The sequence below is a fragment of the Caulobacter sp. genome, assembly GCF_017744445.1.
GTDB lineage: Bacteria > Pseudomonadota > Alphaproteobacteria > Caulobacterales > Caulobacteraceae > Caulobacter.
Genome location: NZ_JAGIBH010000001.1, coordinates 317,849 through 375,519, shown reverse-complemented (window position 1 = coordinate 375,519; position 57,671 = coordinate 317,849). Strand labels below are relative to the sequence as shown.

The 57,671-nt window shown below is 67.9% G+C and carries 50 protein-coding genes and 2 pseudogenes (2 of these 52 running past the window's edge); 23 read left to right on the top strand and 29 right to left on the bottom strand.

From position 1 onward, the window contains the following. Positions 1-560: the 5' portion of a TetR/AcrR family transcriptional regulator gene (locus tag J7528_RS01855; protein WP_291870755.1), read on the bottom strand. The gene continues 64 nt to the left of window position 1, outside the view; only the first 560 of its 624 coding nucleotides appear in the window; it begins with the start codon at positions 558-560; the stop codon falls past the left edge of the window. 76 nt (positions 561-636) lie between these two features. On the opposite strand from J7528_RS01855, the gene J7528_RS01850 reads away from it, so the two are divergent. Both J7528_RS01850 and J7528_RS01845 read left to right on the top strand, forming a co-directional pair. Next, complete coding sequence (locus J7528_RS01850; protein ID WP_291870753.1) at positions 637-1,713, top strand: efflux RND transporter periplasmic adaptor subunit; 1,077 nt, start codon at positions 637-639, stop codon at positions 1,711-1,713. Between the two features lie 3 nt (positions 1,714-1,716). Continuing rightward, positions 1,717-4,785, top strand: coding sequence for an efflux RND transporter permease subunit (locus tag J7528_RS01845; protein WP_291870751.1), 3,069 nt, complete (start codon positions 1,717-1,719; stop codon positions 4,783-4,785). Positions 4,786-4,908: 123 nt separating this feature from the next. On the opposite strand, the pseudogene J7528_RS01840 reads toward J7528_RS01845, so the two are convergent. Next, positions 4,909-4,983, bottom strand: a pseudogene (locus tag J7528_RS01840) (hypothetical protein); the annotation flags it as partial. A gap of 354 nt (positions 4,984-5,337) precedes the next feature. Here J7528_RS01840 and J7528_RS01835 point away from each other — a divergent pair. Both J7528_RS01835 and J7528_RS01830 read left to right on the top strand, forming a co-directional pair. Further along, entirely contained in the window at positions 5,338-6,969 is a 1,632-nt protein-coding gene (locus tag J7528_RS01835; protein ID WP_291870749.1) for an NAD(P)/FAD-dependent oxidoreductase, read from the top strand. 130 nt (positions 6,970-7,099) lie between these two features. After that, the gene (locus J7528_RS01830) at positions 7,100-8,239 is read left to right on the top strand and encodes an aromatic ring-hydroxylating dioxygenase subunit alpha (RefSeq protein WP_291870747.1); all 1,140 of its coding nucleotides are present in this window, start codon (positions 7,100-7,102) and stop codon (positions 8,237-8,239) included. Between the two features lie 51 nt (positions 8,240-8,290). Here the strand turns inward: J7528_RS01830 and J7528_RS01825 are convergent. After that, a pseudogene (locus J7528_RS01825) lies at positions 8,291-8,362 on the bottom strand (hypothetical protein); the annotation flags it as partial. A 31-nt stretch (positions 8,363-8,393) separates the two neighbouring features. Here J7528_RS01825 and J7528_RS01820 point away from each other — a divergent pair. Continuing rightward, on the top strand, positions 8,394-8,984 hold the full coding sequence (locus J7528_RS01820) for a TetR family transcriptional regulator C-terminal domain-containing protein (RefSeq protein WP_291870745.1): 591 nt from the start codon (positions 8,394-8,396) through the stop codon (positions 8,982-8,984). A 170-nt stretch (positions 8,985-9,154) separates the two neighbouring features. On the opposite strand, the gene J7528_RS01815 is transcribed toward J7528_RS01820, so the two are convergent. The 6 genes from J7528_RS01815 to J7528_RS01790 all read right to left on the bottom strand — a co-directional run bounded on the left by J7528_RS01815 (position 9,155) and on the right by J7528_RS01790 (position 17,782). Then, positions 9,155-9,394, bottom strand: coding sequence for a hypothetical protein (locus J7528_RS01815; RefSeq protein WP_291870743.1), 240 nt, complete (start codon positions 9,392-9,394; stop codon positions 9,155-9,157). 289 nt (positions 9,395-9,683) lie between these two features. After that, positions 9,684-10,931, bottom strand: coding sequence for an amidohydrolase family protein (locus J7528_RS01810; protein WP_291870741.1), 1,248 nt, complete (start codon positions 10,929-10,931; stop codon positions 9,684-9,686). Continuing rightward, complete coding sequence (locus J7528_RS01805) at positions 10,928-12,250, bottom strand: amino acid permease (RefSeq protein WP_291870739.1); 1,323 nt, start codon at positions 12,248-12,250, stop codon at positions 10,928-10,930. The genes J7528_RS01810 and J7528_RS01805 overlap by 4 nt, the downstream gene beginning before the upstream one ends. 241 nt (positions 12,251-12,491) lie before the next feature. Then, a complete protein-coding gene (locus tag J7528_RS01800; RefSeq protein WP_291870737.1) occupies positions 12,492-14,876 on the bottom strand; it encodes a TonB-dependent receptor in 2,385 nt (794 codons plus the stop codon). Between the two features lie 129 nt (positions 14,877-15,005). Beyond that, positions 15,006-17,024 carry a tetratricopeptide repeat-containing sulfotransferase family protein gene (locus J7528_RS01795; RefSeq protein WP_291870735.1) on the bottom strand — a complete coding sequence of 673 codons (2,019 nt, stop codon included), beginning with the start codon at positions 17,022-17,024 and terminating at the stop codon, positions 15,006-15,008. 185 nt (positions 17,025-17,209) lie between these two features. Continuing rightward, a complete protein-coding gene (locus J7528_RS01790) occupies positions 17,210-17,782 on the bottom strand; it encodes an SRPBCC domain-containing protein (RefSeq protein ID WP_291870733.1) in 573 nt (190 codons plus the stop codon). 86 nt (positions 17,783-17,868) lie between these two features. Between J7528_RS01790 and J7528_RS01785 the strand changes: the two genes are divergently transcribed. Then, a complete protein-coding gene (locus J7528_RS01785; RefSeq protein ID WP_291870732.1) occupies positions 17,869-18,468 on the top strand; it encodes a TetR/AcrR family transcriptional regulator in 600 nt (199 codons plus the stop codon). On the opposite strand, the gene J7528_RS01780 is transcribed toward J7528_RS01785, so the two are convergent. The 12 genes from J7528_RS01780 to J7528_RS01725 form a co-directional block, all read right to left on the bottom strand. Further along, positions 18,465-19,721, bottom strand: coding sequence for an FAD-binding oxidoreductase (locus J7528_RS01780; protein ID WP_291870730.1), 1,257 nt, complete (start codon positions 19,719-19,721; stop codon positions 18,465-18,467). The two genes, J7528_RS01785 and J7528_RS01780, sit on opposite strands and share 4 nt — an antisense overlap. Next, positions 19,714-21,111 (bottom strand): glutamine synthetase family protein, encoded by a 1,398-nt coding sequence (locus tag J7528_RS01775; RefSeq protein WP_291870728.1) that lies wholly within the window; start codon positions 21,109-21,111, stop codon positions 19,714-19,716. Before J7528_RS01775 ends, J7528_RS01780 begins: the two co-directional genes overlap by 8 nt. Continuing rightward, on the bottom strand, positions 21,108-22,511 hold the full coding sequence (locus tag J7528_RS01770; protein ID WP_291870726.1) for an aspartate aminotransferase family protein: 1,404 nt from the start codon (positions 22,509-22,511) through the stop codon (positions 21,108-21,110). The genes J7528_RS01775 and J7528_RS01770 overlap by 4 nt, the downstream gene beginning before the upstream one ends. Before the next feature lie 177 nt (positions 22,512-22,688). Then, entirely contained in the window at positions 22,689-23,831 is a 1,143-nt protein-coding gene (locus tag J7528_RS01765; RefSeq protein WP_291870724.1) for an ABC transporter ATP-binding protein, read from the bottom strand. A gap of 127 nt (positions 23,832-23,958) precedes the next feature. Next, positions 23,959-24,765, bottom strand: a complete 807-nt coding sequence (locus J7528_RS01760) for an ABC transporter permease (RefSeq protein ID WP_291871299.1) — start codon at positions 24,763-24,765, stop codon at positions 23,959-23,961. Positions 24,766-24,972: 207 nt separating this feature from the next. Then, entirely contained in the window at positions 24,973-25,881 is a 909-nt protein-coding gene (locus tag J7528_RS01755) for an ABC transporter permease (protein WP_291870722.1), read from the bottom strand. 129 nt (positions 25,882-26,010) lie between these two features. After that, complete coding sequence (locus tag J7528_RS01750) at positions 26,011-27,120, bottom strand: spermidine/putrescine ABC transporter substrate-binding protein (protein WP_291870720.1); 1,110 nt, start codon at positions 27,118-27,120, stop codon at positions 26,011-26,013. A gap of 29 nt (positions 27,121-27,149) precedes the next feature. Beyond that, complete coding sequence (locus J7528_RS01745; protein ID WP_291871298.1) at positions 27,150-28,523, bottom strand: glutamine synthetase family protein; 1,374 nt, start codon at positions 28,521-28,523, stop codon at positions 27,150-27,152. Between the two features lie 136 nt (positions 28,524-28,659). Then, on the bottom strand, positions 28,660-30,015 hold the full coding sequence (locus J7528_RS01740; protein ID WP_291870717.1) for an aspartate aminotransferase family protein: 1,356 nt from the start codon (positions 30,013-30,015) through the stop codon (positions 28,660-28,662). Beyond that, positions 30,012-31,454 carry an NAD-dependent succinate-semialdehyde dehydrogenase gene (locus J7528_RS01735; protein WP_291870715.1) on the bottom strand — a complete coding sequence of 481 codons (1,443 nt, stop codon included), beginning with the start codon at positions 31,452-31,454 and terminating at the stop codon, positions 30,012-30,014. Before J7528_RS01735 ends, J7528_RS01740 begins: the two co-directional genes overlap by 4 nt. 5 nt (positions 31,455-31,459) lie before the next feature. Beyond that, positions 31,460-32,950 carry an aldehyde dehydrogenase gene (locus J7528_RS01730; protein WP_291870713.1) on the bottom strand — a complete coding sequence of 497 codons (1,491 nt, stop codon included), beginning with the start codon at positions 32,948-32,950 and terminating at the stop codon, positions 31,460-31,462. 63 nt (positions 32,951-33,013) lie between these two features. After that, the gene (locus tag J7528_RS01725; RefSeq protein ID WP_291870711.1) at positions 33,014-33,688 is read right to left on the bottom strand and encodes a GntR family transcriptional regulator; all 675 of its coding nucleotides are present in this window, start codon (positions 33,686-33,688) and stop codon (positions 33,014-33,016) included. 175 nt (positions 33,689-33,863) lie between these two features. Here J7528_RS01725 and J7528_RS01720 point away from each other — a divergent pair, with 175 nt between their 5' ends. From J7528_RS01720 to J7528_RS01710, 3 genes are read left to right on the top strand one after another with little or no spacing between them, the layout of a single operon-like run. Continuing rightward, positions 33,864-35,183, top strand: a complete 1,320-nt coding sequence (locus tag J7528_RS01720) for an aspartate aminotransferase family protein (RefSeq protein ID WP_291870709.1) — start codon at positions 33,864-33,866, stop codon at positions 35,181-35,183. A gap of 51 nt (positions 35,184-35,234) precedes the next feature. Continuing rightward, complete coding sequence (locus tag J7528_RS01715) at positions 35,235-35,936, top strand: glutathione S-transferase family protein (RefSeq protein ID WP_291870707.1); 702 nt, start codon at positions 35,235-35,237, stop codon at positions 35,934-35,936. A gap of 7 nt (positions 35,937-35,943) precedes the next feature. After that, complete coding sequence (locus tag J7528_RS01710) at positions 35,944-36,060, top strand: hypothetical protein (protein WP_291870705.1); 117 nt, start codon at positions 35,944-35,946, stop codon at positions 36,058-36,060. 28 nt (positions 36,061-36,088) lie between these two features. Here the strand turns inward: J7528_RS01710 and J7528_RS01705 are convergent, their stop codons facing one another. Next, positions 36,089-37,039, bottom strand: coding sequence for a bifunctional helix-turn-helix transcriptional regulator/GNAT family N-acetyltransferase (locus tag J7528_RS01705; RefSeq protein ID WP_291870703.1), 951 nt, complete (start codon positions 37,037-37,039; stop codon positions 36,089-36,091). Between the two features lie 66 nt (positions 37,040-37,105). Continuing rightward, positions 37,106-37,588: a hypothetical protein gene (locus tag J7528_RS01700; RefSeq protein ID WP_291870701.1), complete on the bottom strand. Its 483-nt coding sequence runs from the start codon at positions 37,586-37,588 to the stop codon at positions 37,106-37,108. 138 nt (positions 37,589-37,726) lie between these two features. Between J7528_RS01700 and J7528_RS01695 the strand changes: the two genes are divergently transcribed. From J7528_RS01695 to J7528_RS01660, 8 genes are all read left to right on the top strand, one after another. Then, positions 37,727-38,098, top strand: coding sequence for a BlaI/MecI/CopY family transcriptional regulator (locus tag J7528_RS01695; RefSeq protein ID WP_291870699.1), 372 nt, complete (start codon positions 37,727-37,729; stop codon positions 38,096-38,098). Next, positions 38,098-39,687: a M56 family metallopeptidase gene (locus tag J7528_RS01690; protein ID WP_291870697.1), complete on the top strand. Its 1,590-nt coding sequence runs from the start codon at positions 38,098-38,100 to the stop codon at positions 39,685-39,687. The genes J7528_RS01695 and J7528_RS01690 overlap by 1 nt, the downstream gene beginning before the upstream one ends. Positions 39,688-39,711: 24 nt before the next feature. Next, positions 39,712-41,049 (top strand): M56 family metallopeptidase, encoded by a 1,338-nt coding sequence (locus J7528_RS01685; RefSeq protein ID WP_291870695.1) that lies wholly within the window; start codon positions 39,712-39,714, stop codon positions 41,047-41,049. Positions 41,050-41,146: 97 nt separating this feature from the next. Continuing rightward, entirely contained in the window at positions 41,147-42,496 is a 1,350-nt protein-coding gene (locus J7528_RS01680) for a pectate lyase (protein WP_291870693.1), read from the top strand. A gap of 126 nt (positions 42,497-42,622) precedes the next feature. Beyond that, positions 42,623-42,853: a DUF6289 family protein gene (locus J7528_RS01675; RefSeq protein WP_291870691.1), complete on the top strand. Its 231-nt coding sequence runs from the start codon at positions 42,623-42,625 to the stop codon at positions 42,851-42,853. Between the two features lie 124 nt (positions 42,854-42,977). Next, complete coding sequence (gene aroC, locus J7528_RS01670; RefSeq protein WP_291870689.1) at positions 42,978-44,096, top strand: chorismate synthase; 1,119 nt, start codon at positions 42,978-42,980, stop codon at positions 44,094-44,096. 178 nt (positions 44,097-44,274) lie between these two features. Further along, on the top strand, positions 44,275-44,814 hold the full coding sequence (locus tag J7528_RS01665; RefSeq protein ID WP_291870687.1) for a response regulator: 540 nt from the start codon (positions 44,275-44,277) through the stop codon (positions 44,812-44,814). A gap of 48 nt (positions 44,815-44,862) precedes the next feature. Then, positions 44,863-45,087, top strand: coding sequence for a hypothetical protein (locus tag J7528_RS01660; protein ID WP_291870685.1), 225 nt, complete (start codon positions 44,863-44,865; stop codon positions 45,085-45,087). A 131-nt stretch (positions 45,088-45,218) separates the two neighbouring features. On the opposite strand, the gene J7528_RS01655 is transcribed toward J7528_RS01660, so the two are convergent. The 3 genes from J7528_RS01655 to queC all read right to left on the bottom strand — a co-directional run bounded on the left by J7528_RS01655 (position 45,219) and on the right by queC (position 47,002). Beyond that, complete coding sequence (locus J7528_RS01655; protein ID WP_291870683.1) at positions 45,219-45,584, bottom strand: 6-carboxytetrahydropterin synthase; 366 nt, start codon at positions 45,582-45,584, stop codon at positions 45,219-45,221. Between the two features lie 72 nt (positions 45,585-45,656). Next, entirely contained in the window at positions 45,657-46,289 is a 633-nt protein-coding gene (gene queE / locus J7528_RS01650; RefSeq protein WP_291870681.1) for a 7-carboxy-7-deazaguanine synthase, read from the bottom strand. Next, positions 46,286-47,002 carry a 7-cyano-7-deazaguanine synthase QueC gene (queC, locus tag J7528_RS01645; protein ID WP_291870679.1) on the bottom strand — a complete coding sequence of 239 codons (717 nt, stop codon included), beginning with the start codon at positions 47,000-47,002 and terminating at the stop codon, positions 46,286-46,288. Before queC ends, queE begins: the two co-directional genes overlap by 4 nt. 472 nt (positions 47,003-47,474) lie before the next feature. On the opposite strand from queC, the gene J7528_RS01640 reads away from it, so the two are divergent. From J7528_RS01640 to J7528_RS01630, 3 genes are all read left to right on the top strand, one after another. Further along, positions 47,475-50,291, top strand: coding sequence for a TonB-dependent receptor (locus J7528_RS01640; RefSeq protein WP_291870677.1), 2,817 nt, complete (start codon positions 47,475-47,477; stop codon positions 50,289-50,291). Between the two features lie 201 nt (positions 50,292-50,492). Next, positions 50,493-52,025, top strand: a complete 1,533-nt coding sequence (locus tag J7528_RS01635; RefSeq protein WP_291870676.1) for a response regulator — start codon at positions 50,493-50,495, stop codon at positions 52,023-52,025. 100 nt (positions 52,026-52,125) lie between these two features. After that, positions 52,126-52,854, top strand: a complete 729-nt coding sequence (locus J7528_RS01630) for a LuxR family transcriptional regulator (protein WP_291870674.1) — start codon at positions 52,126-52,128, stop codon at positions 52,852-52,854. Positions 52,855-52,994: 140 nt separating this feature from the next. Here J7528_RS01630 and J7528_RS01625 read toward each other — a convergent pair whose 3' ends face one another. Then, positions 52,995-53,309: an Mpo1-like protein gene (locus J7528_RS01625; protein ID WP_291870672.1), complete on the bottom strand. Its 315-nt coding sequence runs from the start codon at positions 53,307-53,309 to the stop codon at positions 52,995-52,997. A 144-nt stretch (positions 53,310-53,453) separates the two neighbouring features. Here J7528_RS01625 and J7528_RS01620 point away from each other — a divergent pair, with 144 nt between their 5' ends. Both J7528_RS01620 and J7528_RS01615 read left to right on the top strand, forming a co-directional pair. Then, a complete protein-coding gene (locus J7528_RS01620; protein ID WP_291870670.1) occupies positions 53,454-54,263 on the top strand; it encodes an acyl-homoserine-lactone synthase in 810 nt (269 codons plus the stop codon). A 265-nt stretch (positions 54,264-54,528) separates the two neighbouring features. Further along, positions 54,529-54,960, top strand: coding sequence for a helix-turn-helix domain-containing protein (locus tag J7528_RS01615; RefSeq protein WP_291870668.1), 432 nt, complete (start codon positions 54,529-54,531; stop codon positions 54,958-54,960). Positions 54,961-55,062: 102 nt separating this feature from the next. On the opposite strand, the gene J7528_RS01610 is transcribed toward J7528_RS01615, so the two are convergent. Then, positions 55,063-55,413, bottom strand: coding sequence for a PilZ domain-containing protein (locus tag J7528_RS01610; RefSeq protein ID WP_291870666.1), 351 nt, complete (start codon positions 55,411-55,413; stop codon positions 55,063-55,065). Between the two features lie 224 nt (positions 55,414-55,637). Between J7528_RS01610 and J7528_RS01605 the strand changes: the two genes are divergently transcribed. Continuing rightward, positions 55,638-56,612 carry a glucokinase gene (locus J7528_RS01605; protein ID WP_291870664.1) on the top strand — a complete coding sequence of 325 codons (975 nt, stop codon included), beginning with the start codon at positions 55,638-55,640 and terminating at the stop codon, positions 56,610-56,612. Between the two features lie 171 nt (positions 56,613-56,783). On the opposite strand, the gene J7528_RS01600 is transcribed toward J7528_RS01605, so the two are convergent. After that, a protein-coding gene (locus tag J7528_RS01600; protein ID WP_291870662.1) for a methionine gamma-lyase crosses the window boundary here: on the bottom strand, positions 56,784-57,671 show its 3' portion. The gene runs 315 nt beyond the window's last position; only the last 888 of its 1,203 coding nucleotides appear in the window; its start codon lies off the right edge, out of view; the stop codon is at positions 56,784-56,786.

Genomic DNA, 57,671 nt, shown 5'->3' with positions numbered 1-57,671 from the left:
CACGGGAACTCCGGCCGGGCGATCAGCAGCGAGACCAGGCCATGCAGGCCGGCCCACAGCGACTGGGTCGCGGCCATGACGTCGCCGCCAGCCATCAGGCCCTTGGTGTGCAGCTCGCTCACCATCTCGACGAAGACGTGGAAGACTTCCTTGCCCGCGATCATCGGGCGGCCGCCGGTCTTTTCCAGGAACGAGCCGTCGACGCTCTTTTCGAGCATGAAGGCCACGCGATAGGCGTCGGGATGCTCCAAGCCGAAGTCGATATAGACCCGCAGGCAGCGCTCGAAGTTCTCTGGCGTCGGGGTGTAGTCGATCCGTGCGGCGGCCATCTTCTGCCCCAGGATCGCGAAGGCCCGCACGCACAGCTCGGCGGCGATGTCGTCCTTAGTGGCGAAGTAGGCGTAGAGCGCCGGCTGCGAGATGCCGGCGATCTCGGCGATCTGGCGGGTCGAGACGGCGTGGACGCCCTTCTGGGCGAACAGGCTCTGGGCGGCGTCGAGGATCTCCTCGCGGCGCTCGGCGCCCTGGCCCTTGGGTTTACGCGGGGAACGGGTCTTCATCCGACGTCCTTGACCACCGGTCTGCAAGCTTGACAAGCAAGCATTATCGATCACTGATAACTTATCATCGATCGATGTGGAACAGCTTATGTGGCGGAACGGGTTTCTGGCTAGCACGGCCTTGCTCGCGGCGGGGCTGCTCGTCGGCTGCGGCGGTAAGCCCAAGACCGATGAGCCCGTGGCCCCCACGCCCGTCGAGGCTGCCCGCGTCGCGGCGCCAGGCGGTTCCGGCGCGGTCACCGGCGCCGGCACGCTGGAGCGCCGACGCGAGATGGCCCTGTCGTTCCGCATCCCCGGCGTCCTCACCGCCCTGCGGGTCGAGGCCGGCGACCGCGTCCAGGCGGGCCAGGCCATCGCCGCCATCGACCCGGCCGGCGTCGATGCTCGCCAGCAACAGACCGCCGCCGACCTGGAGCGAGCGCGTCGCGACGTCGAGCGCGACAAGGCCCTGTTCGACAAGGGCTATGTCAGCCGCCAGCGCATCGACGACCGGACCAGCGCGCTGAAGGCCGCCCAGGCCGCTTATGACGCCGCCCGCTTCGACCGCCGCTGGGCCAGCCTGGTCTCGCCGGTCTCGGGAGTCGTTTTGGAGCGCCGCGCCCAGGCGGGCGAGGTCGTGGCCGCCGGCCAGGTGGTGGCGCGGGTCGCCGACCTTTCCTCGCCGCTGGTCCTGCGCCTGCCCCTGGCCGCCCGCGACGCCGCTCGCATCCGGGTGGGCGATACGGCGCAGGTCACTGTCGAGGACCTCGGCGGCCAGGCCCTCAACGGCCGCGTCACCCGCGTCGGCGAGGCCGCCGACACCCGCACCGGCGCCATCCTGGTCGAGATCGAGCTGTCGGCCCCGCCTCCCAACCTGCGCTCCGGCCAGGTGGCCCACGCGGCCCTGCAAGTCCGCGCCGCGCCGGGCGCCACCACGGGCTATGCCCGCATCCCCGCCGAGGCGGTGCTGGAGGCCGCCGGCCAGCGGGCCTTCGTCTATCGCTTCGACGGCGGCAAGGCGCGGCGCACGGCGGTCAGCTTCGGCGGCTTCGATGGCGATGACGCCCTGGTCGCGGGCCTGCCGGGCGGGACCCAGGTGATCACCGCCGGAGCCGGCTTCGTCGCCGACGGCGAGGCCGTGCGGGTCATCGATCCCACCCGTCTGGGGCGCTAGTCCGTGAAGTTCGATCTCGCGACCTTCGCCGTCCGCCGCTGGCAGTTCACGCTGGTCGCCTTCGGCCTGCTGATCATGTTGGGCGTCAACGCCCTGACCAGCGTGCCGCGCTCGGAAGACCCGCACTTCCCCACCCCGATCGTCATCGTCCGCGCGGTGCTGCCCGGCGCCGAGCCGTCCGAGATCGAGCAGCTGATCGTCGACCCGATCGAGGACGCCGTCGACGGCCTGGACGATATCGACAAGGTCGAGTCCACCGCCGTGGACGGCGCGGCGGTGATCCGCGTCCACTTCACCTGGAACGTCGACACCGAGCGCAAGTTCGACCAGGTGGTGCGCGAGGTGAACGCCATCCGCGGCAACCTGCCGGCCGGTCTGCAACGGCTGGAGATCGAGCGGGTGCGCACCACCGAGGTGTCGATCGTCCAGGTCGCCCTCACCTCCGACATCATGCCGATGCGCCGCCTGGAAAAGACCGCCGACCGCCTGCGCGAACGGCTGGACCGCGTGCCCGGCGTGCGCGAGGCCAAGTACTGGGGCGCGCCGCCCTCGCAGGTGCAGGTCACCCTGGATCTCGCCCGCCTGTCGGCCCTGCGCCTGCCCGCCACGGCCGTCGCCGACGCCCTGCGCCAGGCCGGAGCCGAGGCGCCGATCGGCGCCGTGCAAGCGGGAGAGCGACGCTTCAACGTCAAGTCCGGCGGCGCCTTCCACGACTTGGCGACCATCGCTGACACGCCCGTGCGCTCGATCGGCGGCCAGGTCACCCGCGTCCGCGACGTCGCCAGCGTGGCCTGGGCCCAGGCCGAGCCCACCCACCTGACCCGCTTCAACGGCAAGCGCGCCATCTTCCTGACCGTGAACCAGAAGGACGGCCAGGACGTCGCCAAGATCACTAAAGGCGTCCAACAGGTGCTGGACGACTACGAAAAGACCCTGCCCGCCGGGGTGAAGATGGAGCGCGGCTTCGTCCAGGCCGAGAACGTCCGCCACCGGCTGAACAACCTGTTCCGCGACTTCGGCATCGCCCTGGCCTTGGTGCTGATCACCCTGCTGCCGCTGGGGCCGCGCGCGGGCGTGGTGGTGATGGTCTCGATCCCGCTGAGCCTGCTGATCGGCCTGACCATGCTGCAGGCGTTCGGCTTCACCCTGAACCAGCTGTCGATCGCCGGCTTCGTGCTGGCCCTGGGCCTGCTGGTCGACGACAGCATCGTCATCACCGAGAACATCGCCCGCCGGGTGCGCGAGGGCGAGGACCGGGTCGAGGCGGCCATCAACGGCACGCGCCAGATCAGCCTGGCGGTGCTGGGCTGCACGGCCACCCTGATGCTGGCCTTCCTGCCGCTGATGGCCCTGCCAGCCGGCGCGGGGGCCTATATCAAGTCGCTGCCGGTGACGGTGCTGTGCACCATCGCCGCCTCGCTGCTGGTCTCGATGACCATCATCCCGTTCCTGGCCAGCCGCCTGCTGGACAAGCACTCAGACCCCGAGGGCAACGCCCTGCTGCGGGCGGTCAATGACGGCATCCACCGCTTCTACCGGCCGGTGCTGCACCGGTCCCTGGCGCGGCCGTGGCTGACCCTGGCCATCCTGCTGGCCATCTGCCTGACCACCCTGCCGCTGACCAAGCTGATCGGCTCGTCGCTGTTCCCGGCCGCCGAGACCCCGCAGTTCCTGATCCGCATCGAGACGCCCGACGGCGCGTCCCTGGCCCGTACCGACCAGGCCCTGCGCTTCGTCGAGGCCCGCGTGCGCAAGGAACCCGACGTCGCCTGGGAGGCCGCCAATCTGGGCCGCGGCAATCCGCAGATCTTCTACAATCGGTCGCAACGGGAAAGCGCCACGACCTTCGCCGAGGTATTTGTCAGCCTGAAGGCCTGGGAGCCCGGCAAGAGCGACAAGGTGCTGGACGGCCTGCGCAAGGACTTCGCCAACTATCCCGGCGCGCGGATCAGCGTCGTCACCTTCGAGAACGGCCCGCCGATCGACGCGCCGGTGGTCATCCGCCTGACCGGCCAGAACCTGGAGGTGCTGAAGGCCCTGGCCGCCCGCACCGAGGCGATCCTGAAGGCCACGCCCGGCACGCGCGACGTCACCAACCCGATCCGCCTGGACCGCACCGACCTCGACCTCGGCGTCGACGAGGCCAAGGCCGCCGCCCTGGGCGTGCCGGCCGGCGCGGCCCGCCGCGTCGCGCGCCTGGCGCTGTCGGGTGAGGAAACCGCCCGCTTCCGCGACCCGGACGGCGACGACTACGCCGTGACCGTGCGCCTGCCGATGGCCCAGGTCGACGGCGCGGCGCGCAATCCGCTGTCGGCGCTGAAGGGCGTCTATGTCCCGACCGCCGACGGCATGGCCGCGCCGCTGGACGCCATCGCCACGCCGAAACTCAAGAGCAGCCCCTCGCGCATCGACCGCTTCGACCGCGAGCGGACCGTGACCATCAGCTCGTACGTCCGCACGGGTTTCCTGGCCTCGGCCGTGACCCAGGAAGCCCAGGCGCGACTGGCCAAGCAATTGCCCCTGCCCCCTGGCTATCGCTTGTCACTGGGCGGCGAAGCCGAGGCCGCCTCGGAAAGCTTCGCGGGCCTGGGCGCGGCGGTGCTGGTGGCCGTGTTCGGCATCCTGGCGGTGCTGGTCCTGGAGTTCCAGAAGTTCAAGACCGCCCTGGTCGTGGCCGGCATCATCCCGTTCGGGGTGTTCGGCGCGGTGCTGGCCCTGGCCCTGACCGGCTACTCGCTGTCGTTCACCGCCACGATCGGCGTGATCGCCCTCATCGGCATCGAGATCAAGAACTCGATCCTGCTGGTCGACTTCACCGAGCAGCTGCGCCGCGAGGGCATGAGCCTGCACGACGCCATCGAGAAGGCCGGCGAGGTGCGGTTCCTGCCGGTGCTGCTGACGTCCGTCACGGCGATCGGCGGCCTGCTACCGCTGGCCGTGGAGCGCTCGGGCCTCTACTCACCCCTGGCCATCGCCATCATCGGCGGGCTGATCACGAGTACGCTGCTGAGCCGCGTGGCGACGCCGGTGATGTACTGGCTGACGGCAAGGGGGAAGGCCGAGCACGCTTAAGACATCCTCCTCACTCGTGAAACGGGGGAGGTGGCGCGATGCGGATACGCGTCGCGACGGAGGGGGCGGCTTTCGACCCTTGGCGGGTGTTGAGGGCTTCTGCTCGGGGAGTGCTGCAAAATCCTTCCTCCCCCTTTGGGGGAGGGGGACCGGCGAACGCCGGTGGAGGGGCCAGCGCCGGCGTTGTCGAGTCGGCACAAGCCCCCTCCGTCTCGCCGCGCTTCGCGGCGATCCACCTCCCCCAAACGGGGAGGAAAGCGCTGGGGCTCTGCGCAGAAGGTCCGCTAACCACCCAAAGCTGATGCACCTTTGAAACCCTCTCTCATAGAGAGAGGGAGGGACCCGCCGCGTAGCGGTGGGAGGGTGAGAGGTTACACACTCTCCGAATGAAGCTCGAACGAAGGCGCAATGATTGCTTCATGGCCGAAGGGATGCACCGTCGCTGACGTTTCTAAGCGCCCCCCGCAATCGGGGCAGGAGGAAGATTTCGCGCCCCTTGCCTATTATACGATCGTATAGCAACCTCTCCTCCTGCTCTTGGGGAGAGACACGATGGCCGACATCACCACCCGCGACGCCGTCATCATCGGCGGGGGCCACAACGGCCTCGTCTGCGCCTTTTACCTGGCCAAGGCCGGGCTGAAGGTCACGGTCTGCGAGGCGCGGGGCGTGGTCGGCGGGGCGGCGGTGACCGAGGAGTTCCATCCCGGTTTCCGCAACTCGGCAGCCAGCTACACGGTCAGCCTGCTGAACCCGCGCGTGATCGCCGACATGGGCCTGCGCGACTATGGCCTGACCTTCCTGGAGCGGCCGATCTCGAACTTCCTGCCGCTCAGTGACGACCAGTACATCAAGCTGGGCGGCGGGCTGGAGCGTACTCAGGAGCAGTTCCGCAAGTTCAGCCGCCGCGACGCCGAGGTGCTGCCGGCCTACTACGCCATGCTGGACGAGATCGGCGACGTGCTGCGCGACTTCGCTCAGGAGACGCCGCCGAACCTGGGCGACGGCCTGCCCGGCATGCTGCGGGCCTTGCGCCAGGGCGGGCGCCTCGCCATGCTGTCGCGCGAACGCAAGCGCGACCTGCTGGACCTCTTCACCAAGAGCGCCCGCGACGTGCTGGACGGCTGGTTCGAGAGCGATCCGGTCAAGGCCGCCTTCGGCTTCGACGCCGTGGTCGGCAACTTCGCCAGCCCTGATACGCCGGGATCGGCCTATGTGCTGCTGCACCACACCTTCGGCGAGGTGAACGGCAAGAAGGGCGCCTGGGGCCACGCGGTCGGCGGCATGGGCTCGATCACCCAGGCCATGGCCAAGGCCTGCGAGGCGGCGGGCGTGGAGATCCTGCTGAACGCGCCGGTCGAAGGCGTCCACGTCGATGGCACGAAAGCCGTCGGCGTCCAGCTGGTCGACGGCCGCCAGGTCATGGCTCCGATCGTCAGCGCCAACGTCAATCCCGCCCTGCTGTACAAGAAGCTGGTCCCGCCCTCGGCCCTGACCGCCGACTTCCGCAAGACGGTGGACGGCTACAAGAACGGCTCGGGCACCTTCCGCATGAACGTGGCGCTGTCGGAGCTGCCCAGCTTCACCTGCCTGCCCGGCAAGGAGGCCGCCGAGCACCACCAGTCGGGCATCGTCATCGCGCCCAGCCTGGACTACATGGACGCCGCCTATCGCGACGCGAAGGCCGAGGGAATCAGCAAGGCCCCGATCGTCGAGATCCTGATCCCCTCGACCATCGACACGTCTCTCGCGCCTCCCGGCCAGCACGTGGCCAGCCTGTTCTGCCAGCAGTTCGCGCCGGAGCTGCCAAACGGCCGCAGCTGGGACGAGGTGCGCGAGGCGGCCGGCGACCTGATCATCGCCACGGTCGACCAGTGGGCGCCGGGCTTCAAGGCCTCGGTGCTGGGCGCCACCCTGCTGTCGCCGCTGGACCTGGAGCGCAAGTTCGGCCTGATCGGCGGCGACATCATGCACGGCCACATGTCGCTGGATCAGCTGTGGGCCACGCGACCCTTCCTGGGCCATGCCAGCCACCGCGCGCCGATCAAGGGCCTCTACATGTGCGGGGCCGGCACGCATCCCGGCGGCGGCGTCTCGGGCAATCCGGGCCGCAACGCCGCCCGCGAGATCCTGCGCGACAAGGACTTCGTCACGGCGCTGAAGCTGTCGGTCGCCGCGCGATGACCCAAAAGCCGATCTTCCCGGCGAACGCCGGGACCCAGATACATCCCGAGCCCAGGCCGTATCTGGCGCCTCACAGCCCTATGATCTGGGCCCCGGCGTTCGCCGGGGAAATCGGGGAAGGGAAAGCCCGATGACCGCGATCTCCAACGAGGATCCGCAGGCCGACTGGGGCCTGCCCGGCTGGATCTATGGCAACGAGCGCTTCTTCAGGGAAGAGCAGGACAAGATCTTCCGCCCGTCGTGGCAGATCGTCTGCCATCTGAACGACATCCCCAAGGCCGGCGACTTCCACACCTTCGACTTCGTGGGCGAGAGCCTGGTCGTGCTGCGCGGCAAGGACGGCGGGGCGCGGGCGTTCGCGAACGTCTGCCGCCACCGGGGCGCGCGGCTGCTGGACGGTCCCGTGGGCCACTGCGGCCGGATCGTCTGCCCCTACCACGCCTGGACCTACGACCTGGAAGGCCGGCTGATCGGCGTGCCGATGCGCGACGACTATCCCGCTTTGCAGATGCACGAGCAGGGCCTGGCCAAGGTCGAGACCGAGATCTGGCGCGGCTTCGTCTTCGTGCGGATCGAGGGCGAAGGTCCGTCGGTCGCCACGATGATGGCTCCGTACGAAGACGAGGTCGCCCACTACCGCTTCGAGGAGCTGCAACCTTTCGGCCGCGTCACCCTGCGGCCGCGCGAGGTGAACTGGAAGAACATCAGCGACAACTATTCGGACGGCCTGCACATTCCGATAGCTCACCCCGGCCTGACGCGGCTGTTCGGCAAGGGCTACGGCGTCGAGGCCAAGACCTTCGTCGACAAGATGTGGGGCCAGCTGATCGACGAGCCGTCGCGCAATCCGTCCGAGCGGCTGTACCAGGACCTGCTGCCCGACGTTCCGCACCTGCCGGACAACCGCAAGCGGCTGTGGACCTATTTCAAGCTGTGGCCGAACTTCGCCTTCGACATCTATCCGGATCAGGTGGACTTCATGCAGTTCATCCCGATCTCGGCCGAGAAGACGATGATCCGCGAGATCGCCTACGCCCTGCCGGATGAACGGCGGGAGATGAAGGCGGCGCGGTATCTGAACTGGCGCATCAACCGCCAGGTCAATGCCGAGGACACCGAGCTGGTGGCCCGCGTGCAGCAGGGCATGGCGTCGCGAACGTTCACCGCGGGACCGCTGGCCACGAGTGAGGTGAGCTTGCGAAGCTTTGGCCGGAAGATGCGGGCGCTGGTTCCCGAGAGCCGGCTGGAGCGGCCGCCGGAGGGGTGGTGAAGATCCTTCCCGCCCTAGCAAATCTCGTCATCCCGGAAGCGCGTAGCGCTATCCGGGACCCAGGGGCCGGTGCAGCGCGGTGGCCCCTGGGTCCCGGCTCTCCGCTTCGCTGCGGCCGGGATGACGATGAAGGGGAATGCGGAGAGGCAGTCCGGTGACCCGCGCCGCCTTCACCCGCGAGGCCCCCGACGTCCGCCGGCAAGCGCTGGTGACGGCCGCCGAGACCGTGCTCGCCCGCGAAGGCGTCGGCGGAACCAGCGTGCGGACCATCTGCGCCGAGGCGGGTGTCTCTCCCGGCCTGCTGCGGCACTATTTCGAAGGCGTCGACGAGCTGATCGCGGCGGCTTACGAGGCGGTGAGCCAGCGGATCGATGCGGCGCTGGACGCGGCTCTCGAGACCGCCGGCCCGTCGCCGCGCGAGCGCCTGCTGGCCTATCTCACCGCCAGCTTCGTCCCGCCGGTGCTGGACCCGCAGCTGCTGGCCGCCTGGATCGGCTTCTGGAGCCTGGTGAAGACCAAGCCCCGCATCGCAGCCATCCACGCGGCGTCCTATGCCGGCTTCCGGGCGCGGCTGGAAACGCTGCTCAGCGAGACCGGCGCACGCGACACGCGGCTGGCGGCCATCGCCCTGACGGCGACCGTGGACGGACTATGGCTGGAGCTGTGCCTGGACCCGGCGACCTTTGGTCCGGACGAGGCGGCGCGGATCATCGGACGCGCGCTGGAAAGCTGGCTGGAGCCGTAGAGAACTCCGGTCTTCCCGGCGGCGCCAGTTCAGGGAACCGTCGGGGCGCGCTGTCATTGCAGCGCCATTCCCACCACCCCAAACGCCTCGGCGACCAGCTGTCACCGGGAAGACCGGATGCCCCCTATGGGGTGGAGCGCGATAAGCCCCCGCGCTCCGAAACTCTGAACTTAAGCCGCGACGACCTGATGAGCGGCGCGGTTACGGCCCCAAGCGGGGGTGCGCACTTCCGGTTCGTCGACATGGACCTGAGCCTTGCGGCCCTGGGCGATCATGTGACGCGCCAGCAGCTGAGCCAAGCCCTCGGCCTCGTGTTGCGACGAGTACGAACCAATCAGCTCGGCCGAGTCGTTCCAGGTCACATGCCACACACCGGCGACCGGGCGGACGTAGTAGTGATTCTCGGTCATGTAGACCTCCTTGGACGTACTCAACGTGACGCTAACCACGCAGACATGACAGTTGTTTCGCTATCGCACAACAAAATTGCGCTGCAATGCACAATGCATGATCCGAGCCAACTGAGGCTGTGCAGTTATTCACCTCACAAACTCCGTTTCCCCGGCGAAGGCCGGGGCCCAGATTCATGCGGAGCATTTGGGGTGATAGCGCCTACAAGTCCCGCCACACCCCGCGCGCGCTCGTGGCTCGATCTGGACCCCGGCTTTCGCCGGGGAAACGGAAGGAGGAGCGAAAGCGCTATTGATCCTTCACCACCGCCCCGCCCTTCATGACCTTGGGCACGCGGGTCAGCACCGAGACGTCCGCCAGCGGATCGCCGGGCACGGCGATCAGGTCGGCGTAGCAGCCGGCCGCGTCGCAGCCGACCTGGCCGGTCTTGCTCATCAGCTCGGCCGCCACGGTGGTCGCAGACTGGATCGCCTGCATCGGCGTCATGCCGTACTTGACCATGTAGGGCAGCTGGCGACCGTTGAGGCCGTGCGGATAGACGCCGGCGTCGGTGCCATAGGCGATCTTGACCCCGACCTTCACCGCCTTGCGGAAGCCTTCGCGCTGGGCCTCGGTGGTCTCGTAGTTCTTGCGCAGGGTTTCGGCGGGCCAGCCGTGGGCCTTGCCGTAGGCGTCGATCCAGTCGCCGTCATAGATGTCGGCCACCAGATACACACCCTTGGCCTTCATCATGGCGATGGCCTCGTCGTCCATCAGCGAGCCGTGCTCGATCGACCGCACGCCGGCCCGCATGGCGACCTTCATGCCGTTAGCCCCGTGAGCGTGGGCGGTGGCGTAGGTCCCCCGCTTGGCGGCCTCCTCGACGGCGGCGCGGATCTCGTCCTCGGAGAGCTCCAGCTGGCCGGGCTCGGTGCCGACGGTCAGCACCGCGCCGGTAGCGATCAACTTCAGGAAGTCGGCCTTGTGAGCCAGGATGTTGGCGGCCTTGCGATGCGCATCCGCCGCGTCCTCGACCACGCCCACTCGCATCTCGGCCGGAATGCCGACGTCCGCGGCGATGCCGGTCACCTCCCCGCCCCCGCCGGGGATGGTGATGTAGGCGCCGGCCACCGACATGCGCGGGCCGGGCACGAGGCCGTTGTTGATCGCGTCGCGCAGGGCCACGTCGCCGAACGCCCGCCAGGTGCCGACGTCGCGCACGCTGGTGAAGCCGGCCATGAGGGTCTTGCGGGCGTGATCAGCGGCGATGAACGACTGGTAGGCGGCCGTGGTCAGCAGCGGCTCGGCGATGTTCTCGGTCTGCTCCTGGTCGACCAGGTGGGTGTGCATGTCGATCAGGCCGGGCAGGACGGTGAGCTTGCTCCAGTCGGTGACCGGGCCGTCCTTCGGAGGCGCCTTCCACGGCGTGACCGCCGTGATCTTCTCGCCTTCGATGCGGATCAGCTGGTCGCTCAGCACCTTGCCGGCCTGGGGATCGACCAGCTTGCCGGCGTGGACGTAAGAGACCTGGGCCGCGAGCAGCAGGGCGACGATCATGCGGAGATCTCCGAAGCAGGACGCGCCGCGCGGGCGGTCAGGAAACGAACCGGCAGGCCGGCGACCAGTAGAACGAGGCCCCACAGGGCGGCCTGGGCGCCCGCGCCGTAGAGGGTCCAGATCGAATACAGCGCCGCCAGGATGGCCAGCACGGTCAGGCCCACTGTGGCGTCCATCCGCTTCTGCTGCTGCAAGCGCAGGGCCGCCAGGGCGCTGAACAGGTAGGTGAACAGGCTGGCCGAGGTCGCCAGCAGGGCGATGAAGGTGAAGAGGTCCGCCATCGACTTGGCGTAGTTCATCAAAACCAGGCCAGTCAGGAGGGCGCTGGACAGCACATGCGCCCGCACCGGCGTCCCGCGCTTGCCGGCTTTGGCGAGCCAGGCGGGGAACACCCCGTCGCGCGCCATGGCGTAGGGCATCTCGCCCTGCAGCAGCACCCAGCCGTTCAGCGCTCCGAAGGCGCTGATCGCGGCGAAGGCGGCCAAAACGAGCCGCAGGTCGCCGCCGCCGTGATAGCCGACGAAGTCCGCGAACGGCGCGTTGGAACCCTTCAGCAAGTCGGCGGGCGACAGCAGCACCACCGCCGAGCAGACGACCAGATAGATCAGGCCGGTGAAGGCCGTGCCGTACAGGGTGGCCTTGGGAATGGTCGTGGTCGGTTCGTGCACCTTGTCGGCGGGCACGGTGGCCGACTCCAGGCCCAGCAGGGCCCACAGGGTCAGGGTGGCGGCGGCGGTGATGCCGCTGGCCGACAGCTGCGAGGGCTCGAACGGCGTCACCGCCGCCCCGCCCTTCTTGGCCAGCACCACGGCGGCCAGACCGGCCACCGCGACCAGCGGCAGCAGCTTCAGGACCGTCGCCACGACCTGCAACCGGCCCGCCGACTTGGAGCCCCAGCAGTTCACGCCGGTCAACGCCCAGACGACCGCGACCGTGACGAACGCCGCCAGTCCGGGGACCTTGGCGATCACCGGGAAGAACACCGACAGATAGCTGACCCCGCCGATGGCGATCGCCGCGTTGCCGACCCACATCGAGATCCAGTAGGCCCAGGCGACCATGAAGCCGGCCGTCGGCCCGAAAGCTTCCTGGGTATAGGCCAGCGGCCCGCCGGCGCGTGGAAAGGCCTTGGCCAGATGGGCATAGACGAAGGCCAGGCACAGCGCCCCGCCGATCGTCAGCAGCCAGGCGATCACGGCGTTCCAGCCGTACGGCGCCAGCGAGGCCGGCAGCATGAAGACGCCCGAGCCGATCATGTTGCCCACGACCAGGGCCGTGCACATCCACAGGCCCAGGGGTTTAGCGTCGGAAGCTTTCATCAAAGTCCCGTTTCCCCGGCGAAAGCCGGGGCCCAGATCGAGCCCGGGGAGATCACCGCTCTGGGCGGGGCGGAAAAGCGCATCAACTCAAGACGCTCCGGATGAAACTGGGTCCCGGCTAGAGTTTACGCTCGGACGCGCAAAGCGCGATCCGTGGCGCCGGGAAGACGAAAATGGGGGAACGGAAAACGAAAAAGGGGCGGCCCTTCGCGGACCGCCCCCTCTCACTCCCCACCACGAACTAGAACTCTTTCCCCACCTTGATCCCGACGGTGCGGGGCTGGTTCGGGACGATATAGGCCTGGGTTCCGCAGACGCTCTCGGCGCATTCGGCATAGCGGTTCAGGCTGGCCCGCTTGTCGAAGACGTTCTTGAGGTAGAGCTGCATCGACCAGCTGTCCTTGGACAGGCCGGTCGAGAAGTCGACCACCGAATAGCGGCCCTGCTTGCCGATGATCTCACGCTCCTTGAGGCGCAGATCGGTCCAGTTCGAGGTCTGGCCCATGACCGACACCTGCCAGAAGCCGTCATAGTCGGCGACCTGGTATTGGTAGCGGGCCGTGATGTTGGCCTTGAACTTGGGCGTGATCGGCAGGCGCGTGCCGTCCGGCGCTTGCGGGCCGTCGGGGAACGCCGTGGAGCCGACCGGACAGGTCGTGATCGGCGTGCCCGCGCTGTCGGTCGCGCCGCAATAGTTGGCCGTCAGCTTGGCGTCGGTATAGGCGGCCGAGGCGTTCAGCGTGAAGCCGTCGACCGGCGCCCAGGTGATGTCGCTCTCGACGCCCTTGATGCGCGCCTGGTTGGCGTTCTTGATCTCGGTCAGGCCGTTGGCCCCCAGGATCGAGAACTGGAAGCCCGACCAGTCCTCCATGAAGATCGCGCCGTTCCAGCGGAACGCCCCGCCCCACGAGGTCTTCCAGCCGGCCTCGTAGTTCTTCAGGTAGTCGGCCTGATATGGCGGCAGGGTCGAGCGGCGGTTGATGCCGCCGGGCCGGAAGCCCTTGGAGTAGGTGGCGTAGACCAGCTTGTCGTCGTCGATCTTGTAGGTCAGCGTCACCTTCGGCGAGTTGCCGCTTTCCTTGGTGCCCTTGTCCAGGTTGGTGCAGGGCGAGCCCGCGACCACCGGGCCCTTGAAACAGGCGCGCTCGCCCGTCGAGCCATAGCCCGTGCCGTAGCCGTAGAAGCCGACCAGGGTGTTGTGCGCCTTGAAGAAGCGGATGCCGGCGGTCAGCATCAGCTTGTCGGTGATGTCGTACTCGGCCTGGCCGAAGATCGCCTTGTCACGATCGATCCGCTGCTGGGCGGTCAGCCAGATCGTACCGACATAGCCCGGCACCGACAGGTCGCTGCCCAGGCCGTCGATCTTGTAGTTCTGGAAGATGCCGTGCTTCTGCTTCTGGTAGAAGCCGCCGACCACGAACCGCAGCTTCTGGTCCTGCGGCGAGGCGATGCGGATCTCGTGGCTTTCCTTGCGATAGCGGTCGCGGCCCTGGATGTACTGCGACGGGTTCACCAGGTTGCCGGCGTTGTCGGTCCAGTAGAAGCCGTAGCCGACCTGATCGTAGAAGTACGAGTAGTCGGTGTAGTCCTGGTTGGTCTCGTCGTTGCGCTTCAGGTACGAGCCGGCATAGGTGACGTCGAGATTGGCCACCTGGCCCTCGATGGTCATGGCCGCCTGGACCCACTTGTCCTTGCTGCTTTCGGGATAGAAGTGCGTGACCTTCAGGTCGCCGACCTGCGGGTCATAGGCGAACAGGCCGCCGGTCTTCTGCACCTGGCCCATGACGCTGGGGGTGATCACCCAGTTGTCGTTCAGCTCGACCCGCAGGGCCGCGCGGCCGCCCTGGGTGTAGACGCGGTTATAGTCCTTCCGCACCCGGCTGTTGTTGTTGATCGTGTAGTCGTTGGTCGGATCCGTATCGCCGCGATCATAGGTCCGCGTGCCCGCCACGTTGTCGATATACCCGGCGTCGCGAACGTCCCAGCCGACCGCGCGCACGGCGATCTTGTCCGACAGCGGGATGTTGACGAAGCCTTCGATCGTGTGGCCGGTCCCGCCGTGATCGACCTTGTTGGCCTCGACGTCGACCCCGGCCGAGAAGCCGGCCGTCGTGGGCTTGTTGGTGATGATCCGCAGCGTGCCGGCCTGCGAGCTGGCGCCATACAGCGTGCCTTGCGGACCGGCCAGGGCCTCGACCCGGGCGACGTCATAGACGTGGATGTCCAGAGCGCCCTGGATGGTGGTGACCGGCTGTTCGTCCAGATAGACGCCGACGCTGGGCAGCGAGCCCGAGTGGTTGCCGTCCCCGCCGCTGGCCACGCCGCGCATATAGACCTGGCCGAAGCCCGGCCCCGACGTCGTGAACGATACGCTGGGCAGGTACTTCACATAGTCGACGAAGCTGGCGACCTGCAGCTGCTCCAGCTTCTCCCCACCCAGGGCCTGGATGCTGACCGGCACGTCCTGCAGGTTTTCAGACCGCTTCTGCGCGGTGACGACGACCTCCTCGAGGGCCGTGTTCTGATTGTTGGATTGGGCGTGCGCGACGCCCGTAAGCATGGTGGTGGCAAAGAGGGCGGCAGAGCAGACGCCGACCTTTCTCAAACGAACCGATCCCGACGACATTAAGTCGCTCCCCTTGGCGGCTGATCGAACGACGTTCGACCCGCGCTAAGCGTCCGGCAAGGTTGGAAATTTCGGTTTGTCGCCAATTCCTGTGAGTGTTGCAGAAATGGCAAGGTTCGGAGCAAGTGGTCAAATAACGGGCGCGTTCGGATAAGCGTCCAGCACCGGCCCCAATGCCTGCTTGAGCGGGTCCAGGCGCGATTCGAATTTCTGCCAGTGCTCGACCGCGTCCTTGAAGATCGGACGCCGCACCTGCTCTGAACTGGCGGTGCGAACGGCGCGGTCGTTCTCGTGCGGCGACAGACAGGCCTCCTCGAACGGTAGCCCGCAATGGTCCAGCAGGGCGCGGATTTCGGCTTCAGGGTCGGCGATCATGTGCTCGTAGATCACCCGGTGCACACGACCGGGCAGGACCGCATCGAAATGCGCCATCAGCTCGACGTAGTCGGCGTAGTAGCGGCCGATGTCGGTCAGATCGTAGCTGAACGCCTGCCCGCGCGCGAAGTGCTGCTTGAAGCCCGAGAAGCAGCAGCCCAGCGGGTGGCGACGGGCGTCGATGATCTTCGCGTTCGGCAGGATCAGGTGGATCAGCCCGGCATGCGCGAAGTTGTTGGGCATCTTGTCGATGAAGAACGGCTTGTCCGTCTTGCGCTGGATGCGGGTGCGCTCCAGGAACTCCTCGCCCAGGGCCTTGAGGTCGGCGGCGGAGAGGTCGGCCAGGCTTTCCGGATAGGTCGACTCGGCGCGGGTGGCGGTCTTGCCGCCCAGGCGGCGCGCCATGACGATCAGGTCGGGCAGCTCCATCGTGCCCTCGACCATCGAGTGGCTGGCCAGGATCTGCTCGACCAGGGTCGAGCCCGAGCGCGGCAGGCCGACGACGAAGATCGGATCGGGCGCGTCGAACCCCTGCCCCGTCCGCTCGGCGATAAAGGCAGGCGTGAACACCGCCTTGGTGCGGGCGGTGTCGGAGGCGTTCTCTTCGGGATCGTAGTCCAGCTGCTTGCGGCGGATCGCGGCGCCGGCGGCGTAGTGGTCAAACGAGGCGTCCCAGAGTTCCGCATCCTCGTGCGCCTTGCCCAGGGCGTAGCGCAGGTGCAGGCGGTCGTCGTCGGAGAGGTCCGGCGTCTCCAGCGCGGCGGTCATGGCCGCCAGGTCGCCTGGCGTGAACTTGACCGTCTTGAGGTTGGCCAGGCTCCACCACGCCTCGCCCAGGGTCGGGGCCTGCTCCAACGCCTGGCGATAGGCCGCGACGCAGTCGGCCTGGCGGCCCACGGTCTTCAGCGCGTGGCCATAGCTCATCCAGCCCTTGGGCTGGTTGGGATAGTCGGCCAGCACCCGGTCGTAGACGGCGATGGCGCGGTCGTATTCGCCCAGCCGCGCCAGGATGGCGGCGTGCAGGTTGGCGTAGCCGGGGTGGCGGGCGTCCTTGGCGGTCAGGGTCTCGATCTCGCCCAGCGCCTCGGCGTTCTTGTTCTGGCGATACAGCATGGTCGCCAGGTTGTGACGGGCGGCGGCGAAGTTCGGGGCCAGTTCGACACAGCGGGTCAGCAGGGCCTCGGCGTCGGCATAGCGGCCCAGGCGCGCGCCGGTCTCGGCCAGCATGCGGATGGCGGCGACATCGCCGGCGTCGGCCTTCAAACGATCCCGCAGGATCTGCTCGGCCTCGCCCAGGCGGTTGTCGGCCAGCGCGGTGGCGGCTTCGACCAGGGCCGGGTCGCGGGTCGAAGCGCGCAGCTGGCGAGCCAAGGCCTTTTCGGCGCCGACGCTGTCACCCAGCAGCTCCAGGTTTTCGGCGAGACCGCGCCAGGCCTCCGACAGGCGCGGCTCCAGGGCGCTGGCCCGGTCGAAGGCGCGCACGGCCTCGGCGGTGCGGCCCAGCTGCTCCAGGTTCAGCGCCAGCTCCAACTGGGCCAGAGGCAGGTTGGGCAGGGCGGCGGCCAGCGGCGCGACGGTGTCGAGCGCGGCTTGCGGATCGCCGGACAGCCGCAGCGCGGCGGCGAGCAGACGGGTCGTGTCGGCGTGGCGCGGGACCGCTTCCAGGATCGCCCGCGCCTGCTCGGCGGCCATCCGCGGGTCTGCCTCCAGCAGCCGCTCGGCGTGCTCGAACGCCTGGGCGAGGCTGAGGGCGGGCTGGGTCGAAGCGTTCATGCCCCGAGGAGAGCGGTGGGAAACGAGCGTGTCAATTCACCACTCTCCTCCCCCTCTTGGGGGAGGTGGATCGCCGCGAAGCGCGGCGAGACGGAGGGGGCTGGTCATGACTCCAAGGCGCCGGCGCTGACCCCTCCACCGGCGTTCGCCGGTCCCCCTCCCCCAAAGGGGGAGGAGAGCTCGGGCTAATCGCCCTTGCTGAACTTCTTCCTCAGCTCCGCCAGCGTGTACGCATTGCCCCACTCGAAGTGCCCGTACACCGTCCTGGCCTCGGTGTTGTCGCCGTAGCCCGTATTCGTCAGCCGCACCCGCGTGCCTTCGGCGATCGACATGAACTCGATCACCGTCACGGTCTTCTGGAACTCGCCCTTGCCGGCAAAGCCCTCCGGGGCCTGGACGTTGCGGATCACCAGCAGCTGGTCGGGGATGAATGTGACGATCTGGTTCTTGATGTTGCCGACGTCGCCGATCTTGGCCTTGGGGTCGTAGCTGGACTCGATCATGCCGCCGGTGCGCAGGTCGACCTGGGCCATCGGCACGGCCCAGCTCTTGAAGCCGTCGGTCGTGGCGAAGGCCTCGAACACCGACTTGGGCGGGGCCGGGATGTCCATGGCCAGCTGCAGCGCCTTCTGGCCGGCGGCGTCCACGTAAGAGGTGTTCGAGACGCCCGGAAAGTCCTTCCAGCTACGCGTCTGGGCGCTGGCCGCCCCCACGAAAGCCAGCAGCGCGGCGGCGGCGATCATCGTCGATCGGATCATGTTCTCCCCTCCCCAGAGGAACTTGAATGACCATTCAAGTGAAGCACGACTTGATTGACCGTTCAAGCGTGATGCAAAATGCATTCATGGCGCCTTCGAACCCGCTCGACACCCGCAGACGCATCCTGCTGACGGCGATGGAGCTGTTCGCCGCCAAGGGCTACGGCTCGACCTCGGTGTCGGACATCCTCTCGCGGTCGCAGGCCAACAGCGGCAGCCTGTACCACTTCTTCCCCGGCAAGCAGGACGTGCTGATCGGGGTGCTGGAGATGTACCGCGACGGTATCCAGGAGATGCTGCTGGACCCGGCCTGGCGCGGGGTCGAGGACCCGGTCGAGCGCATCTTCGCCCTGCTGGCGGCCTATCGCGGCATGCTGCTGGAGAGCGACTGCCTGTACGGCTGCCCGATCGGCTCGCTGGCCCTGGAGATCCACGAGCCCGACCCGCCGGTGCGCGAACTGCTGGCCCAGAATTTCACCAACTGGACAGTCGCGATCGAAGGCTGCCTGAAGGACGCCGGCCTGCCCGGCGGCGTCGATCGCAAGGGCTTGGCGGAGTTCATCCTGACGACGATGGAAGGCGCGGTCATGCAGGCCCGCACCCATCGCGACATCGGCTATTTCGATCGCAGCATCGCACAGCTGAGGCAGCACATGGCGCTGCTGACGGCGAAGGCGCTGGCCTAGAGCCGGTCCCGCAGCGCGTACCAGGAGAGGCCCGCCACGGTCAGCGGCCAGCGCAGCAGCCGGCCGCCCGGGAATGGCGGGGTCGGCAGGCGTGACAGCAGCTCGACGCCGGCGGTCTCGCCCAGCGCCGCGTCGGCCAGCAGCTTGCCGACATAGGGCGCCAGCATCACCCCCTGGCCCGAATAGCCGGACGCCACACGAACGCCCGGTGCGATCTCGCCGACAAACGGCATGCGGCTCATGGTGATGCCCAGCGTCCCGCCCCAGGCGTGGGTGATCGGGACCTCGGCCAGCCTCGGATAGACCTTCGCCAGGTTCTTGCGGACCATGCCGGCGATATCGCTCGGGAACCCTGGCCGGTAGTTCTCCCCCCCGCCGAACAGCAGCCGGCCGTCAGGGGTCTTGCGGAAGTAGTTCACGACAAAGCGGCTGTCGGACACCGCCGCGCTCGAGCGGATGATCGTGTCTGCGACCTCGCCCAACGGCGCGGTGACGGCGATGAAGTTGTTGATCGGCATGACCCGCGCGCGGGCCTTGCCAGCCATGCCGTTCAGCAGGCCGTCGCCACTGAGGATCAGCTGGTCGCAGGTCACCCGGCCCGCCGCGGTCTCGACGACGATCTTTCCGCCCTCGCGCCGCCAGGTCTGGGCGCGCGTGTTCTCGTGGACGGTCAGCCCTCTCGCCATGCCCAGGGCCAGCTTCAGCGGATGCACATGCCCGCCGCCGCGATCAATCAGGCCGCCATGGTAGACGTCGGTCCCCAGCTCGGCGGCGAGGTCGGTTTCGTCGATCAGCGCCAGTTGGTCGTAGCCATAGCGGCCGGCCATCAGCTCGGCATAGGCCACGTCCTCGGCCTCGCCGCCGCGCTTGTGGCGAGCGTGGATCATGCCCGGCCGCCAGTCGCAGTCGATGGTGTCAGTCAGGGTCTTGAAGTGCGCCCGCGCATCCTCGGCGAGACGCCACAACGCCATCGCATCGTCGCGCCCGACGGCCTTCTCCAGCCAAGCCTGGTCACGCCGCTGGCCAGTATGGACCTGCCCGCCGTTGCGCCCCGTGGCCGCACAGCCGACCCGGCCGGCCTCCAACACCACGACACTCGCCCGGCCCGCCAACGCCATCGCCGCGCCGAGCCCGGTGAAGCCCGCGCCGACGACGCAGACATCGGCCGAGACGTCGCCCTCCAGCGGCGGCCGCTCGGGAGCCTCGCCCGCCGTGACCGCATACCAGTTGCCCTGCCCGTACGGGCTAGACATTCAGCAGCAGGAACTCCCGCTCCCACGGGCTGATCGTGCGCATGAAGGTCTCGTACTCGGCCTGCTTCACGCGGTCATAGGCGGCGATGAAGGTCGGGCCCAGGATCTCGACCAGCGGCTGGCAGGCTTTGAACAGCGCCAGGGATTCCGACAGGCTGCGCGGCAGTTGCACACCCTCGACCCCCGCGTCGGTCTCGACCGGCGCGCTGGGCTTGAGGCCCTCGACCATGCCCAGATAACCCGTCGCCAGCACCGCCGCGATCGCCAGGTACGGATTGGCGTCCGACGACGGGATGCGGTTCTCCAGGCGGCGATTGGCCGGGTCCGATGGCGGCACCCGCAGGCCGCAGGTGCGGTTGTCGTAGCCCCACTGGGTGTTGACCGGCGCGCCCGAGTCCCGCGCGATCCGGCGGTAGCTGTTCACGTACGGCGCCAGGATGGCCATGATCGCCGGCAGGTACTTCTGCTGGCCGCCGATGAAGCCGTGGAAGAGCTCGGTCTCCTGCCCGTCCTCGTCCGAGAACAAGTTGCGGCCCTTTCGGTCGACGATCGACTGGTGGATGTGCATGGCGCTGCCGGGCTCGCTGGCCATCGGCTTGGCCATGAAGGTGGCGTAGATCTCGTGCTCCAGAGCCGCCTCGCGGATGGTGCGCTTCATCATGAAGACCTGGTCGGCCAGCTCCAGCGGATGGCCGTGCCGCAGGTTGATCTCCATCTGCGCCACGCCGCTCTCGTGGATCAGGGTGTCGATCTCCAGGCCCTGGCGCTCGGAGTATTCGTACATGTCCTCGAACAGCGCGTCGAACTCGTTGACCGCGCTGATCGAGTAGCCCTGGCGGCCGGTCTCGGGACGGCCCGAGCGGCCCACGGGAGGCTTCAGCGGATAGTCCGGATCGGTGTTGCGATCGACGAGGTAGAACTCGATCTCCGGCGCCACGATCGGGTTCCAGTTCCTCTCGGCATACAGCGCCAGCACCCGCCGCAGCACCTGACGCGGCGCCTCCTCGACAGGACGGCCATCCGGGTGGAAGGCGTCGTGGATCACCTGCGCCGTCGGGTCCTGCGCCCACGGCACGGCCGCCAGCGTGGCGAAGTCCGGGGTCAGGAAGATGTCGGTGTCCGACTGCACCGCGTTCACGGCGCCCTCGGACTCGGGGAAGTCACCGGTGATGGTCTGGTAGAACACCGCCAGCGGCAGGTTCATCGACGGGGTCCCCAGGAACTTGCGCACCGGCATGATCTTGCCGCGCGCCACGCCGGCCAAATCCGGCACCACGCACTCGATCTCCTCGATGCTCTGCCGCGCGAACCAGGCCCCTGCTTCCTCAAGGGTCGAGACGCCTCGGTCCAGGCTGTTCTCGCGCTTGGCCTTGTTGTGCTTGGGCTTCATGCGGCGGCCTCCGGTTTCAAGGCCCGCAGCACCGGCTCGGCCTCGTCCAGAGACTGGCGGATGATGGCGACAAGTTTGTCGATCTCGGCGTGGGTGATGATCAGCGGCGGGCAGCAGACGATGCTGTCGCGGATGGCGCGGACCATCAGGCCGTTCTTGATGCACAGGTCGCGGACGATCGGACCGGCCTCGCCCTCCTTGTCGACGAAGCGCAGGTTCGTGCCCTTCTCGCGGACGATCTCGACGGCGCCGATCAGGCCCAGCGAGCGGGTCTCGCCGACCAGCGGGTGGTCGTTCAGGCCAGCCAGGGCCTTGGCGAGATAGGGGCCGGTGTCGTCGCGGGTGCGCTCGATCAGGTTCTCGCGCTCCATGATCTCGATGTTCTTCAGCGCCACGGCCGCGCAGGTCGGGTGGCCGGAGTACGTAAAGCCGTGGATGAAGTCGCCGCCCTTCTCGCGCAGTTCGGCGACGATGTGGTCGGCCACGCCCACGGCCGAGATCGGCAGGTAGCCGGACGACAGCCCCTTGGCCATGGCGATCAGGTCCGGCTTGATCCCGTAGTGCTGGTGGCCGAACCACTCGCCCAGCCGGCCGAAACCGCAGATCACCTCGTCGCAGACCAGCAGGATCCCGTACTTGCGGCACAGGGCCTCGACCGCCGGCCAGTAGCCGTCCGGTGGAATGATCACCCCGCCCGCGCCTTGCACCGGCTCGCCGATGAAGGCCGCGACGTTCTCGGGGCCGACCTCAAGGATCTTGTCCTCGATCTCCTTCACCGCGCGATCGCGGAAGGCGGCCGGGTCCTCGCCAAAGCCGTCGCCGAACGCGTAGGGCTGCATCACGTGCTCGACACCAGGGATCGGCAGGTCGCCCTGCTTGTGCATGTGCTTCATGCCGCCCAGCGATACGCCGGCCACGGTCGAGCCGTGATAGGCGTTCCAGCGGCTGATGAAGACGGTCCGCTGCGGCTGCTCCTTGAGCTTCCAGTAGTGGCGGACCAGGCGGAAGACCGTGTCGTTGGCCTCCGACCCCGACGAGTTGAAGAACACGTGGGAGAGATGCCCGCCCATCTTCTCGGCGATCTTGGCCGCCAGGGTCACGGTCGGCGGCGTCGCGGTCTTGAAGAAGGTGTTGTAGTACGGCAGCTCCAGCATCTGCTCGTAGGCCGCGTCGGCCAGTTCCTTGCGACCATAGCCGACATTGACGCACCACAGGCCGGCCATGCCGTCCAGGATCTGATGCCCCTCGCCATCGTGGATGTAGACGCCGTCGGCGCGGGTGATGATCCGGCTGCCGCCGAGTTCCGCGATGACCTTGTGGTCGGCCTGGGCCGGCAGGTGGTGGGCCAGATCGAGGCGCTTGAGCTCGGCGATGTCGTGGTTGCGGATCGGGACGGTCATCGGTGGCTCCTGACGTTCGGCCCACCTCTGTGAGCGGGTCCGTTTGAATTCAAAAATCCGTTTCCCCGGCGAAGGCCGGGGCCCAGATCAAAGGGCTGAGAAGCGCCAAGCCTGGCGAACGCTCAGGCTGAATCTGGGTCCCGGCTTTCGCCGGGAAGATCGGGTGGAGGGGGGGTCTCATGAAAGCAAAACCGCCGGCGAACACGCGTGCCAGCACAGCCACACGGTCTCGCCCAGCTTGAAGTCCTCCTGATCCCAGCGGGTCAGGTTCGAGCGCTGGACCTTGATCCGACGTCCTCCGGCGATCTCCACTTCGTACGTGGACGAGCCGCCCAGATAGGCCTCGTGCTTGATCACCCCGGCGATGGCGTTGGTCCCCTGCGGGCAGTCGCCGAGATTGGGCGGGGTATCGCCGTCCTTCTTGTGCAGCTCGATCTTCTCGGGACGGATCGCCGCCCAGACCGTGCCGCCGCGGGCGCCGGTGACGCCATGGTCCAGGAAGATGTCGACCGGCAGGTCGGGCGACTTGATCACCGCATGGCTGGGCTCGTCGACGGCCAGCACGCCCTCGAACAGGTTCACCTGGCCAATGAAGTCGGCCACGAACCGGCTGTTGGGGAACTCATAGAGGTCATTGGGCGAGGCCACCTGCTGCAGCAGGCCCTTGCTCATCACCGCGCAGCGGGTCGCGAGCGCGAGAGCTTCGTCCTGGTCGTGAGTGACCATGATGAAGGTGATGCCGACCTTCTCCTGCAGGGTGCACAGCTCGGTGCGCATCTGCTCGCGCAGCTTGGCGTCCAGGGCCGACAGCGGCTCGTCCAGCAGCAGCACGCGCGGACGTTTCACCAGCGCCCGGGCCAGGGCCACCCGCTGGCGCTGGCCGCCCGACAGCTGGTCTGGCTTGCGGCCGCCATAGCCGCCCAGCTGGACCAGATCCAAGGCCTCCTCGACGCGGCGATCGCGCTCGGCCTTGCCGACCTTGTCGACCACCAGGCCGTAGGCGACGTTGTCGGCCACGGTCATGTGCGGGAACACGGCGTAGGACTGGAACACCATGTTCACCGGCCGCTTGTTGGGCGGCACGCTCACGATGTCCTGGCCGTCGATCAGGATGCGGCCCTCGGTCGGCGTCTCGAAGCCGGCCAGCATGCGCAGCAGGGTGGTCTTGCCACAGCCCGACGGGCCCAGCAGCGCGAAGAACTCGCCCTCGTTGACGGTCAGCGAGACGTTGTCGACCGCCGCCAGCTTGCCGAAGCGCTTGGTGACGCCTTCGAAGGTGATGATGGGTTTTGCGGTCATTCCGAATATCCCCCGACACACAAAATCCCGACTTCCCCGGCGAAAGCCGGGGCCCAGATCGTAGGGCTGGGAGGCGCCAGGAAGGGCAAAAGCTCAGGCTGAATCTGGGTCCCGGCGTTCGCCGGGAAGATCGGGATAGAGGAAACGCTCATTTAGCGTCCCCCGCCCCATGCCCCGCGGTCGCGGCCGGGTCCCCTTGCAGTTTCAACGCCGCCGCCGTCAGCAGCACGGTCAGCACGATCAGCACCGTCGAGGCCGCATTGACCTCCGGCGTCACCGAGAAGCGGACCATCGAATAGACCTTCACCGGGAAGGTCACCGTGTCGGGACCGGCGGTGAAGAAGGTGATGACGAAGTCGTCCAGGCTCAGCGTGAAGGCCAGCAGCGCGCCGGCCACCAGCGACGGCGCCATGTGCGGCAGGATCACGTCCTTGATGGTGCGGAACTCGCCGGCGCCCAGGTCGCGGGCCGCCTCCTCCATCTCGCGGTTGAAGCTGGCCATGCGGGCGCGCACGACCACCGCCACGAACGGGAACGAGAACGACACGTGGGCGATGATGATCGCCCCCAGGTTCAGCGGCCACGGCAACCCCTGCGGCCAGGGCATGACCCGGGCGAAGAACACCAGCATCGCCACGCCCATGCAGATCTCGGGCACCACGATCGGCAGGGCCAGGGCTCCGTCCAGGGCGGTTTTGCCGGGGAAGCGGAAACGCCACAAAACGAGGGCCGCCGCCGCACCGAGCAGCAGGCTCAGCACCGTCGACACCGCCGCGATGGTCAAGCTGTTGCCGAAGGCCTCCAGCAGGGCGGAATCGTTGAACAGCTTGTCGTAATATTTGAGCGTGAAGCCCTTCCAGACGATGTTGCGCTTGCTGTCGTTGAAGCTGAACGCCATCAGCGCGATCAGCGGCGCGTAGAGGAAGATCGCCACGGCGGCCAGCCAGGCCTGCATCTGCCAGCGGCGGAGGTATTCCAGGGGACCGGGGGGAGACCGTCTAGCCACGAGCAATCCCCTTCCCCGTCTCCCCGGCGAAAGCCGGGGCCCAGATCGAACCCACAGGCGCTTGGCCTGCGGACACGATCGAAAGGCGCGAACACCCCAAAGGCTCAGGCTGAATCTGGGTCCCGGCTTTCGCCGGGAAGAACGGATTGAGGGCCATCATGCCTTCCCCTCCGGCGTCTTCTTGGCCAGGACCGCCTGGATCGCGATGGCGATGAAGGTCAGGTACATCAGCACGAACGACATGGCCGCGCCGAACGGCCAGTCATTGGCGCGCTTGAACTGGCGCTCGATGACGTTGGCGATCATCTGGCTGTCGGGACCGCCCAGCAGGTCGGGCGTTAGATAGGCGCCCAGCGCCGGGATGAAGGTGATCAGCACGCCCGAGGCGATGCCCGGCAAAGCGAGCGGCACGACCACCTTGAACAGGGTCCGCAGGTGCCCGGCGCCCAGGTCGAGGCTGGCCTCGAGCAGCGACTTGTCCAGGCGATCCAGGGCCGAATAGAGCGGCAGCACCATGAAGGGCAGGTGCACATAGACCAGCCCCAGGATCACCGCGAAATTGTTGTGCAGCAGCTCCAGCGGCTGGAAGTCGCCCAGCGGTTGGAGGCCGACCATCGCCGCCAAGGTCCCGCCGCCCTTCCACAGCCATTCCAGGCTCTGGTTCACATAGCCCTCGGTGCGCAGCACGGCGATCAGGGCGTAGGTGCGGATCAAGAGGTTCGTCCAGAACGGCAGCATGATCAGCAGCAAGAGCCAGGTCTTGGCCTTGTCGGACGCGAAGGTGATGGCCAGGGCGACCGGGAAGCCGATCACCAGGCACAGACCCGTGGTCAGGCCCGCCACCCAGGCCGACTTCAGGAAGATCTTCAGGTACAGCGGCTCGATCGCGCGAGCGTAGTTGCCGAAGGTGCCGGTGATGGCGATCTCGGTCAGGCCGGCGTTGTGGCCGAAGCTGTAGGCCCAGACGATGGCCATGGGCGCGAGGAAGAACAGCACCAGCCACACCAGCGGCGGTCCCAGCGCCGCGGCGAAGACGGCTTTCGCCTGTTTCCAGCTCTGCTCCATTCCCCACTCCCAAAATTGTCATCCCGGGCGGAGCGCAGCGGAGACCCGGGACCGCCGGAAACGCTGAGCTTCCGGTGGTCCCGGCTCGGCGCGCTACGCGCTTGGCCGGGATGACAGCTTTTTTTCGGATCAAGCCGCCCGCACCCGCGTGATGACTTCCTCGTACAAACTCGCCTTCTCGGCCCCTTCGAACGCGCCGTACTCGCACTTGGCCATCACGTCCGCCGGCGGGAAGATGACCTTGTTCTCGCGGTACTCCTCCGGCATCAGCGCCTTGGCCGCCGCGTTCGGGGTCGGGTACAGGATCGTCTTGGTGATCTCGGCCCCGGCCTGGGCGTCCAGCAGGTAGTTGATGAAGGCGTGGGCGTTGTTGGGACGCGGCGCGCCTTTCGGGATGCACAGGGTGTCGCTGTTGATCAGCGAGCCTTCCTTGGGCACCACGAAGTCGATGTCGGGGTCGTCCTTCATCACCTGGGCGATGTCGCCGTTGTATTCGAGGACCAGGTCGACTTCCTTCGAGACCAAGAGGTCCTGGCCGTTGTCGTCGTGGAAGGCCTTCACGAACGGCTTCTGCTTGATCAGCATCTGTTCGATCTTGGGGATCATGTCGGCCGGGATGTCGTTGACCGAGTGGCCCAGATACTTGGCCGCCAGGCGCACCAGGTCGGCGCTTTCCGACAGCAGGGCGATGCGGCCCTTGTACTTGTCGCTGTCGAACAGCCACTTCCAGCTGTCCGGAACCCCATCGACCTTGCTCTTGCGATAGCCGATGCCCAGCAGCAGCCAGGTGTAGGGCATCGAATACTTCCGCCCCGGATCGAAGTCCGGGTTCAGGAAGGACGGGTCGATGTTCTTCATGTTCGGGATCTTGGCGTGATCCAGCGGCTCGAGCATGCCGGCCTGGCCCATGCGGGTCACGAACTCGTTCGACGGCACGATGACGTCGAAGCCCGGATTGCCCGCCTTGAGCTTGGCGAACAGCTCGTCGTTCGTCGCGAACAGGCTCATGTTCACGTCGATGCCGGACGCCTTCTTGAAGTCGCCCAACGTGGTCTCACCGATATAGGTGTCCCAGTTGTAGAAGTTCAGCTTGGGCTCTTCGCCGCCCGCACCGGCAGCCTTGGGCTTCTCGCCGCAGGCCGTGAAGCTGAAGCCGATCGCCGCCGCCCCGAAGGCCGTCAGCAGCGAGCGCCGCGAGGCTCCGCCGTTCCGATATCCGCTCATCCGAAACTCCCTCATGTTTCGTTGCCGTTGTTGGGCAGTTGTTGTCAGGCGTTACGCAGGTACCAGTCGAAATCCAGTTCGGTGACGACCTCGAAGAAGCGCGCCTGTTCGGTGCGCTTGACCGAGACGAACATGTCCACGAAGCGATCGCCGAGGTAGTCGCGCAGCACGGCCGACTTCTCGAACAGATCGACCGCCGCGAACCAGTTGCTGGGCAGCCGGATGTTCTCCTTGGCCGCCGCCGCATAGCCGTCGCCGACCACCGCCGGGCCGGGGTCCAGCTTGTTGGCGATGCCGTGGTGGGCGCTGGCCAGCAGCACCGCCAGGACGAGGTAGGGGTTACCGTCGGCGCCGGCGACGCGGTGCTCGACGTGGCGGGTCTTGGGAGGGCCGGCCGGCACGCGCAGGCTGACTGTGCGGTTGTTGACGCCCCAGGTCGGAGCCACCGGCGCATAGCTGTTGGCCTTGAAGCGGCGATAGCTGTTGGCGTTCGGCGCCAGGATCGCCATGCCCTCGCCCAGCAGCACCTTCATGCCGGCGATGGCCTGCTTGAGCAGGGGCGAGCCCTCCAGGTCCTCGGCGGCGCAAAGGTTGTTCCCGTCGGCGTCGTTGACGCTGAGATGGACGTGAAAGCCGTTGCCGGCGCGGTCGCTCCACGGCTTGGCCATGAAGGTCGCCTCGACGCCGTGACGCAGGGCCACGCCCTTGGCCATGCGCTTGTACAGCACCGCGTCATCGGCGGCCCGGAGCGCATCTGGCTTGTGCTTCAGGGTCAGCTCGACCTGGGCCGGGGCGAACTCCGAGATCGCACCTTCCAGCGGCACGCCGATCACGTCGGCGGTGTCCCACAGCTCGCGCAGGAACGGCGCGTGGCCTTCCAGCTCGGGCAGGCCGTAGACCTGGATGCCGCTGGGGCGCAGGCCGGTCTGCATCGACTTGGCGGGCAGCAGCTCGCCGCCGGGGCCGCGCTCCAGGTCGACGAGGTAATATTCCAGCTCGCAGGCCGCGACCGGGGTGAGGCCATCGGCGGCGTAGCGATCCAGCACCCGTTGCAGCACGTGGCGCGGGTCAAGGTCGTTGGGCGTGCCGTCCAGCTCGTACAGCGACAGCATCACCTGGGCGACGTCGGGGCCCAGCCACGGCGCCAGGGTCAGGGTGCCCGGCACGGGCCGCGCGCGGCGGTCGGCGTCGCCGTCCTCCCACACCAGGCCGGTGTCCTCGCAGTCGGCGCCATTGATGTCGACCACCAGGATCGAGCCCGGCAGGAAGCGGCCGTATTCGTAGATGGCTTCCAGTTCGTGCACGCGCAGCCGCTTGCCGCGCGGCACGCCGGTCATGCTGGTGAAGAACACGTCGACGAACCGCACCTGCGGATTGGCCGCCAGGAAATCCCGGCATTCCTTGGGATCAGCCACCATACTCACTCGCCAATCCCCCCAACACCGATCTTCCCCGCGAAAGCGGGGACCCAAGCGACCTTGCCAGCTTGAGCACTGCGCGAAATCCGAACCTCGGCTTGGGTCCCCGCTTTCGCGGGGATGAGCGGAAGTTTTGTCATGCGTCCCCCATCGCCGCCGCGAAGCCGTCCACGGCCGCGACCAGCCGGTCGATCGCCGCGCCGTCGGTGACGGGCGAGACCAGCATCATGTTGTGGAAGGGCGCGATCAGGACGCCCCGGTTGATCAGCCACAAGTGCAGCGCTTCAACCGCCTCATGGTCCAGCACTTTCCGCATCTCAGCGGCATTCTTCGGTGGAGGATCGGCGAAGACCAGTTCAACGCGGGCGCCGACATGGGCCACCGACCAGGGCAGCTTGCGGGCGGCGATCACGGCCTGGAGGCCCGCGACCAGCCGGTCCGCGCCGGTCAACATCCAGGTGTAGGCCGCGTCGGTCATCACCTCCGACAGCATGGCCCGCATGGCCGCCATGGCCAGGGCGTTGCCCGACAGCGTGGTGCCGATGCCGGACTGGCCCGGACCGATGCGCGCCTGGGCCTCGTCCATCCGCGCCGAGAGCTCGGCGGTGACGCCCCAGACCGCGGCCGGCACGCCGCCGGCGACGGCCTTGCCCAGGACGAAGACGTCGGGCTCCAGGTCGTAGGCTTGCGTGTAGCCGCCGGGGCCGGTCGAGATGGTGTGGGTCTCGTCGATGATCAGCAGGGTCCCGGCGTCTCGGGTCAGCTTCCGCAAGGCGTCGTGAAAGCCGGGCTCTGGCAGTATCATGCCGCAGTTGGTCATCACCGGCTCGGCCAGCACGGCGGCGACGTCGCCGGGCGCCAGGGCCGCTTCGAGCGCTGCGAGATCGTTGAAAGGCACAACGCGGGTAGTGGCGGTCAGGTCGTGGACCTGACCCAGCAGGCCCGGCTTCATCACGCCCTGCCCGTCCTTCAGCACCACGAAGGCGTCCTCGACCATGCCGTGGTAGCAGCCGTCGAACACCAGCACGACCGGCCGCTGCGTCACCGCCCTTGCCCAGCGGATCGCCGCGCGGTTGGCGTCGCTGGCCGTGGTCGCCACCTGCCACAGCGGCAAGCCGAACCGCTCGGCCAGCAGCTTGCCGACGATCACCGCCGAGGCGGTCGGCAGCATGAAGCCCGCCCCGCGCTTGATCTGGTCGGCGACGGCCGCCGCCACCGAGGCGTCGCCGTGTCCGAACATCGACGGCGTGTCGCCCAGGCAGAAGTCGTCATAGAGCTTGCCGTCGACATCCGTGACCTGCGCCCCAACGCCCTGGGCGGCGAAGATCGGCGACGGGCTGGCCCAGTCGTTCATCCAGTGCATCGGCGCCCCGCCGCGCCAGACCGCCGAGGCGGCCTTGGCCATGGCGACCGAGCGCGGATGCTCGGCCACGAACCGGGCGCGCTCGTCGGCCAGCAGGTCGGACAGAGGACGGGTCAGCTCGGCGATCATCCGACCCCGCCGAAGCACAGGTATTTGGTCTCCATGTACTCGTCCAAACCCTCGGACGAGCCCTCGCGGCCCAGGCCGCTTTCCTTGACCCCGCCGAACGGCGCGACCTCGGTGGAGATCAGACCTTCGTTGATGCCGACCATGCCCGCTTCGATCGCCTCGGCCACGCGCCAGCAACGGGCGACGTCCTTGCTGTAGAAGTACGAGGCCAGGCCGAACGGCGTGGCGTTGGCCAGGTGGATGGCTTCCTCTTCCGTATGGAACTTCACAACCGGCGCGACGGGGCCGAAGATCTCCTCCTGGAACAGGCGCATGTCCGGCGTCGCGCCGCTCAGCACCGTGGGCTGGTAGAACAGCCCGCCCAGGTCATGGCGGTCGCCGCCGACGACCACCTTGGCGCCGCCCTCGACAGCCTCGCGCACCAGGCTCTCGACCTTGGCGATGGCCTTGTCGTTGATCAGTGGGCCGATGACGACGCCCTCGCCCGTCCCCGGCCCGACCTTCATCGCCGCGACCTTCTCGGCCAGCCGCGCGACGAAGGCGTCGTGGATGCCGGCCTGGACGATCAGGCGGTTGGCGCAGACGCAGGTCTGGCCGGTGTTGCGGTACTTGCTGGCGATCGCGCCGTCGACGGCGGCCTCCAGGTCGGCGTCGTCGAAGACGATGAAGGGCGCGTTGCCGCCCAGCTCCAGGCTGAGCTTCTTCATCGTGCCGGCGCACTGCTGGTACAGGATCTTGCCGATCGGCGTGGAGCCGGTGAACGACAGCTTGCGCACCCGGCTATCGTCGCACAGCGCCTTGCCGATGGCGCTGGAGTCCTTGCCGGTGACGACGTTCAGCACGCCGGCCGGCACGCCCGCCTCCACCGCCAGTCGGGCGATGGCCAGGGCGCACAGCGGCGTCTCCGCGGCCGGCTTGACCACCACCGTGCAGCCGGCGGCCAAGGCCGGACCGACCTTGCGGGTGATCATGGCGATCGGGAAGTTCCACGGCGCGATGGCCGCGCACACGCCTACCGGCTGCTTGATCGACGCCAGCCGCTTGCCCGGCATCGGGGTCGGGATGGTGTGGCCATAGGCGCGCTTGGCCTCGTCGGCGAACCAGTCGATGAACGCCGCGCCATAGGCGACCTCGCCCTTCGACTCGGCCAGCGGCTTGCCCTGCTCGGCCGTCATCAGCCGGGCCAGGTCGTCGGCGTGGGCGAGCATCAGGTCGCTCCACTTGCGCAGGATCGCGCCGCGCTCTTTCGCCGTCCTGGCGGCCCAGGTCGGGAAGGCCCGATGGGCGGCCTCGATCGCCACCCGCGTCTCGCCCGCGCCCAGGTCGGCGACCTTGGCGATCACCGTCCCGTCGGCCGGGTTCAGCACCTCGAAGGTGTCGCCCCCCTCGATCCAGAGGCCGTCGATGAAGGCTTCGGTTTCAACGAGATTCAGGGTCATGGGGGCTACCTCAGCGTCACGGACACCGACTTCAGGTCGGCGTACTTGTGCAACGCATGAAGGCTGCGGTCGCGGCCAAAACCCGACTGCTTGAAACCCCCGAACGGCATGGTGATGTCGCAGGCGTCCCAGCCATTGACCCAGACCAGCCCCGCCTTCAGCCGCTTGGCCCCGCGCAGGGCGCGGTTGATGTCGGAGGTCCAAAGGCCCGCGGCCAGGCCATAGACCGTGTCGTTGGCCAGGCGCATGGCCTCGTCCTCGGACTTGAAGCTCATCACCCCCAGCACCGGGCCGAACACCTCCTCGCGGGCCAGGGTGTGGTCGGCCTCCAGCCCGTCAAAGATGGTCGGCTCGACATAGAAGCCGCCGCTCTCCTGGCGCACCCGCGCACCGCCCAGCACCCGCCGCGCGCCCTGGCTGTCGGCGGTGGCGATGTAGTCCAGGGCGGTGTTCATCTGCCGCTCGCTGACCATGGCGCCGAACTGGGTCGAGGCGTCCAGCGGGTCGCCGACGACCATCGATTTGGCGACCGCCACGACCTTCTCCAGGAAGGCGTCCTTGATCGAGGCCTCGACCAGCAGGCGCGAGGCGGCGGTGCAGACCTCGCCCTGGTTATAGAACACGCCCCAGGCGGCGGCCTGGGCGGCGGCGTCCAGGTCGGGACAGTCGGCGAAGACGATCTGGGGCGACTTGCCGCCCAGCTCCAGGCTGACCCGCTTGAGGTTCGAGCGGGCGGAATATTCCATCAGCTTGCGGCCCACCGGACCCGAGCCGGTGAAAGCGATCATGTCGACGTCGTTGGACAAGGCCAGCGCCTCGCCGGCGACGCCGCCCAGGCCGGGGGTGACGTTCAGAACGCCCGGCGGCAGGCCAGCTTCCAGCGCCAGCTCGCCCAGCTTCAGCGCCGTCAGCGGCGATTGCTCGGCGGGCTTCAGGACCACCGAATTGCCCATGGCCAGGGCCGGCGCGACCTTCCACATCGCCATGTGCAGCGGGAAGTTCCACGGCACGATAGCCCCGATCACGCCTAGCGGCTCGTGGACGGCGTAGCTCAAGCGATCCACCGGCGAGGCGCCGACCTCGCCATAGACCTTGTCCAGCGCCTCGGCGTACCAGCGGCAGGTGCCGATCGCGAGCGGCACGTCGACATTGCGGGCGTCGCTGATCGGCTTGCCGACGTCCAGGCTCTCCAGCAGCGCCAGCTCTTCGGCGTCGCGCTCCATCAGCTCGGCCAGGCGGAACAGCACCTTCTTCTTGGCGCGCGGGCCCTGGTCGCGCCAGCGGCCGTCCTCGAAGGCGGCGCGGGCGGACGCGACGGCGCGGGCCACGTCCTCGCCCTGGCAGGCCGTGACCTGGTTCAGCACCAGCCCGTCGCGCGGCGAGACATTGTGGAAGGTCGCGCCCGAAGCGGCCTCCTCATGCCGGCCATCGATGATCGCCAGCCCCGGCAGGGCCAGGCGCGAGAGACGGTCGGCGATGTCGGCGGGCAAGGTCACGCGGGATAATCCGGACTATTGTGATCACAGTTTACGACGATGCGGAGGAGTCAAGCACCCGACTTAGGGGCCGGCCTCCACAGCCGCGCGCATCTTGTCCATGCCTTCGGAAAGGTCAGCGGCGATGGCGCGGCGGGCGCCGTCCGCGTCACCGTCCTTCAGCGCCGTGATCGCCTCGGCATGACGGTCAGCGACCAGGCCGTCGGCCCCGACGCGGCCGAACACCACCCGCATGAACGGCCCGACCTGCAGCCAAAGGCCGCCGGCCATGGCCTCCAGCACCTCGGCTCCGGCCCGTTCGTAGATGGCGAAGTGGAAAGCGTGGTTGGCGGTCATGTAGCGGTCGACATCGCCCAGCCGCAGGGCCTCGTCGACATCGGCGTCGATAGCCTGCAACTGGCGGATCAGTCCGGTGTCAGCGTTTTTCGCCGCCCGCGCGGCCAGCTCCGGTTCGACCCACAGGCGGGCCAGGGAAAGCTGCTCCAGCCGGTCGGCGGTGAGCGAGGGTACCGACAGCCGCTTGTTGGCCGGATTGATGGCGAGGGCCCGCTCGGCGACGAGACGGCGGACGGCGTCGCGCACCGGCATCGGACTGACGCTGAGCTCGGCGGCGAGACTGCGCAGGGACACGCCCTTGCCCGGCGCGATGCGGCCGGTGATCAGCGCCTGGCGGATCGCCTCGTACACCTGGTCATGGACGGCTTGGGAATCCGCCAAGGAGCGTCGAACTTGGACCATCTAACCCCTCCCTTCCCGTTTTCCTGGCGAAAGCCGGGACCCAGATTCAGCCTGAGCGCCTAGTGGGTTTCATCTGGGCCCCGGCTTTCGCCGGAGAGACGGATGAAAGAAGTGCTCTTTACGAGAGGGGGCCAATTGCGATCACAATGCAATCCCCGGAAGGAGTTCACCCGCCATGCCCGACTTCGGCGCCAACGATCTCGACGCCTTCTGGATGCCGTTCACCCCGAACCGGCGGTTCAAGAGCCATCCGCGCATGCTCTCGTCGGCCAGCGGCATGCTCTACAAGACGCCCGAGGGCCGCGAAGTGCTGGACGCCACGTCCGGCCTCTGGTGCGTCAACGCTGGCCACGACCGCCCGAAGATCCGCGAGGCCATCCAACGCCAAGCGGCCGAGATGGACTACGCGCCGTGCTTCAACATGGGCCACCCGCTGGCCTTCCAGTTCGCCTCGCGCCTGGCGCAGGTGACGCCCGAGGGGCTGGACCGCATCTTCTTCACCAACAGCGGCTCGGAGTCGGTCGACACCGCCCTGAAGATCGCGCTCGCCTATCACCGCGCTCGCGGCAAGGGCACCAAGACCCGGCTGATCGGGCGCGAGCGCGGCTATCACGGCGTCGGCTTTGGCGGCATCTCGGTCGGCGGCATCCCGACCAACCGCAAGTACTTCGGGTCCCTGCTGACCGGCGTCGACCACCTGCCCCACACCCACGGCGTGCCCGGCAACCTGTTCGCCAAGGGCCAGCCCGAGCACGGCGCCCACCTGGCCGACGACCTGGAGCGCATCGTCGCCCTGCACGACGCCTCCAACATCGCCGCCGTCATCGTCGAGCCGGTGGCCGGCTCGACCGGCGTGCTGGTCCCGCCCAAGGGTTATCTCGAGCGCCTGCGGGCTATCTGCGACAAGCACGATATCCTGCTGATCTTCGACGAGGTGATCACCGGCTTCGGACGCCTGTCGGCCCCGTTCGCCGCCGACCGCTTCGGCGTCACGCCCGACCTGATCTGCATGGCCAAGGGCCTGACCAACGCCACCGTCCCGTGCGGCGCGGTCGCCGCCTCGACCAAGATCTACGACGCCATGCTCGAGGGTGCCGACGCCCCGATCGAGCTCTTCCACGGCTACACCTATTCGGCCCACCCGCTGGCCTGCGCAGCGGGCCTGGCGACGCTGGAGGCCTATCAGGAGGACGACCTCTTCGCCCGCGCCGCCGGCATGGAAGGCTACTGGCAGGAGGCCATGCACGCCTTGGCCGACGCCCAGCACGTCATCGACATCCGCAACCTGGGCCTCGTCGCCGGCATCGAGCTGGCTTCCCGCCCCGGCGCTCCGACCGCACGAGCGATGGAGGTCTTCGAGACCTGCTTCGACGAGGGCCTGCTGATCCGCGTCACCGGCGACATCATCGCCCTGTCCCCGCCGCTGATCCTGGAGAAGGCCCACATCGACCGGATGGTCGAGACGATCCGCAAGGTGCTGAGCAAGGTCGACTAGAACGGACGCGGCGCCTCGGCGTTGTCACCGGACGCTTTCCAGGAGCCCGCCATGTCCGACTACACGCTCTACTACTGGTCCGCGCCGTTCCGCGGCCAGTTCGTACGCGGCGTCCTGGCCTTCGCCGGCAAGACCTGGAGCGAGGCCGGCGACGACGCGATCGGCGAGCTGATGGCCGGCTCGGTCAAGGACATGCCCATCCCGTTCATGGGTCCGCCCTTGCTGGTCGACCACAAGACCCGTGTCGCCGTCGCCCAGATGCCTGCGGTCGTCCTCTATCTGGGCGAGACCCTGGACCTGCTGCCGAAGGATCCGGCGCTGAAGGCCCTGACGCTGAAGGTCGTCTGCGACGCCAATGACGTCATCGACGAACTCACCCTGGATGGCGGCCGCCAGATGTGGACGGCCGAGCGCTGGAAAGAGTTCGAGCCGCGCCTGGAAAAATGGATGTCGTTCTGGGAGGAAACGGGACGCCGCCACGGCCTGAAAAAGACCTCGGGTTTCCTGCTGGGCGGCGACGCGCCGGGTATCGCCGACGTGGTTACGGCCGTGCTGTGGTCGACCATGGCCGAACGCTTCGAGAAGATCGGCCAGATCCTCGACAAGACCGCCCCAAACACCGCCGCCCTGGCCCGCCGCGTCGCCGAGCTGCCCCCGCTGAAGGCGCTCGCCGAGAAAGCCCGCGAGGACTACGGCGACACCTGGTCCGGCGGCCAGATCGAAGCCTCGTTGCGGAAGGTGCTGGGGGCTTAGACGAGCATTGCGCCCCCTCCGTCACGCTGCGTATCCGCATCGCGCCACCTCCCCCGTTTCACGGGTGAGGAGGAAGCTACACCCTCCTGCCCCGCTTGCGGGGGAGGTGGCGCGGCGCCGATAGGCGACGTGACGGAGGGGGCGCTTCTTCACTACCCCGCGAACGACATCGCCACGTCGCAGCGCTCGTACCGCGCCCCGAACTTCGCCATGATCTCGGCGTCGTGGACGAAGCCCAGCTTTTCGTAGAGGTGGATGGCCGCCGCGCACTTTTTGTTGGTCAGCAGGTAGACCTTGTCCATGCCTAGACTGGCCGCGCGTTCCAGGGTCTTGGCCAGCAGGTATTCGCCGACCTTCAGCCCCCGCGCGCTGGCCAGCACGCCCATCTTGGTCAGCTCGACCCAGCCGTCCTTGGAGACCATCAGGGCGCATGTGCCGACGACGCCCAGCTCGGGTGTCTCGGCGAACAGCACCACGCCGCCCTTGTCGAGGATCAGCTCGCGCGGGTTGGACAGCAGGGCGATGTCGTTTTCCTCCAGGGCGAACATGTCCTGGATCCACTCGGCGTTGATCCGATAGAAGGCCTCGGCCAGGTCGTCGGAGAAGTCGCGGGCCCACATGGCCGGCGCGCCGGCGCGCTGGATGCGGATCAGCAGCGAGGCCTGCGCCAGGCGCTGCTCGACCTTGGCCAGGCCCTGCATGAAGTCGCCCTCCAGCCCATCGACCAGTTCGGCGGCCGCCGGCTCGATGCGGGGCAGGAGCTGCGTCTGGACGCGAACCAGCAGGGCCTCGCCGGCCTCGGTGAGGGCCAGGCGCTTGGAGCGACCATCGCCCGGCACAGGGCGCGCCTCGACGAATTCGCTGAGTGTGCCCAGGGCGCGGGTCACGGTGGGCTGGGCCAGTTGCAGGCGCTCGGCCAGCTCGCCGACCGAGATCGGGCCGTGCAGGCGGATGGTCATCAGCAGCGACATCTGGGCCGGCTGCACCGGCAGGTCGAGATAGCGCGCCACTTCGGCGGCGTCGGCCTGCATCCGCTCAGCCAGGCGTTTCAACCGGCTGCCCAGGAACCCCACGCCAAATCCCGCCAGCAGATCGACATCCATGTCGAACCTCCATTTCATAGCACGCTATATAGCTAGCTATGAAATGATCGAAGGCGCAAGAGCCGATCACATTCTGGACGGCGGGATCACCATGCAGCGCACCTCGTTCTTGATCACCGTGATCGCCGCCGAGCGCCCGCCCGTCAGGTCATAGAACTGGTCGCGCCCGGCCAGCGAGACGAGCAGATAGTCCGCCCCGCTGAACTTGCAGACCGAGTAGCGGACCTTCTCCCCCTCGATGCGGTCAGCCCGATGCGTGCAGGTCATCGTCCCGCCGACCCGCCGGTACAGCGTCTCGTCATACGGCGTGGCCTGCGGGTAGCGGCGAAGGCTTCTAAAGATCGTCGGGTCAAGCGGCGCGCACGGCGGACCGCTGACGCGCCAGATCTTGTCCAGCCGCGCCTGCTCGGCGCGAGCGTGGCGCGCCATGACTTCCGCGCCGACACTGATCAGCGCCGCGAACCCGACAATGACCGGGACCCAGCGCCAACGGCTGCGCGCACGACCTTCGAGGGGCAGCTTGCGGATCCGCACCTGATCGTTCGCCATGAAGAAACTCACATTTGTAAACTTGATGTACATCGGTAAATCATCGCGCCGAGCCTGTCACTACCGAACATCGTTCATCACGCTTGACGCCGATGCGTTACATTTGTAGCGTACTCGCGACATCATCGAGGCCGCCCCATGACCGAACCCTCCGACCTGGAACTGGAAGTGCTGAAGGCCTTCTGGCGCGGCGGCGCGATGAGCGCTCGCGAGGCGCAAGGCCTGATCGAGCCCGAGCTGGGCTGGAGCGCCTCGACCACCCGCACGGTGCTGGAGCGCATGGTGGCCAAGGGCCTGCTGGTGCGCCGCTCGGTGCACGGCCTGGCCGTCTATGAAGCCCACAAGGGCAAGGTCGACGTGATCGGTGGCGTGCTGAACCGCCTGCGCGGCCTGCTGGAGATCGACGGCCGCCTGCCGGCCTCGGCCTTCGCCGGCAGCCAGATCCTGTCCGAGACCGAGATCGCCGAGCTGGAGACCCTGCTCAACACCGCCAAGACGGAGGACAAGTGATGCATCCGCTACTCGCCTCCACGGCGCTCGGCCTGATCGCCGCCTGGCCGGTCGGCGTGCTGGGCCTCGGGCTCGGCCGTCTGGTCGAGCGCCTGACCGAGGATCCACGCCCGCGCGCCGCCGCCTGGAGCCTGGCTCACGCCCTGCCCGCCGGCGCCCTGGCCGCCACCGTGGCCCTGACCTTCGCGCCCGCGTCGGCTCCGAAGACGGCGCCCCCGACCGCGCCTGTCATGATCGAGTTCACCGAAACCGCCCCGGCCGCGATCGCTCCGGTCGCCGCGCCCGCCCCGGCGGCTTGGGCTCCGCCGCCCCAGTTGGTCGAGGGCCTGGCCTGGAGCCTGACGGGCCTGTCCGCCGCCGGCCTGCTGGCGCGTGGCTGGCGCTGGAATCGGGGTCGCCGCCGGCTAGCCGCCGCCCGCGCCGCCGCCTGGCCCTGCCAGGACTACGCCCTGATCGACGCTGTCCGCGCCCGAGCCGCGCGGCTAGGCGTGAAGGCTCCGCGCGTGCGGATCAGCGCCGACGTCGGCGAGCCGCTGCTGGCCGGCGCCCGCCGCCCGGTGATCCTGTTGCCCAAGGCCCTGGCCGAGGCGACCGACGCCCGCCGCCTGGAACTGGTCTGTGGCCACGAGCTGGCCCACCTGCGCCGTGGCGACAATTGGCGGATCCCGGCGGAGGAGGCCCTGGCCGGCCTGTTCTGGATGGCCCCGCCGGTCGCCGCCCTGCGCGGCCAGATGCTGGCCGCCCGCGAGGCCGTCTGCGACCTGACCGCCCTGGATGGCGCCGCGCCCGAGGCCCGCCGCGACTATGCCCGCGTGCTGGTCGAGGCCCTGCGGATCAACGCCCTGCCCGCGCCCCAATCGGCCTTTACCGGCCGCGATCGCGGCCTGGCCCGCATGCGCCTGTCGGCGATCCTGCAGCCCCAGGGCAGAGCCTCGGCCGCGCGGGTCGGCGTCGCCCTGGCGCTGGGCGGCCTGCTGACGACGGCCACCGGCTGGGGCTCGCTGGCCCTGGCCGACCAGGCCCGCCGCCTGGCCCCGCCCGAAACCGTCGCCAACGCCGAGGCGACAGCCGCCATCGCCGCCGAGGACGCCGCGCCGCCCGCCGAGGCCGCGCCCGTCGCCGAGATCGCCACTGAAGCCGCGCCCATCGCCCAAGCCGCGCCCATGACGGAAGCAGCCCCGCCCGTGCCGTCGCTAAGGATGAGCATGGCGGCCGATCCACACCCCGATCCGGCCCCGAATCCGGATCCGACCCCGAACCCGCAACCGAAGCCCAATCCCCAGCCGAACGCGCGCGTGGCGCGGGACATCGAGGTCAATATCGACCAGGAGCAGGCCGTCATCGAGATCCGGGCCGACCAGCAGGAGCGAGCCGCCAACAAGACGGTCTATCTCGGTGACGTGACCGTGCGCGGCAAGCTGAACCCGGTGCTGGTGAACCTGAAGGTCAACGGCCGCGTGGCGCCGATCGACTTTGTCCCGGCCAACCTGGCTCCAGGCATGATCGAGCGCCTGGAGGTCACCACGCGCGAGATGTCCGTCGACAACAAGATGACGGTCAATGTCGTCCTCAAAACCACCGCCCCGTAAGCTCAAACGACGCGGAGACCTCCCATGAACCCGCTGTTTGCCTCCGCCGCCCTGGGCTTGGTCGCCGCCTGGCCTGTCGCCGGCCTGGGCTGGCTCACCGGCAAGGCCGCCGACCGGCTGACCGGCGATCCCGCACAGCGCGCCGCCGCCTGGAACCGCGCCGTCGCCCTGCCGCCGGCGGTGCTGGCCCTGATGGTCGGCATCACGGCCCTGCCGGAAGAAGCCACGACGACCGTCTACCAGGCCGCCATGACCTCCCGCGCCGTCGCCACGGTCGGCGGGGCGATGAACGAGGCCTCGGCGCGGGCGCTGTCGGGCTTCAACGGCGTCGAGACCCTGGGCGGCGTGCTGATCCTGGGCGCGCTGGGCGGCCTGGCCGTCACGGCCGCGCGCCAGGCCATGGGCCGCTTCAAGCTGCGCCGCATCGTCGCCGACGCCCGCCCGGTCTCGCAGGAGCTGGCCCTGGCCGTCCGCGCCGCCGCGCGCCGCCTGGATACTGGCCGGCCCGAGGTGAAGGTCAGCGATCAGATCGACCAGCCCCTGCTGGCCGGCCTGTCGACGCCCGTCATCCTGCTGCCCAAGGCGCTGGTCGAGCGGCTGGACATCGACCGTCTGGTCCCCGTCTGCGCCCACGAGCTGGCGCACCTTAAGCGCGGCGACAACTGGCGGCTGCTGGTCGAACACCTGCTGGGCGGCCTCTTCTGGATGGTCCCGCCCTATGGCGCCTTGCGCGTCCGCGCCGCTGCTGCACGCGAGGAGCTGGCCGACGCCCTGGCGCTGGAGGGCGCCGCCCCGGCCACCCGCCGGTCCTATGCCGAGACCCTGATCGACGTGCTGCGCACCCGCGCCGCGCCCACCCTGCACCCCGCCTTCACGGGCAAGGGACGGAGACCCACCCACATGCGCCTGCAAGCCATCACCGAACCTCGCGCCCCCGCCAACCTGGCTCGCCGCATCGTGCTGGGCCTGGTCGGCGCTCTGGCCGTGGCCGCCGCGACCACCGGCTCGATCGCCCTGGCCCAGCAGGGCGACGGCAAGGGCTACAGCAAGAGCCGCAGCGTCATCTCCGACGAGAAGGGCCTGTATGTCGACATCCGCTCCGACTATGTCCGCGTAACCAATGCCGAGCTGGCCGGTGGTCAGCTGAAGCCCGAGGACGGCCAGGTCTGGGTCTATCACGGCAATGTCCGGGTGCTGGGACGGCTGAACTCCCCGCGCACGCGCGTGCTACTGAACGGTCAGGCGCCGCCGAAGGATTTTGATCCGACCACCCTGTCCAAGGGCTCCATCCAGGAGCTGCAGGTCACGCACTATCAGCGTGACGACAATGCGCCCAGCGTGGTGCTGAACGTCATCATGTAGTCTATGACACCGGTGGACAAAGCCGGCGCCACTCTGCATTTTCGCCCCGACCAGACGGTGACGCCAAGCACGCCGCCGTCGCTTTCGGGGATGGACCATGCTCAGCCGCCACCTTCTCGCCGCCGCCGGCGCGCTCGCCCTGACCCTCGCGGCGGGCTCGACGCTCGCGGCCGACCTCGTGGCCTTCCCCGGCGCCGAGGGCGCGGGCCGGTTCAGCACCGGCGGGCGCGGCGGCGCGGTGATCCACGTCACCAACCTCAATGACGACGGCCCCGGCAGCTTGCGCGCCGCCATCGCGGCCAAGGGCCCGCGCACGGTCGTGTTCGATGTCGCCGGCACCATCCAGCTGAAGCGCGAGCTGAAGATCAGCAACGGCCAGATCACCATCGCCGGCCAGACCGCGCCGGGCGGCGGCATCACCCTGCGCGATCAGACCCTGGTGGTTAGCGCCGACGACGTGATCATCCGCTTCATCCGCTCGCGCCTGGGAGCCGAGAGCAAGGTCGAGGGCGACGCCATCTGGATAAGCGGCGGCCGGCGGATCATCCTGGACCACGTCTCGGCCAGCTGGTCGGTGGACGAGACCCTGTCGGCTTCGGCTCGCTACGATCGTCCTGACCAGGGCTTCTATGACCTGACCGTCCAGTGGTCGATCATCGCCGAAAGCCTGGCCCACTCGATCCACGTCAAGGGCGACCACGGCTATGGCAGCCTGATCCGGGGCGGCAACGGGTCGAAGATCAGCTTCCACCACAATCTGTGGGCCAACCACATGGCCCGCGCGCCGCGTCCGGGGAACTATGACGGGCCGGACAAGGATCCGATCGGCGCGTTCTTCGATTTCCGCTCGAACGTCTTCTACAACTGGGGCAGCGACAAGTCGGGCTACAACGCCGACAAGGCCACGCTGTCGGCCTACAACTTCGTCGACAACGCCTACATCCCCGGCCCCAGCTCGCAAAAGCCGATCGCCTTCAAGGAAAGCGACACGCTGGCAAAGGCCTATTTCGCAGGCAACAGCATGGACGGCGTCGTGCCCTCCGATCCCTGGAGCCTGGTGACCTTCACCATCCCCGAGCCCGCCGGCTACCGCCTGGCCGCGCCGGTCGACGTGGCCCCGGTGACGCCTGAAAGCGCCGACAAGGCCTATGAGCGCGTGCTGGCCGACGCCGGCGCCTCGGTGTGGCGCGATCCCGTAGACAAGCGGATCCTGGAGGGCGTCAAGACCCGCACCGGCAAGGTGATCAACATCCAGTCCGACGTCGGCGGCTGGCCACAGCTTCCGGCCGGCAAGGCGGCCAAGGACACCGATGGGGACGGCATGCCCGACGCCTGGGAGAAGGCGCACGGGCTGGATCCGAAGAAGGCCGATGGCGCGGTCGTCGGCAAGGACGGGTGGACGAACCTGGAGCTCTATCTGGCGGATGCGGCGAGGGTGCGGGGGTAAGCCGAAACCACTCGCGCGAGTAATCATTATTTTCAATCTTAGGGCGTGACGCGCGACACACTTTGATACAGTCTCAAGTTGTGCGGGAGATCGCCTCCCGCGACATCGTCTAGTGTGGAGACTGTGATGATCCGCAAACTTGCCACGACGATCGCTCTGGCCGGCTCCGTCGCCTTGAGCTTCCTGCCGGCCGCGGCCCTGGCGGCCCCGCCGTTCGGGTGGGATCGGACCTATTACGACGACGCCTCGTACACCACCGAGGTCGGCGCCGAGACCCGGTACTGCAACGGCTACACGAACCTCTATTGGGGCGTGAAGACGCCCTACTACGTGACCGAGACCTTCCCCTGCGAATAGGGGTCGCTGCGCATACGCTTCCGGGAACCTCCCCTTCGGGGGAGGTTCTTCACCCTGGCGCCGCCCTGGCGCAATAACCGCCCCCCTTTTGCGACGCGCTTCCGTTTCCGCTAGAAGCCGCCCCATGTCGCACAACACCTTCGGTCACCTGTTCCGCGTCACCACCTGGGGCGAAAGCCACGGCCCGGCGCTCGGCTGCGTCGTGGACGGCGTGCCGCCCGGCATCGCCCTGACGGCCGAGATGATCCAGGGCTTCCTGGACAAGCGCCGCCCGGGCAACGGCAAGTTCGTGACCCAGCGCCAGGAGCCGGACGCCGTGCGAATCCTGTCGGGCGTGTTCGAGGACGAGCGCACCAACGGCCAGCGCACCACCGGCACGCCGATCAGCCTGATGATCGAAAACACCGACCAGCGCTCCAAGGACTATGGCGAGATCGCCCAGGCCTTCCGCCCCGGTCACGCCGACTACCCGTATTTCGCCAAGTACGGCGTGCGCGACTATCGCGGCGGCGGGCGCAGCTCGGCGCGCGAGACGGCGGCCCGCGTGGCGGCCGGCGCGGTGGCGCGGCTGGTGATCCCCGGCGTGACCATCCGCGCCGCCCTGGTGCAGATCGGCCCCCACGCGATCAACCGCGACAACTGGGATTGGGCCCAGGCCGAACAGAACCCTTACTGGTCGCCGGACCCCGCCATCATCCCGGTGTGGGAAGAGCACCTGGAGACGATCCGAAAGGCCGGCTCCTCGACCGGCGCCGTCGTCGAGGTCGAGGCCACGGGCGTGCCGGCCGGCTGGGGCGCGCCGCTCTATGGCAAGCTGGACGCCGAACTGGCCGCCGCCCTCATGTCGATCAACGCCGCCAAGGGCGTGGAGATCGGCGAGGGCTTCGCCAGCGCCGCGCTGACGGGCGAGGACAACGCCGACGCCATGCGCCTGGGCGAGGACGGTCAGCCAGTATTCCTGTCCAACCACGCCGGTGGCGTGCTGGGCGGCATCTCGACCGGCCAGCCGGTGGTGGCGCGCGTGGCCTTCAAGCCGACCTCGTCGATCCTGATCCCCCGCCAGACCCTCAACGAGGCCGGCGAAGAGGTCGATCTGCGCACCAAGGGCCGCCACGATCCGTGCGTGGGCATCCGTGGCGTGCCGGTGGTCGAGGCCATGACCGCCTGCGTGCTGGCCGACGCCTTCCTGCGCCACCGTGGGCAGACCGGCGGCCACGTGTTCGCGCCAGGCGCGAGCCGCTGACAGCGCAAACAATGGCAGTATGAGTGCCATTAATTGGTCTTACCACTGAATTAATTCAGCTTTCGGGTTGACGTGCATACGTTTGCAGGCGTAAGCCTCGCTGGAACGTATCCCCTGACGCGCGATCATCACGCGCCATGGTTGCGGTACGCGGCGCACATCCTGGGGGGCTTGGCGCGTGCGTTTCGACCTCTTGAAGATCCTGCTGGTCGACGACAACCAGCATATGCGGCTGCTGCTGATCGAGATCCTGCGCGCCATCGGCGTGCGCCAGGTCTATGAGGCCATGGACGGGGCCGAGGCCTTGGCGATCCTGCGCACCACCGCCATCGACGTGGTGTTCACCGACTTGTCGATGAACGGCCTGGACGGCATCGACTTCGTCAACCTGGTGCGCAACTCGCCCGACAGTCCCAACCCGTTCGTGCCGATCGTGATGATCACCGGCCACTCGACCGAGCGCCGGGTGAACGAGGCCCGCAATGCCGGGGTCAACGAGTTCCTGGTCAAGCCGGTGACGGCGCGCGGGGTGATCCACCGCCTGACCCTGCTAATCGAGAACCCCCGCCCCTTCGTGCGGGCCGGCGACTATTTCGGCCCCGACCGCCGCCGTCGCGACGATCCGCGCTACCACGGCGAGCGGCGCCGCGAAGAGGACAGGACGACCTATGTCGACGACCCTGAGGTCGGGCGCGGCCATCCGACGCGGAGAATTTAAACCATTCGCCGGCTAGAAGATGGTGAACAGCGTTTTGTGAGCTTCACCATGACCTTCCGTCGTTTTGTCCCGATCGCCGCCGTCCTGGCCCTGGTCGCCGCCTCGCAGACCGGCTGCCTGGCCGCCGCGGCCGTCGGCACCGTGGCCGGCACGGCCATCGGCGTCACCGGCGCGGTCGTCGGCGGCGCCGGCAAGGCTGTCGTGGCCACCGGCAAGGCGGTGATCCCAGGGGACGGCAAGAAGGATCGCGAGCGGGACGAGTATCGGCGGTAATTATAGATGCTCTCCCGTGATACGGGGGAGCTGTCGCGTAGCGACTGAGGGGGCGAGCGCCGCATAGGCCGAGCTAGCCCCCTCCGGCCCTCTGGGCCACCTCCCCCGCATCGCGGGGGAGGATCTAGGGCTTAGAGACTCAAAGCACACGTCTCGCCAATCGTCGGGCGCGACAGCACCACGCGCGACAGGCCGGGGAACTGAGCCCTCAGCCGTTCCGCGAAATAGAGGCACAGCCGCTCCAGGGTCGGGACTTCCAGGCCCGGGCGGTCGTTCAGCAGGCCGTGATCCAGCTCGGCCGCCACGGCCTTGAGCGCGACGTCCAGGGTCTCCAGGTCGGCGACCCAGCCCTCATCCTGCATCTCGCCCTTCACGCTGGCTTCCACCTTGAACGAGTGGCCGTGCAGCTTGCGATAGCGATGGTCGGTCGGACCTTGCTCGATGAAATGGGCCGCGTCGAAGAACGCAGCCTTCGTGATCTCGAAGACGGGCTTCATCTGTACTTCTTTTTGACAGGCCTGGGAGGCTCTAGCGCAACGACCCTGTCACCAAGTCGCGCGCCTTATCCGTCAGGGCAGGCCGAGATATTTGTGCGTTTGGACGCTTAAACGCCATTGTGGGTGCGAAAGGCAATAGGCGACCGCCAATTGCGTGTTCCTGTCGCGGTCCGGACCGTCCATCGGCTGGAGGTAGAAGCGCTCGAAATCCAGGTCCGCGAAGCGCTCCGGCATGGCCTTGTCCTGCGGGAAGACCAGCTTCAGCTCCTGACCCGAGGTCTGGACGACGGGCGCGTCGGCCTTGGGACTGATGCAGATCCAGTCGATGCCGGCCGGGGCTTCCAGCGTGCCGTTGCTCTCGACCGCGATCTGGAAGCCACGGGCGTGCAGGGCGGCGATCGCCGCCTCATCCAGTTGCAGGAAGGGCTCGCCGCCGGTGCAGACCACCAGGCGGTCGTCCGGGCCGCCGGTCCACTGGGCCTCGACCGCCGCCGCCAGATCGTCGGCCGTGGCGAACTTGCCGCCGTTCTCGCCGTCCGTGCCGACGAAGTCGGTGTCGCAGAAGGTGCAGACGGCCTTGGCCCGGTCCTGCTCGCGGCCGGTCCACAGGTTGCAGCCCGAAAAGCGGCAGAACACCGCCGCCTTGCCGGCCTGGCCGCCCTCGCCTTGCAGGGTCAGAAAGATCTCTTTGACGGAATAGGTCACGCCGAAAGCGCCTCGCGCCCGGCCGCGTCCCACTCGACATAGCCCTTCTCGCGCAGCTCGCACGCCGGGCAGGCCCCGCAGCCGTGGCCCCAGCTGTGCAGCACACCGCGTTCGCCCTGGTAGCAGGTGTGGCTTTCCTCGACGATCAGCTTGACCAGGTCCTCGCCGCCCAGCGACTTGGACAGCGCCCAGGTCTGCGCCTTGGTCAGCCACATCAGGGGCGTCTCGATGCGGAAATTCCGATCCATGCCAAGGTTCAGCGCGCTCTGCATGGCGTCCATCGTCTCGCGGCGACAGTCGGGATAGCCCGAGAAGTCGGTCTCGCACATGCCGCCGACCAGGGCGTCGACGCCCCGGCGATCGGCCAGCGCGGCGGCGTAGATCAGGAACACCAGGTTGCGGCCCGGCACGAACGTCGAGGGCAGGCCGCGCTCGGTCATCTCGATGGCGCGGTCGGCGGTCAGGGCCGACTGGGCGACCTGGCCGAAGCTCTTGATGTCGAGAACGTGGTCCTCGCCCAGGCGACCCGCCCATTGCGGGAAGCGCGCGGCGATCTCGCGGCGCACCTGCTGACGCGCCTCCATCTCGATGGAATGGCGCTGGCCATAGTCGAAACCGACCGTCTCGACGCGCTCATAGCGCTCGAGGGCCCAGGCCAGGCAGACGCTGCTGTCCTGGCCGCCGGAGAATAGAACCAATGCGGCTTCGCTCATGCGAGGCTCTCGACGACGACAAAGAGGGGGAACATGGCCCCTCCTCTACACGAGGCAAGGCCGGGCCGGAACAGCGCAGCCCGTCGGGGCCCAATTCACGCAATACTCCGACGACGAACCGACACGAAGTCTTTCGCCAGCGAACTAAGCCACAAGCCCCGCAATCAAAGGACACATCCCAACGGCGCGCACCGACCTTCCGCTACGTCAGCCGCAAACCCGATCTTCTAATGTGTTGTAAGCTTACACCCATCAGGAGAACACCACCTCTCGGAAAGTGAAAAGCGCTAACCTATCGCTGTTCACTTACGTTCAGGCCAGTTGACAGCTTTCAAACGCAAGTATGCAATCTGCGAATGCTGCGAGGGGCTCGCCGTACGCCCGCGTGGTGAAAACAGTACGGCGCCGAGGAAACACCGACCCTCGCAGGCTCCATCCATAAGGCGCCGCCCGGGTCCAGGGAGGGAATTCAATGTCGCAAACTCTGCGTATGCGGAGCCTATTGGTCATGGGCGCTTCGGCGTTCGCGATCTCCGGCTTCGCCGTCCCCGCTTTCGCTCAACAGAACACCACCGTCATCGAAGAGCTGGTGGTCACCGCTCAGAAGAAGGAAGAAGCGCTTCAGGACGTGCCGATCGCGGTGTCGGCCTTCAGCCAGGACAGCCTGGAAGCGCAGAAGATCGACGGCGGCCCGAACTTGCAGCTGGCGATCCCGAACGTCACCTTCGCCAAGAGCAACTTCACCAACAGCTTCAACTTCCAGATCCGCGGCATCGGCGCCAAGGCCGTCGGCGCGTCCGCCGACCAGGGCGTCGGCGTCCACATGAACAACGCCCCCATGCAGGCGGGCAACCTGTTCGAATCCGAATTCTACGACGTGGAACGGGTGGAAGTGCTGCGGGGCCCGCAGGGCACGCTGTACGGCCGCAACGCCACCGGCGGCGTGGTCAACGTCATCACCGCCAAGCCGGTCGACCAGTTCGAGGCCAACCTCCGCGCCGAGTACGGCAACTACAACACCACCAAGTTCCGCGGCATGGTCAACGTGCCGATCTTCGGCGAGAAGCTGGCCGTCCGCCTGTCGGGCACCACGCTGAAACGGGACGGCTTCGTCACCAACACCTTCAACGGCCACAAGGTCGACGACCGGGACCTGTACTCGACCCGCGTCCAGGTGATGTTCAATCCGTCCGAGAAACTGCGCACCAACTTCCTGTGGGAACGGTTCCACGAGGACGACAACCGCGCCCGCACGGGCAAGCAGCTGTGCACCAAGGACCCCGGCCCGACCTCGGTCGGCGGCGTGCCGGTCCCCGCGGCCGTCCAGCGCTACCTGACCCAGGGCTGTCTGTCCGCCTCGCTGTACGCGCCCGCCGCCTACGGCACGGTCAACACCTCGGGCACCCTCACGGGCCTGCTGGGCAACATCTTCGGCTTCACCTCGGGCGACGCCAACGCCGGGGACACCACCTCGCGGAACCTGCGCGAGATCGAGACGGCGCTGGATCCGCTCTATCAGTCGGGGTCGAACGTCTATCAGTTCACCCTGAACTACGACCTTTCGGACCAACTGACGCTGACGGCGATGACCGCCTACAGCAAGGGCGACGTCTATACCAAGCAGGACTACAACCGGAACGTCTCGCCGGTGGCGTTCAACAGCACGCCCTTCACGCCGGGCGGCTTCTTCAACGACCCGCAGGTCGGCAACACCAACAAGTTCACGACGATCGACGTCTCGTCGGGCCGCTCCGAACAGTTCAGCCAGGAACTGCGCCTGCAGTCCAACTTCGACGGACCGCTGAACTTCAACGTCGGCGGCATTCACTTCACCTACCGGACCGTCACCGACTACTACGTGATCGGCAACTCGCTGACCCTGTCGTCGATGGCCCTGAACGCCTCGAAGGGGCTGTCGCCGACCTGCAACCCGGCGACCACCGCCAACTGCATCGGCATCGACACCTCGGCCACGCCGACCGGCGACGGCCACAACTACTATGACAACCGCACGCCCTATAACCTGGTGTCTGACGCCCTGTTCGGGGAACTGTACTGGCAGGCCAACGACGACCTGAAGTTCACCCTGGGCCTGCGCCAGACCCGCGACAAGAAGGCGGTCAAGAACTACTCGACCGTGCTGCTGGCGCCCGGCTACGGCCTGACGCTGAACCCGACCAACCCCGACCAGCGCGCCCGCTTCAGCGAGCTGACCGGCCGCTTCGGCTTCGACTACAAGGCGCATCTGGGCTTTACCGACGACACGCTGCTCTACGCCTTCTATTCCAAGGGCTACAAGGGCGGCGGCATCAATCCGGGCGTCCCGGCCGGCGCGGTCGGCATCCGCCAGACCTTCGACCCCGAGTTCGTCAACGCCATCGAAATCGGCACGAAGAACACCATGGCCGGCGGCAGCGTGATGCTGAACATGACCGGCTTCCACTACGACTATCAGGGCTACCAGATCAGCAAGATCGTGAACCGCACCTCGGTGAACGAGAACGTCGACGCCAAGGTCTACGGCTTCGAACTGGAATCCATCTGGTCGCCGGTCCGCAACCTGCGCCTCAACGCCACCGTCGGTTACCTGAAGACCAAGATCGGCGATGGCGTCACCTCGATCGACACCATGAACCGCACCCAGTCCAACGCGGCCTATACGCTGGTGAAGGTGGGTCCGCAGGCTTCGTCCGTCGGCGCCAACTGCGTGCTGGCCACGGCCGGCGTGGCCACCATCATCGCCGCCGGCGCCGGGGCCACCCTGCCCTGGGCCTGCACGGGCGCGGCCGCCTACCAGGCGTTCCTGTCGACCCCGGCCGCGGCCGGCGGCGCGGGCCTGCCGGCGCCGACCGCGGCGTTCCTGGCCAACGCCACGGGCCTCTTCAACTACGGCGCCGGCTACTCGATCGAAGGCACGGCGGCGAACCTGTCGGGCAACGAGCTGCCCAACTCGCCGCATTGGACCACCTCGGTCGGCGCCCAATACACCTTCGAGCTGTCGGGCGGCTGGTCGGCCACCCTGCGCGGCGACTACTACCGCCAGAGCAAGCAGTACGCCCGCGTCTACAACACCGCCTACGACCAGCTGAAGTCGTGGGACAACGGTAACGTGACACTCAAGGTGGAGAAGCCGGAGTGGGGCGTCTCGATCGACGCCTACGTCAAGAACATCGGCAACAAGACCCCGATCGTCGACGCCTACACCACCGACGACAGCTCGGGCCTGTTCACCAACGTGATCACCGCCGAGCCTCGGCTGTACGGCATCGCGATCACCAAGTCCTGGTAGAACCGGGCTGGAAGCACACCTGGGAAGGGGCGGCGGTCACGCGCCGCCCCTTTTTCATGCCCATTTTCGACCCGTCATGTCGGGTGCTCGACGGAAACCTCAGTGTATTCCGACATTACCGGCATGGGAGCGTTCCCAACTTAACGACTCTGCAAGGGCGCCGGGGGCATGGTGCCCCTCCAAATCCCAGCGAAGCGCCGCATGGAAACGCTGACCCGTCTGATCGATACCCGCGCTCCGATCTCGCCCGACACGCCTTGCGGCGCGGTCGCGGCGATGTTCGACGCCGATCCGGCCCTGGCCGCGCTCGGGGTCGTCGACCCTGACCGCACCCCCGTCGGCCTCGTCTATCGCGACGTGCTGCAAGGCATGATGCGCGTCGCCGGCGCCCAGCTGGCCGACAAGCCGATCGCCGACGTCATGGACGCCGACCCGCGCACGGTCACCGCCCAGACCGACTCCAACAGCTTCGTCAACGCCCTGGCCGACAGCCCGACGCCGGTGTTCCGCACCGCCTATGTCGCCGTGGACGCCGCCGGCCGCTTCGCTGGCGTGGGCGGTCTTACATCCCTACTGGCCTCGCATCGCCGCCGCCAGGCCGACGCCCGCGACGCCATGGCCATGGTCGAGCGCATGGCCGTCGACATCGGCGCGCACCTGGATGGCGTCCTGGCCATCACCGAGCGCCTGGAACAGCAGCGCCTGACGCCCGACGCCTCGGCGTTCGTCCGCGCCATCGGCGAGACCAGCCGCGACATGGGCGCGACGGTCGCCCGCGCCATCGACCTGCACCGCTCGGCCCGTGGCCAGCTGACCATCAACGCCGCCCCCACTCGCCTGCGCGACTTCGCCGACGCGGTCGAGGACCGCTGGGCCGCCCGCGCCCACGAAGGCGGCTCGACCCTTCTCGTCTCCTACGACGGCGATCCGGAATGCGGCGTCGAGGTCGACGGCGAGCGCCTGCTGCAGGTGTTCGACATCCTGATCGAGAACGCCCTCTCGGCCGGCCGCGGCGCCATCGAGGCCCGCCTGACCGCCCGCGTCGAGGACAACCACATCCGCCTGGAAGGCCAGGTTCGCGACAACACCGGCGGCCACGCCGACGAACGCCTGGCTCGCGTCCATGATCCGCTGGGCGACACCAGCCTGCAGGACCGCAACGAGATGGCCATGGCCGTCGGCATGGCCCTGGCCCACCGCGTCCTGCGCGCCATGGGCGGTCCGCTGCACGCCGAGGCCAATCGCGGCGTCGGCCTGACCGTCGGCTTCGCCCTGCCCCTGCCCGCCGCCGTCGCGCAAGCCGAGGTCCACGAGACCCAGGAAGTCGCCGGCCGCGCCGCCCACATCCTGATCGTCGACGACAACGCCACCAACCGCATGGTCGCCGAGGCGCTGTGCGACATGTTCGAGTGCACCTCGGAGCAGGCCGTCGACGGCGTCGAGGCGGTCGAGATGGCCAAGAGCGGCCGCTACGACCTGATCCTGATGGACATCAAGATGCCGCGCATGGACGGCATCGCCGCCACCCGCGCGATCCGCGAGATGAACGGCCGCCCCGGCGCCGTGCCGATCGTGGCCCTGACCGCCAATGCCGACCCGGCCGACGTCCAGACCTACATCGCCGCCGGCATGCAGGACGTGGTCGAAAAGCCGATCAAGCCCGAGCGCCTGGCCATCGTCTTGAGCGCGCTTCTGGGCGGCGATGACGAGCAGGACGCCGAAGCGGCAGCCTGATACCGCGACGCTTGGTCGCTCTACCCGGGAGCGTAGACGCTTGCGGCCGCCTCGCATCCGCGAATAGCCTGCGCTCCGCGAGTGCGGAGTAACCAGACGCGTGCTGAACACGGCTGAACAACAGGCCTGGGCCTTTCTGAGCCAGGCGCCTCACCTGGGCTCGGCCCAGGAGGTCGAGACGCATTTCGCGCAAGCCATCGCCGCCTTCGGCTATGACAAGTTCTGCGCCACGCTGGTCAATGCCGAGCACTACGGCAAGGAGCCGCCGACGCTCAGTCGCCAGGACTTCGACGTCTGGGACCAACGCTACTGGGGCGAGCGCTACGTGGTGCACGATCCCTGCGTCAAACTGCTGCTCAAGTCCCCCCGCTCGTTCGCCTGGACCGACGCCAAGCCGCTGGGCGACGGTCGCGCCCAGTCGATGTGGGGCGAGGCCTCGGACCTGGGGATGAACGACGGCTATGTCGTGCGCGTCTTCGGCCCCGCCGGCCAGGAGGTGCTGATCCGCATGTCCACCGAGGCCCGCGACACCGACCCGACCTCGCGCGCGGTGGTCGACAGCCTGGCCACGGTGTTCGGCACCATCATGCTCAAGCACTGGGAAATGCAGGACGACAATCCCGACTACGGGATCATCTCCGAGCGCCAGGCCCAGTGCCTGTACTGGGCCAGCCGCGGCAAGACCGACTGGGAGATCGGCGCGATCCTCGAACTGTCGCCCCGCACGGTCCACCACCACATCGAGGCCGCCAAGAAGCGCCTGGGCGTGGTCAAGCGCCAGGAAGCGGTGCTGAAGGCCGGCGAGCTGGGGCTGTTCAGCAAGCTCTAGCCATCCCGTTTCCCCGGCGAAAGCCGGGGCCCAGATGGAAGAGCGCTGGGGCGGGTTCTAAAATCGCCGCGCCAATCCAATCAACTCCGGAGCCATGAGATCTGGGTCCCGGCTTTCGCCGGGAAGACGGACTGGGGATTTCAGAACTTCCGCCGCGCCGTCACCACCTCGAACCACAGCCGGAAGTCCCCCATCAGGCTGTAGAGCGGGTATTTGAACGTCGCCGGTCGGTTCTTCTCGAACACGAAGTGGCCGATCCAGGCGAAGCCGTAGCCGACCAGGGGCGCGGCCACGAAGAACCGCCAGTCCCTCACGAAGCCCAGCGTCAGGCAGACGATCACCAGGCTGGTGCCGATCACGTGCAGCCGCCGGCTGACCGGATTGACGTGTTCGGTCAGGTAGAACGGATAGAAGGCCGCGAAGGTGCGGTAGCGCTCTTCTGTAGCGGTGCTCATGCCTCCGATGCTGATCCCCAACCGACGCCATGGCAAGCTTCACGCGGGGGAATGAAGGAGACCATAGGCCGTTTGGCCTATCGCGCTTTTCCCGGATCATGTCTCTTAATCCAGGCCGTCCATTCCGCCTGCTGGGGGCCGGCCATGATCCACATCATCACTTCCGAGAACCGCCATCTGTACGGTCCGCAGCTATGGGCCATGCACGAAGAACGTCGTCGCCAGTGCGTCGAGAAGAACGGCTGGGTCGACCTGGTCGTGCTCGACGGCGGCGAGGTCGACGACTACGACGACCACCGCGCCATCTACCTCTTGGGCTTCAACGACGAGATGGAGCTGGAGGTCGGGCTTCGTTTAAGACCGACCGACGACCGCTGCATGCTGGCCGACAAGTTCGCGCACCTGATCGCGCCCGGCGAAAGCCCCAAGAAGGGCCTCGACGTCTGGGAGGCCACGCGTCTCTTCACCACCGAGGCCTATCGCAAGCGCAAGGGCGCGGGCCGCGGCGAGCGGGTGTTCGAGTGCTGGGCCGCCGCCTTCGAGCTGGCCCTGCGCCACGGCGTGACCCGCTTCGTCGGCATGATCGACATGCAGCTATATCCGGGCATCCTGAACTCGCCGATCGACACCCGCCTGGTCGGCATTCCACGTCCCTACGAGTACGGCATCGTCGCCGGCTCGGAGATCGCGATCAGCCAGGTGCTGCTGGACCGGGTGCTGGAAGCGATCTGCCGGGAGTCGCCCGTCGGCTACGAGATCGACCAGCTGGACCTGATGGCGTTCGGCGACCTGGCCGCGGTGCAGCGCCAGGTGACCCGCGCCATGACGCCGCAGCTCAATGCCGGCCAGGAGCGCGACGAGACCCTGGCGGCCGAGACCCTGTTCCGCCTGCATGACAACACCGGTCAGGCCCGCCGCATCTGGGATGGCCGCGCCCGAATGCTCAACGCCTGACGGCGTAAGCCTTTGAGCGTATTGGCCGGTTGCCTTCCGAGGCGGATCAGCCACACCTTCGCCGCCTCCCGACCGCGATACTCGCCTGACGAAAGTAGGTCGCGCTTCGGTTGGCGGCGAATCGCCTTACGGGCGACTAGCCTCCTCGTTCCGGGGAAGGAAGCCGAACCATAGCGACAAGTCGCCGCGTATTGGGTTCGCTTGCTTCCACCGACGTCACGGTCGTGTCATCTTCCCCGAACAACCGTTGGAGGCGGAAAATCATATGAGCGAAGAAACCGAAGGCCGACGCCCCAACCCTGTCGACCTGCACGTCGGTGGTCGGGTTCGGATGCGTCGCAAGCTGCTTGGCGTCAGCCAGGAACAGCTCGCGGACTCCTTGGGTCTGACCTTCCAACAGGTGCAGAAGTACGAACGCGGCGCCAACCGCGTCAGCGCTTCGAAGCTGTACGAGATCGCCAAGACCTTGCAGGTCCCGGTGTCGTTCTTCTTCGACGGCCTGGCTGACCCGATGAGCGGCGCGGAAGTCGACGACGCCACCCAGCACGCCGAGAAGGTGGTCCAGGAATTCCTGACCACCCCGGAAGGTCTGGAGCTGGCCGAGGTGTTCCCGCGTATCGGCCGAGGCCGCGTCCGCCGTCAGGTCCTGGACCTGGTGCGCGCGATGGCTGACGAAGCCTCTCGCGAGACCGCCTGAACAGGACATCACGCGGCCGCCGCGCCCCAGGCGCGGTTAGTACAACGAGTAGCAAAGACCTCGGTCGGCGGGCCGAGGTCTTTGTCGTTTCTGGGGTTAAGTTCAGCCGGTCGAAAGGTTGGACTGTGCGTGCAGCCAGATGCGCTTGGCCGTGCCGGCCGCGGCGGACGTCAGCCCCCGCAGGTCATAGGTCCGGACGATGCGCATGCCGATCTCGCGATCGCGCTGCCAGGCGATGGTGACATCGTGAGCCAGGCCCGCGGCCAGATCGACCAGTTGAACCTGACCGGGCGGCGCGCTGTTCGACAGCATCTGCACGCGCGCGCCGTTGCTGGACAGGTCGCGGATGACGCAATCCCACGCGAAGGCGCCGCACAGGATCTTGCCGGACCTCTGAGTTTGGATACGGACGGCTGTCCGCCGGTCTTCCACGCCTGACGCGTACTTCGCCATAGGGGGATAAACGCACGGCGCGGTTAATCGCCCGTGCAAATTTAAGATTTTTATAGTGAAGGTTAACGCGCCTCGAACTCGAAGCGGGTTTCCTGTTTCAGTCGTGACAACCTTGTCATAACGTTGTTCGCTAGTGATAGCTTCTGTTTACGGGTCGATGTTACCGGTAAAACAACGATCATCCGAAGCCGGACTAAAAAGAACCGGCCACGCGAGGAAACGACATGGCTAAGGGATCGGTCTTACTGGCCGACGTGAATGGACGTGACTTGGCGGTGGCCGTCGTGCGTCCCGGCGATCCGCCCCGCGACCACCAGGAGCTGGCCTGCGCCTCGCTGCGCGAGCTGGAGCAGCATCTGAACGCGGTTCTGGCCGACGGCCGCCACGGCGAGCTGATCGGGGCGGCGGTGTGCGGCGCGGGTCCGGAGATCGACGGGGCCATAGACCTGACGGCCGGCGACTTCACCGTCACCCAGTCGTGGCTGCGGGCGGTGCTGAAGACCCCCCGCGTGGCCCTGCTCAACGACTTCGCCGCCTGCGCCCTGGGCGCGCCGCGCCTGGCCCCCTCGGCCATGACCGTGATCCACGACGGCAAACCGGCCAAGAGCGCGCCGATCGCGGTGATCGGCCCCAACCTGGGCCTTGGCGTCGCCGGCCTGTCGCCCCATCGCAACGACGGCTGGGTGCCGGTGGTCAGCGAAGGCGGCCACATCGACTTCACCCCCGGCGAGGCGCGCGAGGTCCCGGTCTTCTCGGCTTTGCAGATCAAGTACGGCCGGGTCTCGGCCGAGCATTTCCTGTCGCAGCAGGGCCTGGTCGACATCCACCTGGCCCTGGGTGGAGATGGCGACAGCGACGACGTGATCCTGTCGCGTGTCCGCGACGGCGACGCGCGGGCTCGCGAGGCGGTGTCGATCTTCAGCGCCTTGCTGGGCGCCTTCGCCGGCGACGCGGCCCTGATGTTCGCCGCCCGCGGCGGGGTTTATATCAACAGCCCCTTGATGGAGCGCATCGACGGCCTGCTGGACCACGCGGCGTTCGCGCGGCGGTTCTCCGACAAGGGCCGGATGAGCGCGTATCTGCAGGGTGTGCCGGTTTATCTGACCGTGGGGCGGTGCACCTTGCTGGGACTGTCCGGGCTGTTTAGCGCCAGCGACATGAAGTACTCGGCGGACGAGGTGAAGTTTCTGGATTGCTGAACTGCCCGGACTAGCGCCGCCCCTCTCCTCCCCCTCTTGGGGGAGGTGGCGCGCCCGCTCAGCGTGGCGTGACGGAGGGGGCTGGTCATGAGTCGGCCGGCGCTGGCCCCTCCACCAGCTTCGCCGGTCCCCCTCCCCCAAAAGGGGGAGGAGAGATGCATCTCGCTCGGCCTAGGCCACCACCTCCGCCACCCGCTCCAACGCCCCCTCCAAATCCCCCAGAATATCCTCCACCTCCTCCAGCCCCACAGACAGCCGCACCAGCCCCTCGCCAATCCCCGCCGCCGCCCGCTCCTGCGGCGCATAGGTCGAGTGGGTCATGCTGGCCGGGTGCTGGATCAGCGTCTCGGCATCCCCCAGCGACACGGCCCGACGGATCATCGTCAGGCGGTTCATCATCGCCACGCCCGCCGCGTGGCCGCCCTTCAGCTCGAAGGCGATCATGCCGCCGCCGCCCGCCATCTGCCGAGCAGCCAGGTCACGCTGCGGGAAGCTGTCCAGGCCAGGATAGTAGACCCGCTCGACGCCCGGATGCGCCGCCAGCCACCGCGCCACCGCCTCGCCGTTCTGGCCGTGACGCGCCATGCGCAGCGACAGGGTCTTCAGCCCCCGAAGCACCAGGAAGGCCGTGAACGGCGACATCACCGCGCCGGTCATGTCCTTGACGCCCACCAGGCGCACGCGGGCCATGTCCTCGACCCCGCCGACGGCGATACCGCCCACCAGGTCGCCGTGGCCGCCCAGATATTTGGTGGCCGAGTGCACGACCATGTCCGCCCCCAGGGCGATCGGCCGGGTCAGCACTGGCGTGGCGTAGGTGTTGTCGACCACCACCTTGGCGCCCCTCTCGTGCGCGATCGCGCTGATCGCGGCGATGTCCACCAGGCGCATGTTCGGATTGGCCGGGGTTTCGAAATAGACGATCCGGGTCTTGCCCGAGATGGCCTCGGCCAGAAGTTCCGGCCGGGTCATGTCCACCTGGCGCACCGTGACGCCGAACCGGGAGAGACCATCGCGCAGGAAGGCGAAGGTGCAGCCGTACAGGGTCTGGTCGGTGAT

Coding starts and splice junctions, on each gene's coding strand:
- queC (WP_291870679.1), bottom strand. CDS start 47,002: ATGAGCGAAGCCGCATTGGTTCTATTCTCCGGCGGCCAGGACAGCAGC.
- J7528_RS01635 (WP_291870676.1), top strand. CDS start 50,493: ATGGAAACGCTGACCCGTCTGATCGATACCCGCGCTCCGATCTCGCCC.
- J7528_RS01805 (WP_291870739.1), bottom strand. CDS start 12,250: ATGAAAGCTTCCGACGCTAAACCCCTGGGCCTGTGGATGTGCACGGCC.
- J7528_RS01830 (WP_291870747.1), top strand. CDS start 7,100: ATGACCGCGATCTCCAACGAGGATCCGCAGGCCGACTGGGGCCTGCCC.
- J7528_RS01695 (WP_291870699.1), top strand. CDS start 37,727: ATGACCGAACCCTCCGACCTGGAACTGGAAGTGCTGAAGGCCTTCTGG.
- J7528_RS01770 (WP_291870726.1), bottom strand. CDS start 22,511: ATGACCGTCCCGATCCGCAACCACGACATCGCCGAGCTCAAGCGCCTC.
- J7528_RS01625 (WP_291870672.1), bottom strand. CDS start 53,309: ATGAGCACCGCTACAGAAGAGCGCTACCGCACCTTCGCGGCCTTCTAT.
- J7528_RS01690 (WP_291870697.1), top strand. CDS start 38,098: ATGCATCCGCTACTCGCCTCCACGGCGCTCGGCCTGATCGCCGCCTGG.
- J7528_RS01795 (WP_291870735.1), bottom strand. CDS start 17,024: ATGAACGCTTCGACCCAGCCCGCCCTCAGCCTCGCCCAGGCGTTCGAG.
- J7528_RS01725 (WP_291870711.1), bottom strand. CDS start 33,688: ATGGTCCAAGTTCGACGCTCCTTGGCGGATTCCCAAGCCGTCCATGAC.
- J7528_RS01675 (WP_291870691.1), top strand. CDS start 42,623: ATGATCCGCAAACTTGCCACGACGATCGCTCTGGCCGGCTCCGTCGCC.
- J7528_RS01700 (WP_291870701.1), bottom strand. CDS start 37,588: ATGGCGAACGATCAGGTGCGGATCCGCAAGCTGCCCCTCGAAGGTCGT.
- J7528_RS01705 (WP_291870703.1), bottom strand. CDS start 37,039: ATGGATGTCGATCTGCTGGCGGGATTTGGCGTGGGGTTCCTGGGCAGC.
- J7528_RS01800 (WP_291870737.1), bottom strand. CDS start 14,876: ATGTCGTCGGGATCGGTTCGTTTGAGAAAGGTCGGCGTCTGCTCTGCC.
- J7528_RS01790 (WP_291870733.1), bottom strand. CDS start 17,782: ATGATCCGATCGACGATGATCGCCGCCGCCGCGCTGCTGGCTTTCGTG.
- J7528_RS01605 (WP_291870664.1), top strand. CDS start 55,638: ATGGCTAAGGGATCGGTCTTACTGGCCGACGTGAATGGACGTGACTTG.
- J7528_RS01740 (WP_291870717.1), bottom strand. CDS start 30,015: ATGATCGCCGAGCTGACCCGTCCTCTGTCCGACCTGCTGGCCGACGAG.
- J7528_RS01815 (WP_291870743.1), bottom strand. CDS start 9,394: ATGACCGAGAATCACTACTACGTCCGCCCGGTCGCCGGTGTGTGGCAT.
- J7528_RS01620 (WP_291870670.1), top strand. CDS start 53,454: ATGATCCACATCATCACTTCCGAGAACCGCCATCTGTACGGTCCGCAG.
- J7528_RS01750 (WP_291870720.1), bottom strand. CDS start 27,120: ATGAGGGAGTTTCGGATGAGCGGATATCGGAACGGCGGAGCCTCGCGG.
- J7528_RS01760 (WP_291871299.1), bottom strand. CDS start 24,765: ATGCAGGCCTGGCTGGCCGCCGTGGCGATCTTCCTCTACGCGCCGCTG.
- J7528_RS01745 (WP_291871298.1), bottom strand. CDS start 28,523: ATGGTGGCTGATCCCAAGGAATGCCGGGATTTCCTGGCGGCCAATCCG.
- J7528_RS01715 (WP_291870707.1), top strand. CDS start 35,235: ATGTCCGACTACACGCTCTACTACTGGTCCGCGCCGTTCCGCGGCCAG.
- J7528_RS01810 (WP_291870741.1), bottom strand. CDS start 10,931: ATGATCGTCGCCCTGCTGCTCGCGGCCCAGGTCTCTTACGTCCACGCC.
- J7528_RS01735 (WP_291870715.1), bottom strand. CDS start 31,454: ATGACCCTGAATCTCGTTGAAACCGAAGCCTTCATCGACGGCCTCTGG.
- J7528_RS01640 (WP_291870677.1), top strand. CDS start 47,475: ATGTCGCAAACTCTGCGTATGCGGAGCCTATTGGTCATGGGCGCTTCG.
- J7528_RS01755 (WP_291870722.1), bottom strand. CDS start 25,881: ATGGAGCAGAGCTGGAAACAGGCGAAAGCCGTCTTCGCCGCGGCGCTG.
- J7528_RS01780 (WP_291870730.1), bottom strand. CDS start 19,721: ATGTCTAGCCCGTACGGGCAGGGCAACTGGTATGCGGTCACGGCGGGC.
- J7528_RS01655 (WP_291870683.1), bottom strand. CDS start 45,584: ATGAAGCCCGTCTTCGAGATCACGAAGGCTGCGTTCTTCGACGCGGCC.
- J7528_RS01835 (WP_291870749.1), top strand. CDS start 5,338: ATGGCCGACATCACCACCCGCGACGCCGTCATCATCGGCGGGGGCCAC.
- J7528_RS01680 (WP_291870693.1), top strand. CDS start 41,147: ATGCTCAGCCGCCACCTTCTCGCCGCCGCCGGCGCGCTCGCCCTGACC.
- J7528_RS01610 (WP_291870666.1), bottom strand. CDS start 55,413: ATGGCGAAGTACGCGTCAGGCGTGGAAGACCGGCGGACAGCCGTCCGT.
- aroC (WP_291870689.1), top strand. CDS start 42,978: ATGTCGCACAACACCTTCGGTCACCTGTTCCGCGTCACCACCTGGGGC.
- J7528_RS01660 (WP_291870685.1), top strand. CDS start 44,863: ATGACCTTCCGTCGTTTTGTCCCGATCGCCGCCGTCCTGGCCCTGGTC.
- J7528_RS01685 (WP_291870695.1), top strand. CDS start 39,712: ATGAACCCGCTGTTTGCCTCCGCCGCCCTGGGCTTGGTCGCCGCCTGG.
- J7528_RS01775 (WP_291870728.1), bottom strand. CDS start 21,111: ATGAAGCCCAAGCACAACAAGGCCAAGCGCGAGAACAGCCTGGACCGA.
- J7528_RS01720 (WP_291870709.1), top strand. CDS start 33,864: ATGCCCGACTTCGGCGCCAACGATCTCGACGCCTTCTGGATGCCGTTC.
- J7528_RS01785 (WP_291870732.1), top strand. CDS start 17,869: ATGGCGCCTTCGAACCCGCTCGACACCCGCAGACGCATCCTGCTGACG.
- J7528_RS01615 (WP_291870668.1), top strand. CDS start 54,529: ATGAGCGAAGAAACCGAAGGCCGACGCCCCAACCCTGTCGACCTGCAC.